The following is a 50,723-nucleotide window of genomic DNA, read 5'->3' on the forward strand; positions in this document are numbered from 1 at the left end:
AGTGGACGTCCGATTGCCATTGAAATTGCGGATGTTCTCCCCGACCGGACGACTTGTCCACATCCGGCGGCGTGTCAGGCGCCCGACACGCCGGGGTCCCGACACGCCCGGGTGTGCAGTTTCAATTGAAACTGTAAAACCCGGGCACGGCGGAGCGCAGTTTCAATTGAAACTGCGGATCACCTGGCTTCGGACGTACGATCTCCCGGGGAGGCATCGGGCGGTCGGTCACTCCGGGGACATGACCTCGTAGAGATTGCCGGAGTCGTCTCGGAAGAACAGGCCTCGGGGACTCAGCGGGTGGTCGATCCGGCCGTTCTCCGGTTCGAACGGGCTGTTGCCGAACGGCACGTCGCGATCCCGGAGGCGGGTGAGGACCTGGTCGAATTCCTCGGGCGCCACGTCGAATGCGAGGTGGTGGGGTTCGAGTTCCGGGGCCGTCATGAACTGCAAGGTCAGCGAATCGTTGACCTCGACCGGCGCGAACTTGCCGTCGAACCCGTCCGGGGGCAGTCGGCGCAGGTCCAGGATCCCGGCCAGGAAATCAGCCGCAGCGGCGTTGTCCCGCGCGGGGACTATGGTGTGGTTCAAGGTGACGGTCATTCGTCCTCCCCCATCGCTCCGTGCAGGAAAACGCTTGCGATTTCAGCGGTTTCGAGGTCTTCCCCGCCCATCCGCGGCAGCGTGAACAGCATTCCGATGAACATCGCGGCCAGCTTCTCCGGCGGCAGCCGAAGCGACTGCCGCTCCGGCTCGAACAGCTCGGCCACCGCCTCCCGGATCTGCCGCATCGACTCCGCGCGGTCGTCCTGGCGCGGCTGCTGCTGATCGCCGCGCGGGGCGCGCAGCTGCCCGGAGGCGTGCAGCGAGCCCAGCACGGCCCCCATCCGCTCCAAGTGCGCCGACAGCGCATCGGCCGCATCGGCGAGCCGCTGCTCCAGCGGCTGGTCGACCGGTATCGAGGCGATCTCGCGCACCGCGTGCTCCGGCTCGACGACCTCGGCCACGCAGGCGGCCAGCAGCTCGTCCTTGTCCTCGAAGACCCGGAAGATCGTCGCCTCGCCGATCCCCGCCGCTCGCGCGACCTGCTTCGTGGTGACCGCCGCGCCGTACTCGGCGACCAGCGGCAATGCGGCGGCGATGACCATCGCCCGCCGCTCCTCCGGACTCATCCCCGGCGCCCTGCGCCTCGTCGTCTCTGCCATGCCCACCACGGTACGGAGTGAGCACTCACTCCGTCAAGAAAGAAGTGAGTGCTCACTCCGATCCTGCCGGCTGGCCGCGTCAGGCCGGATCGGCGTAGCGCATCACCAGGGTTGCGGAGACGTCCTCCTCCAGCGCTTGGTAGACGTGGTCCACTCCACCGTCGAAGCGGATGTAATCGCCGGGACCGAGGGTTTCCGGGGCGGATTCCGGTCCGGTGACCAGGATTCCGGAGTGCACCAGCAGCTGCTCCACCACGCGGGGCCGATGCCCCGCGGACACGTACCTGGCGCCCGCCCGCGCGTGCAGGCGGTACACCTCCAGCCGCTGGCCGCCGGCGACCACCCGGTCCATCAGCTGCACGTCCACGACCTGCCCGGACAGGTCCGCGCCGCTCGCGCGGTTGACCACCACGGCGGACTCGGACCCGGGTTCGGACTCGGCGACCAGCAGCTGCCCCAGCGGGACGTCGAGGACGGTCGCCAGGGCGTAGAGGGTTTCCAGCGTCGGGTTGCGGCGGCCGGCTTCCAGCTCGGACAGCGTGCCCTTGCCGATCTCCGCCCGGCGCGCGGTCTCAGACAGCGACAACCCGCGCTCGGCGCGGGCCGCGCGCAGGTTCGCACCCACGACCTTGACCAGCTCCACCGCGTCCTCCTAGCATCGCTTCGTTCCATATACAGAACGGGCGGGTTTCCTGTGCAGTTGCGCCAACGGCTCCCCACCGCTTCCGCGTCCACTCTGGTCGCCGGCGGTATCACCACGCTGGTCGGGGTGGTCAGCTCCGCCGCCATCGTCTTCCAGGCCGCCCGCGCGCTCGGCGCCGGACCCGCGGAGATCGCCTCCTGGATCCTCGCCCTGGGCGTGGGCATCGGTGTCACCTCGATCGCGCTGTCGCTGCGCTACCGGGCGCCCGTGGTCCTGGCCTGGTCGACGCCCGGTGCCGCTCTGCTGGCCGCGAGCGGTCACGGCGTCTCGATGTCCGAGGCCGTCGGCGCATTCCTGCTGGCCGCAGCGCTGACCGTGGTGGTGGGGCTGACCGGGTGGTTCGAGCGCGCGGTGAACCTCATCCCCGCCTCGATCGCCTCCGCGCTGCTCGGCGGCGTGCTGCTGCAGTTCGGGATCGGCGTGTTCACCACCATGCAGGACCAGTTCTGGCTGGTCGCGGCGATGCTGGTGGGCTACCTGCTCGGCAAGCGCCTGCTGCCCCGCTACGCGGTGCTCGTCGCGCTGGTCGTCGGTGTCGCGATCGCCGCCGCGCAAGGCTCACTGCGCGGCGTGGAGTTCGCGCTGGCGACGCCGGTGTGGGTGTGGCCGAGCTGGTCGCTGCACACCACGATCAGCATCGCCATCCCGCTGTTCGTCATCACCATGACCTCGCAGAACCTGCCCGGCATGGTGACGCTGCGGGCGCACGGCTACTCGACTCCGGTGTCCCCGGTCCTGTCCTGGACCGGTGCGGTGAACGCGGTGCTCGCGCCGCTGGGCTGCTTCGGCATCAACTTGGCGGCGATCACCGCTGCGCTGTGCATGGGCCGCGACGCCCATGAAGACCCGGCGCAGCGCTACAAGGCCAGCATCGCCTCCGGCGCGTTCTACGTGCTGCTGGGGATTTTCGGCGCGACGCTGGGCAGTCTCATCGCGGCGTTCCCGCTGGCGCTGATCTCCGCATTGGCAGGGATCGGGCTGCTCGACACCATCGGCGGATCGCTGGCCAAGGCCACCGAGGACGCCGACAGCCGGACCGCGGCGCTGATCGCGTTCCTGGTGACGGCTTCGGGGGTGGCGGTCCTGGGCATCGCGTCGGTGTTCTGGGGCCTGGTCGCCGGGATCGCCACCCACCTGATCACCCGGAAACCGGCGGCGGGCTGAAGCGAACGGACCGTTCACGCCGCCGAACGGGGCAAACGGTCCGTTCGCCCCGCACCGGCGGCGGGCGGACCTCCCGCAGGAGTTCCGCCCACCTGATCAGCCGGGTCAGCCGATCGTCGTGGTCGTCAGGACCGGGTTGGGGTTGGGGAAGCACTTCGACGGCACGTTGGTGTCACCGATGATCGACGACACCACGGCGGTGAAGGTCAGACCCGGATCGTCGTAGCTGGTACCGGCCAGCTTCGTCTCGATCGTGCCGGAGTCCCCGGCGGTGAGGTGCGCGGTCACGGTGGGCAGCTCGAACTGCGAGCCGCCCGCGATCGGACCGTCCAGGTGCAGCGTGGCGGTGTTGCCTTCCACGGTGATCGTCGGCGGGTTCGGGCCGAGACCGGAACCGCCTGCCAGGTCGGCGGAGACGAACGTGGAGTTCGCCGGGATCGGGATCTTCAGGTCCATGTTCTCGACCCGCTTGACCGTGAACCCGTTGACGTCGCCGGGAATCGTGTTCACGGCCGGGTCGATCACGATGTCCAGCGCGCCGCCGGGAGCGACGTTGGCCGGAGCCGTGACGTCCGCGCCCTGCTGCATGCTGAACTTCTGCTCGCCCACCGGGGACGCGCCGGAGCAGTCGAAGTTGATGTTGACGGCGGCCGCCAGGGCCTGCGGGCTCAGGGTCAGCGCCGCGGCCGCCGCCAGGGCGGCAGCGGTGGCGGCACGTCTACCACGGAGAAGGGACATCATTGGCCTCACCTCGCATTACTCGTGATGTGAAGGTGCTGGCCGCGCGGCGACCCGAATACTTACTGCCGAGTAAACTCGCCGTCAACGCGCGCCGACTTCCCACATTTCACATCGAGCACCCAGCGCCACGCGCCATCTTCCGGCACGCCGCGCGCAACCGCTGATCAGGTGGACGACGTTGCGACGAAGGAGTTCTCGCAACCTCGAAGTGCTCCAGATCACAACCCGGGGTGATCGCCCGGCTGCCGATGGAGGTAGTTGCACGCTCACCCTGACCGCCCGTTGCGGTGAACATCGCGGATTGGGCCGAACGGCGGTCCAGTGCGGCCGTTCCGACGAGAGCTGGCAACGCGGATCCGAGATCGACACCATGGTTCCCATGCGCCTTGGACTGACCGTTCCCCAGTTCGGCCCGTTCGCCGATCCGGCCCTGGTCCCGACGATGACCGCCGAAGCCGAAGCGCTCGGCTTCGAAAGCCTCTGGGCGGGCGAACGCGTGCACGCCGCCACCGACCCGATCACGCCGTACCCGGGCGGCACGATGCCCGAGCAGTTCCACCGCGGCCTCGACCCGATGCTGGTGCTGGCGCTGGCGGCGCACGCCACCGCGCACGCGCGGCTGGGCACCAGCACCCTCAACGCACCGCTGCACCCGCCGATCCACCTGGCCCGCAGCCTCGCCGGACTCGACCAGCTCAGCCGCGGCCGGGTCATCGCCGGGTTCGGGCTGAGCTGGTCGCGCGACGAGTACGACGCGGTCGCGGTGCCGTGGCGGGAACGCGGCGCGCGGTTGGACGAAACCCTCGACGTGCTGGCAGCTCTCTGGGCCGACGACCCGGTGCAGCACAGCGGCGAGTTCTGGACGATCAGCCCCGGCGACTTCCAGCCCAAACCGGCGCAGCAGCACCTGCCGATCTACCTGGGCGGGCTGTCCCCGGCGGCGCTGCACCGCATCGGTCGCCGTGCGGACGGCTGGCTGGGCGTGGCGTTGCCGCCGGAAGCACTGCGGGACGTGCTGGCCCGCATCGACGACCAGGCCCGGGCCGCCGGACGCGGACCGATCGCCACCGCGCTGCGGATCAACGCCAAGATCCAGCCGACGCCGACGGACGCACCGGGCACCGGACCGGTCGAACAGCTCGCGGACTACCTGCACGAAGTGGCCGAGCTGGGGGTCGCCGACGCGTTCGTGGACCTGCAGCTCACCACCTCGACCCCGGCGGAACTCCTGGACCTCGCCGCCGAGATCCGCAACGCCTTTCGGCCCTGAACACGCGGTGGCGGGTTCTCGCCGGTGATTCGGCGGGGCAGCACTAGCGCAACATACCGGCTAGTCGGTACGGTCCTGGGCATGGGTTCCGGCGATGCAACCTCCCCCGTCCGGGCGGTCGTCTTCGACTACGGCGGCGTGCTGACCACTTCCAGCCGTGCTGCGCTGCAGTCCTGGATGGAGCGGGAGAGCATCCGCCCGGAGACCTTCTCCGCCGCGCTCAAGGAATGGCTGTCGCGCAACGCACCGCCCGGCACCCCGATCCACCGGCTCGAAACCGGCGAGCTCAGCCCCGAGGACTTCAACCGCACCCTCGCGCAGCGGCTGCGCACCGTCGACGGCTCCCCCGTCGCCCCGGAAGGCCTGCTCCAGCGCATGTTCGCCCAGCTGCACAGCGAACCGGCCATGCTCGACCTGGTGCGCGTCCTGCGCGAGAACGGCGTCCGCACCGCGCTGCTGTCCAACAGCTGGGGCAACGACTACCCGTGGGACCTGCTCGACGGGCTGTTCGACCCCGCCGTCATCTCCGCCGAAGTGCAGCTGCGCAAACCCGACCCGCGGATCTACCGTCTGGTGCTGGACCAGCTCGACCTGCCCGCCGCGCAGACGGTGTTCGTCGACGACGGCGCCCCCAACGTCGAAGCCGCCGAACGCCTCGGCATGCGGGCGGTGCTGCACACCAGCGCCGCCGAAACCCGCGCCCGGTTCGCCGAACTCGTGCCGGGCGTCGTCCAGCAAGGCAAGGAGTTCTGATGACCGCCCAACCGCTGCCCGGCCTCGACCTGGACCAGTTGCGCGCGCACCTCGACGCCGAACGGCCTGGCCTGCTCGCCGGGCCGCTGACCGGCGAACTCGTCCAAGGTGGACGGTCCAACCTGACCTACCTGGTCAGCGACGGGCAGCAGTGCTGGGTGGTGCGCCGGCCGCCGCTGGGCCACGTGCTGGCCACCGCGCACGACATGGGCCGCGAGTTCCGGGTGATGTCCGCGCTGGCCGGGACCGACGTGCCGGTCCCGCGCACGCACCTGCTCTGCGAGGACGACAGCGTGCTCGGCGCCCCGTTCTACGTCATGGAGTACGTGCCGGGCACCGTCTACCGCACCCCGGCGCTGACCGAGCAGCTGTCCCAGCAGCAGCGCGTCGAGCTGTCCTGGCAGTTGGTGGACGTGCTCGCCGACCTGCACTCGATCGACCCCGAGTCGGTCGGGCTGGGCGATTTCGGCCGCCCGCAGGGGTTCCTGGAACGGCAGGTGCGCCGTTGGAGCAAGCAGCTGGCCGCCTCCCGCAGCCGCGACATCGACGGCATCGACGAGCTCGCCACCAGGCTCGCCGAGCACGTCCCCACCACGCCGCGCGCGGGCATCGTGCACGGCGACTACCGGCTGGACAACGTGATCGTCGGCGACGACCAGCAGATCAAGGCCGTGCTGGACTGGGAGATGGCCACCGTCGGCGATCCGCTCACCGACCTCGGGCTGCTCGCGGTGTACTGGGAGGGCTTCAGCGGCATCGAGAGCAACCCGATCGCCAAGGGCATCGGCCCGGAGTACGGCTTCCCCACCGCCCGGGAGCTGCTGGACCGCTACGCCGAGCGCAGCGGCACCGATCTGTCCGAACTGGACTGGTACCTGGCGTTCGGCTTCTTCAAGATCGCGGTGATCCTCGAGGGGATCCACTACCGCTTCATCCACGACCAGACCGTCGGCGAGGGCTTCGACCACGTCGGTGCACTCGTCGCCCCGCTCGTCGCACAGGGTCTCGCCACCCTCAAGGAGGACTGATGGACTTCGCTTACGACGCACGCACGGAGGAACTGCGCGAGCAGCTCCAGGACTTCATGGACTCCCACGTCTACCCGGCCGAACCGGTGTTCCTGCAGCAGCTCGCCGAAGCCGAGGACGAGTGGTCGGCGCACCCGCCGATCATGGACGAGCTCAAGGCCGAAGCCCGCAAGCGCGGCCTGTGGAACCTGTTCCTGCCGGGCGAGCACGGCGCCGGGCTGACCAACCTGCAGTACGCCCCGCTGGCCGAGATCATGGGCCGGGCCGGGCGGCTGGCCCCGGAGGCCACCAACTGCTCCGCGCCGGACACCGGCAACATGGAGGTGCTGGCGCAGTTCGGCACCGAGCAGCAGAAGAAGCAGTGGCTGGAACCGCTGCTGGAGGGCGAGATCCGGTCCGCGTTCTGCATGACCGAACCGGAGGTCGCGTCCTCCGACGCCACCAACATCGGCACCCGCATCGAACGCGACGGCGACCACTACGTCATCAACGGCCGCAAGTGGTTCTCCTCCGGCGCGATGAACCCGCGCTGCGAGATCCTGATCGTGATGGGCAAGACCGACCCGGACGCCGAGCGGCACCGCCAGCAGAGCCAGGTCCTGGTCCCCAAGAACACCCCGGGCGTGCGGATCGAGCGCAGCATGCACGTCTTCGGCTACTCCGACGCCGACCACGGCGGGCACGCCGAGATCGTGTTCGAGAACGTCCGGGTGCCGATCGAGAACGTGATCTCCGGCGAGGGCGAGGGCTTCGCGATCGCCCAGGCCCGCCTCGGTCCCGGCCGCATCCACCACTGCATGCGCGCCATCGGGATGGCCGAGCGGGCGCTGGAGCTGATGTGCCGGCGCACCAACGAGCGCGTCGCCTTCGGCAAGCCGCTGGCCGAGCAGGGCATCGTCCAGCACTGGATCGCCGAATCGCGGGTCAAGATCGAGCAGGCCCGGCTGCTGGTGCTCAAGACAGCGTGGCTGATGGACACCGTCGGCAACAGGGGCGCGCACACCGAGATCCAGTCGATCAAGGTGGCGGTGCCGGAGATGGCGACCTGGGTCATCGACCGCGCCATCCAGGCCCACGGCGGCGGAGGCGTCAGCCAGGAGTTCCCGCTGGCCAACCTCTACGCCCACGCCCGAACCCTGCACATCGTCGACGGCCCCGACGAGGTCCACCGCCGCTCGCTCGCCCGCCGCGAACTGAGGAAGTACCGCTGATCGTCCGCCGTCGTTGAGCACGGTGCAGACCCACACATCGCAAGGAGAAGCAATGGCAAACAGTCGAGTCGCGATCGTCACCGGTGCCGCCCGCGGGATCGGCGCGGCCACCGCCAAGCGGCTGGCCGAGGACGGTTTCGCCGTCGCCGTCATCGACCTCGACGAGAAGAACTGCGCCGAAACGGTCTCGGCGATCGAAGGCGCCGGCGGCAAGGCCCTCGCGGTCGGCTGCGACGTCAGCGACGCCGAGCAGGTGCAGGCCGCGGTGGACCGCATCGCCAGCGAGCTCGGCGCCCCGACCGTGCTGGTCAACAACGCCGGGGTCCTCCGGGACAACCTGCTGTTCAAGATGTCCGAGGACGACTGGGACATCGTGATGGGCGTGCACCTGCGGGGCGCGTTCCTGATGAGCCGCGCGGTGCAGAAGCACATGGTCGAGGCCAAGTGGGGTCGCATCGTCAACCTCTCCAGCACCTCGGCGCTGGGCAACCGCGGCCAGGCCAACTACTCCACCGCCAAGGCCGGTCTGCAGGGCCTGACCAAGACGCTGGCCATCGAGCTGGGCAAGTTCGGCGTCACCGCCAACGCCATCGCGCCGGGCTTCATCGCCACCGACATGACCAAGGCCACCGCCGAGCGGGTGGGCATGGGCTTCGAGGAGTTCACCCAGGCCGCGGCGGCGAGCATCCCGGTGGCGCGGGTCGGCCAGCCCGAGGACATCGCCAACACGGTGTCCTTCTTCGCCGACGAGCGCTCCGGTTTCGTCTCCGGCCAGGTCATCTACGTGGCCGGCGGGCCGAAGGCATGACCGTGGACGCCGCCGAACTCCGCGGCCGGGTGGAGGAGTTCCTCGCCGCGCACGATCCGCAGCGGACCGACCGGCTGGAGTTCCTGCGGGCGCGCTTCGACGCCGGGCTGGCGTGGGTGCACTTCCCCGCCGGTCTCGGCGGTCTCGGCGCTGCGCGGGAGCTGCAGCCCGAGGTCGACGCCGCGTTCGCCGAGGCGGGCGCGCCGGACAACCAGCCGCAGCTCAACGTCATCGGCCTGGGCATGGCCGCGCCCACGATCCTGCGCTTCGGCACCGACGAGCAGCGCCGGCGCTACCTCCGTCCTCTGTGGACGGGCGAGGAGACCTGGTGCCAGCTGTTCTCCGAACCCGGCGCCGGATCCGACCTCGCCGCGCTGTCCACGCGGGCAGTGCGGGAAGGCGAGGAGTGGGTGGTCGACGGGCAGAAGGTGTGGACCTCGCTGGCGCACCGCGCTCGGTGGGCGATCCTGGTCGCCCGCTCCGATCCCGACCAGCCCAAGCACAAGGGCCTGAGCTACTTCATCTGCGACATGACCGCGCCGGGCGTCGAAGTGCGCCCGCTGCGGCAGATCACCGGTGAGGCCGAGTTCAACGAGGTGTTCCTGACCGGGGTGCGGATCCCGGACTCCCAGCGCCTCGGCGAGGTCGGCCAGGGCTGGCAGGTCGCGATGGGCACCCTGATGAACGAGCGGGTCGCCATCGGCGGGCGCACTCCCCCGCGCGAGGGCGGCATGATCGGCGAAGCCGCCGAGGCCTGGCGCAACCACCCGGACAAGCGCACCCACGGCCTGCACGACCGGCTGCTGCAGCTGTGGGTGGAGGCCGAGGCGACCCGGCTGACCAGCATCCGGCTGCGCCAGCAGCTCGCCGTCGGAGAGCCCGGGCCCGAGGGGTCCGCGGTCAAGGTCTCCTTCGCCGAGCAGAACCAGGCGATCACCGGCTTCGAGCTGGAGTTCCTGGGCGAGGACGGGCTGACCTACGACGACTGGACCTTCCGCCAGCCCGACTACGCCTCGCTCACCAAGCGCGGGGCCGGTTTCCGGTACCTGCGGGCGAAGGGCAACTCCATCGAGGGCGGCACCACCGAGATCCTGCGCAACGTGATCGCCGAACGGGTGCTGGGGCTGCCGCCCGAGATCCGCACCGACAAGGACCGGCCGTGGAAGGAGCTGCCGCGATGAGCGCTCCCGACCTGCTCTACAGCGAGCTGGAGGAAGACCTGCGGGCCACCGTGCGGCGACTGCTGCGCGACCGCTGCGACTGGACCGCGGTGCTGGCCCGCTGCGAAACCGACGAGCCCTACGACCTGGCCCTCTGGCGCACCCTCGCCGGCGAGCTCGGCCTGGCGGCGCTGCTGGTGCCCGAGGAGCTCGGCGGAGCCGGAGCCAGCGCTCGGGAGCTGGCGGTGGTGGCCGAGGAGATCGGCAGCGCGGTCGCACCGGTGCCGTTCCTGAGCAACGTGCTGGCCACTGCGGTGCTGGTGGCCTGCGCGGAGCAGGAGGTGCTGCCGCAGCTGGCGGACGGTTCCCGGATCGGCGCCGTCGCGGTCGGGCTGACCACGGCGCCCGGTGCCGCGTTCCCGCAGTCGGTGAAGGCCGACGGATCCGCGCTGACCGGTCGCGCGTCGGCGGTGGTCGACCTGGAGGTCGCCGACCACGTGGTGGTCCCGGCCGTCGACGCCGACGGCGCGGCGCTGTACCTGGTGGACACCGCCGCATCCGGGGTCACCCGGACGCCGACCACGCCGCTGGACCTCACCCAGCGGTTCGGCACCCTCGACCTGGACGGCGCGCACGGCCGGCGGCTGGCCTCCGGGGCCGATGCCGAGCGGATCCTGCGGCAGGCGCTGCTGACCGCCGCCGGGCTGCTGGCGTCCGAACAGGTCGGGCTCGCGCAGCACTGCCTGGACTCCACAGTGGACTACGCGAAGACCCGGTACCAGTTCGGCCGGCAGATCGGCTCGTTCCAGGCGGTCAAGCACCGGCTGGCCGACCTGTGGGTGGGCGTCAGCTCGGGACGTTCCACGGCCCGCAACGCCGCGGACGCCCTGGCCCAGGACTCCGAGGCCGAGCTCGCCGTGGCCATCGCCCAGGCGTACTGCTCGGACCTGGCGGTGCTGGCCGCCGAGGAGCACCTCCAGCTGCACGGCGGCATCGGCATGACCTGGGAACATCCGGCCCACCTCTACCTGGGCCGGGCCAAGAGCTCCCAGCTCGCCTTCGGCATCGCCGAAACCCACCGCCAGCGCATCGCAGAACTGGTCGACCTGCCCCAGCCGTAACGGGTCGTGAGTGCGTAACAGTGTTCGAACACTGTTACGCACTCACGACCCTCACCGTCCACACAGGAGGTTCCCGCAGTGCGAGTGTTCACGAGCAAGGAAGAGATCATGGCGGCCAAGGGCGAGCCGCTGGGCAGCAGCGAGTGGCTGACCATCACCCAGGAGCAGGTGAACCAGTTCGCCGACGCCACCCTGGACCACCAGTGGATCCACGTCGACGTCGAACGCGCCGAGCAGGGACCGTTCGGGGCGCCGATCGCGCACGGCTTCCTCACCCTGAGCCTGCTCTCGAAGCTCAACTCGCAGAACTACCGGTTCGAGGGCGCGAAGATGGGGATCAACTACGGCCTGAACAAGGTCCGCTTCCCCAGCCCGGTCCCGGTCGGCGCCCGCATCCGCTCGGTCGCCGAGCTCGCCGACGTCACCGAGGTCGAAGGCGGCGTGCAGCTGACGATCAAGTCCACCATCGAGATCGAAGGCGCGACGAAACCGGCCTGCGTCGCCGAAGGCCTCACCCGAGTCGTCTTCTGACGGCGAAGGGTGCCCGGACCGGCTGCCGGTCCGGGCACCCTCCTGGCGAACTGATCTCGCCCCGAAGCTCCTGCGAATTTATTTCGGTTGACACTGAAACGACAGGAGTAAATGAAGATCTTTCACGTGCGGACGCGCCCTCCCCGCTGGGCCGCCGTCAGCGGTCGCGGAGGTGGCGGCGGAGGATCTTGCCCGTCGGGGTCTTCGGGAGTTCCGGGAGGATTTCGATCTCGCGCGGGTACTTGTAGGCCGCCATCTCGTTGCGGCAGTGGGCGATCAGGTCGTCCGGGGTGGTCGAAGTGCCCGGTTTCAGGGTGACGAAGGCCTTCACCGACTCGCCCCGATAGGCGTCCGGGACACCGACCACCGCTGCCTCCAGGACCGCCGGGTGGGTGTAGAGGACGTCCTCCACCTCCCGGGGCCAGACCTTGTAGCCGGCCGCGTTGATCATGTCCTTCTTGCGGTCCACCGCGAAGAACCAGCCGTCGGCGTCCATGAAACCGACGTCGCCCGTGCGCATTTCGCCGTCCGGCAGCGCCGACGCGGTGGCCTCGGGCTTGCGCCAGTAGCCGGGCACCACCTGGGGCCCGGCGATCGCGATCTCGCCCACCTGGCCGACCGGGGCTTCCGCACCGGCATCGTCGAGGATCCGCACCGCCGTGCCGAAGATGGGCAGTCCGATCGACAGCGCGCCGGACGCCGGGTCCACCGGTGCGCGCGTGCCCGGCGGGACGAGGTGGGTGATCGACGTGGTCTCGGTCAGGCCGTAGGCGTTGTGGATGTAGTGGCCGGTCCGGTCCTGGAACTGCTGGTTCACCGCCGGCGGCACCGGCGCGCCACCCGAGTAGACCAGCCGGAACGAGCGGAAGTCCTCGGCCGACACCCCTTCCACCGCGGACAGGCTGATGAACGCGGTGATGGCGCCGATGGTGAACGTGGGGCGGTGCTCGCGGATCGCGTCCAGGACGACCTCCGGCTGGAACCGGTGGACCAGCACCAGCGGGCACGGCACGAGCAGGCTCAGCGCGAAGTGCCCGACCAGACCCGTGATGTGGAACAACGGCGCGACGCCCAGGACGCTGTCGGCCGGGGTGATGCCCATCCAGTCCCGGAAGGCCTGCGCGTTGAACGCGATCACGGCGTGGGTGTTCATCGCACCCTTGGGCTCACCGGTCGTGCCGGAGGTGTAGGTGAGGACGGCGACGTCGGAGGGCGATGGCGGGTCGGCCACCGGGGTATGACCGGCGTACCGGTCGACGAGCCCGAGCAGGTCCAGCGCCTGCCCGCGGTCCACCTCCGCCTGCGGCATGACGCGGGGATCGTCGCGGGTCTGCCAATCGCGCGCCGAGCAGGTGATGACGGTCGAGACCTTCGTGACGCCCGAATCGAGCACCTGCCGTGCGACCGGGAGCAGCTCGTCCAGGCAGACCAACGCGGTGGCGCCCGAATCGGTCAGGAGGTAGGACAGCTCCCGCGCCTTGTTCATCGGATTGATGACCACGGCCGCTCCCCCGGCCTTCCACGCGGCCACCACCGCGACCACGAACGCGGGGTTGTTCTGCACGTAGACGCCGAGCCGGTCGCCCGGTCGAAAACCGTTGTCCTGCAACGCGACCGCGAGCGCGTCGGACGCCGAGTCCACGTCGGCCAGGGTGAGCTGCCCGTCGAAGTAGCGGATAGCCGCGGTTTCCGGTGCGCGGGCCACCGCGGCGCGGAACAGGTCGAGCGCGGTGCCGTGCTCGACCTCGATGTCCGCCGGGAGGTTCCCGTAGTGGGCGAGCCAAGGACGCTGCGCGTAGCTGCTCATCTGACCACCCTTTTCCCGCCAGCGGTGTTCCTTGCCGCGACGGCCTGGAATCTCGCACCTCGGCACTGCGCGGTCAAGCCCGGAAGATCAGCGAAAACCGTTGGACCGCACCGGGATCACGGACGCAGCGAGGCCAGCAGCAGATCGGCGAACTGCTCCCCGACGTCCTCCCCGGTGAGCTCGCCGTCCTGGCGGAACCAGGTGCCCAGGTGGTGCACCGCGCCGAAGAAGAAGTCCACCACCAGGTCCGGCGACTTGTCCGTCCGGAACACCCCGTCGCGCTGCCCCTCTTCGATCAGCGCGCACACCCGCTCGTGGTAGCGGCGGCGCTCCGCGCGGACTTCGGTCTGCTTGTCCGCGTGCAGCAGGTGCATGGAGCGGAAGAAGATCTTCGTGTCGTCCAGGTTCGCCGCCGTGGTCGCGACGACGTCGGCGGCCACGGCGTGCAGCCGCTCCTGCACCGGGGAGTCGCTGTCGGCCGCGCTCTCCATCCGCGCGTGCTGCACCCGCAGCACCCGCGCGTAGATCTCGTAGAGCAGGTCGTCCTTGGAGCCGAAGTAGTGGTACATCGCCCCCTTGGTGACCCCGGCCGCGTCCACGATCTGCTGCACCGAGGTCAGTTCGTAGCCCTGCTCGGCGAACAACTTCGTCGCCACCGAGAGCAACCGCTGCGGGACCGGCTCGTCACCTGCCGCCGTCGCGGCGGTGGTGCGGCCGTTGGCCACCCGCGCCATGTCAACCTCCCCTGTCGATCCCCGCTCAGCGTATCGACCCGCCGGTCCGCTGCGCCGCGGACCGGCGAGGATCCGCCCGTCATCCCAGCTTGCGCTGGAGCTTGCGCATGCCCGCCTGCCACCGCTGCGGCTGGGCGGCGCGCAACGCGTAGTAGTCGGCGACCTCCGGGTGCGGCAGGATCAGGAACTCGCCGCTGTCCAGCGAGTCGGCGACCAGGTCGGCGACCTGCTCCGGTTCCAGCGCTCCGTCGTCGAGCAGCGTCTTGCCCGCCTGCCCGCTGCTGCCGAGCATGTTCGTGCGCACGCCCTGCGGGCACAGGGCCTGCGCGGTGATGCCCTTGTCCGCGTAGGTGATCGCCAGCCATTCGGCGAAGCCGAGCGCCGCATGTTTGGTCACCGAGTACGGCGCGGCCTGCAGCATCGTCAGCAGCCCCGCAGCCGACACCGTGGCCAGGAAGTGCCCGCTCCCCCGCTCCAGCCAGTGCGGGAGCAGCGCGCGGGCGGCGCGGACGTGCGCCATGACGTTGACGTCCCAGGAATCGGCCCACGCCGCCTCGTCGGCCTCCGGGCCTCCGCCGCGGGAGATCCCGGCGTTGGCGCAGAACAGGTCGATCCGCCCGTGCTCGGTGAGAGCGGCGTCGACCAGCGTTCGCACCCCGTCCTCGCTCGCGGCATCGCCCGGCACCGCCAGGCCGCCGACCTCCGCCGCGACCCGCTGGACGCCTTCGGTGTCCACATCGGCCAGCACGACCTGCGCTCCGAGCGCGGAGAACTTGCGGGCCATCGCCGCACCGATGCCGTTGCCCGCACCGGTGATCACCACCGCTGAACCGGCCAGCTGCACCTCACACACCGCCCGTCAACGTCACGCCGCCGTCGAGCACCAGCACCTGGCCGGTGATCCAGGACGCCTCCTCGGAGAGCAGGAACGCCGCCGCACCGCTGATGTCGGACGGAATTCCCAAGCGCTGCAACGGGTACTGCGCGGCGACCTCGTCCTCGCGGCCTTCGTAGAGCGCGGTGGCGAACTTCGTCTTGACCACCGCCGGAGCGATCGCGTTGACCCGGACCTTCGGGCCGAGCTCCACCGCGAGGTCCTTGGTGATGTAGGACAGCATCGCCTTGGTGGCGCCGTAGAAACCGATCCCCGGCGCTGGTCGCACCCCGGCCACGGAGGACACGTTGAGCACCGAACCGCCGTGCTCGCCCATCCACGCCCGGTGGACCTGCTGGGTCCACGACAGCGCGGCGAGCACGTTGACCTCGAAGGACTTGCGCGCGACACCGGGGTCCACGTCCAGCAGCGGGCCGTAGGCCGGGTTGATGCCGGTGTTGTTGACCAGCACGTCCACCCGGCCGAACGCCTCGACCGTCTTGGCCACCGCTTCGGCCTGGTGCTCGGTGTCGTCGGCCTTGCCCGCGATGCCGAGCGCGTGCTCGGCGCCACCCAGCCCCTCCACCGCCTCGGCCAGCGGTTCGGGCTTGCGCGCGGTCAAGGTCACCTTCGCGCCCTCGGCCACCAGCCTCTCGGCGATGGCCAGGCCGATGCCCCGGCTGGCACCGGTCACGACCGCCACCCGACCGTCGAAACGCTTGCTCATCTACGTCCTTCCTCTCCGCCGTTCACGCGATTTCAATGGAAATCAGACGTCCGATTTCAATGGAATTTGCGTACCCCCGGTGCCGCTACTCCGCCGTGCGAGCGGTGTCGCGGAGTTGGCGGCGCAGGATCTTGCCAGTGGCCGTCTTCGGCAGCTCGTCGAGGATTTCGACGCTGCGCGGGTACTTGTAGGCGGCCAGCTGCTTCTTGCAGTGCTCGACGAGCTCCTCGGGTTCCGCCGTCCGGCCGCGGCTCAGGCTCACGAACGCCTTGACCGTCTCGCCCCGGTAGGCGTCGGGCACGCCGACGACGGCGACCTCGCGCACCGCCGGGTGTCCGTAGAGGACGTCCTCCACCTCGCGCGGCCACACCTTGAACCCGGAGGCGTTGATCATGTCCTTCTTGCGGTCCACCACGTAGAACCAGCCCTGGGCGTCCATGAACCCGACGTCGCCGGTGTGCAGCCGGCCGTCGCGGATCCCGGCCGCCGTCTCCTCGGGCTTGTCCCAGTAGGACGGCACCACCATCGGTCCTTCGATGACGATCTCGCCGACCTCCCCCACCGGCAGCTCGGCACCCTCGTCGTCGACGATGCGCACCACCGCGTCGAAGGTCGGCAACCCGACGCTGAGGGTGCCCGAGGCCTCGTCCACCGGAGCTTCCAGGTGCGGGGGCACCGAAGTCGCGGTCGCAGTGGTCTCGGTGAGCCCGTAGCCGTTGCGGATGTAGTGGCCGAACCGCTCGCGGAACGCCTCGACCACCGCCGGCGGCAGCGGCGCCCCGCCGGAGTGCACCAGCTCCAGCGACGAGAAGTGGTCGGCGGTGACCTCCGGGTGGTTCATGAGCGCCATGTACGCGGTGGACGGTCCGACCATGTAGCTGGGCCGGTGTTCGGCGAGCACGTCGAGCACCACGCCGGGCTCGAAGCGGTAGGCCAGGTCCAGCTGGCGCCCGGCGGCCAGCGCACCGCCGAGCTGGCAGACCAGTCCGGTGATGTGGAACAGCGGTGCGAGCGCGAAGATCCCGTTCCCGCCGGTCTCCCGGAGCCGGACGGCGACGCCTTCGGAGTTGAACACCACGTTGCCGTGGGTGTTGGTGGCGCCCTTGGGAACTCCGCTGGTGCCGGAGGTGTAGACCAGCAGCGCGGTGTCCGAACTGGACGGTGTCACCGCAGGCGGCCGCCTCCCCGCGTTGGCCCGCGCGACGGCGAGCAGGTCCGCGCACCCGGCCGCGGGGCGCCGTTCGATGCGGCTGAACAGCCGCGGGTCGTGGCGGGTCTGCAGGTCCAGCTCGCTGGTGGTGACCGCGACGCGCACCCCGGCGGGTCCGGCCAGCTCGCCGAGCACGTCGTGCCAGCCCTGCTCGGAGGAGACCACCGCGGTGGGCCGCGCGTCGGCGAGGATCCGGGTCAGCTCGCGGCTCCGGTACATCGGGTTGAGCGGGACCACGATCGCCCCGGCCTTCCACCCGGCCAGCAGCGCGATCGCGAACTGCGGCACGTTCTGCAGGTACACCGCGATCCGGTCGCCGACGGCGACGCCCTCGTCGACGAAGTGCTGCGCCAGCCCGTCGCTGAGCTCGTCGAGCTCGCGGAAGCTGAGCCGGCCGTCGAAGTAGGTGGTGGCGACCCGGTGCGGGTGCTCGCGGCACGCGGCGGCGAACACCTCGAGCAGGCTGCCGAACCGCGGTTCGATCGTTTCTGGGATCTCGCCCGCGTAGAGCTCCAGCCACGGCCGTGCGTCGTAAGGGCTGACCAACACGCCACCTCCACGTTGAGACCGACCAGTCGGTACGTCCAGTCAACGACCCACACCCCGCCGCGTCAACCCTCCCCCGCTTCGCAACATCGCCAAACCGTTGACCGCCCAGCTGGTCTAGTCCATTTTGCGAAGACGCATCCGGTACGAATCCCCCGGAGGTCCGCATGAAGAAACGCCTGGCCGCCCTGGCCGCGGCGGCCCTGACCGCGCTCGCCCTCGCCCCGACCGCGACGGCCGACGCGCCGCAGGCGCTCCCGAAGCACCAGCTCACCGGCTACTGGCAGAACTTCACCAACAACGCCAAGCCGCTCAAGGTCAGCGACATCTCGCCGAACTACGACCTGATCGCCCTGGCCTTCGCCAACGCCGACCCGGCCCGCCCGGGCGCGGTCACCTTCAACGTCGACCCGGAGCTCTCCACCGCGCTCGGCGGCTACACGGACGACCAGCTCAAGGCCGACATCGCGGCGAAGAAGTCCGAGGGCAAGTCGTTCGTGCTCTCCATCGGCGGCGAACTGGGCAACGTCGACCTGGGTTCCGAGGCGAACGTCGCCAACTTCGTCGATTCCGTCGGGAAGATCTTGGCGGACTACGGGATCGACGGGCTGGACATCGACCTGGAGCACGGCTTCAACGTCCCCAACGCCACCACCGCCGTTCAGCGGTTGCGCGAACAGGTGGGCGACGGATTCCTGCTGACCATGGCCCCGCAGACCCTCGACGTGCAGCCCGGCGGCAGCTACCTGGAGCTGATCGGCAACCTCAAGGACGTCATCACCGTCGTGCACACCCAGTACTACAACTCGGGTTCGATGAACGGCTGCGACGGCCAGGTGTACAGCCAGGGCTCGGTCGACTTCATCACCGCCCAGGCCTGCGGCCTGCTGCAGGTGCTGCGACCGGACCAGGTCTCGCTGGGCCTGCCCGCCGCGCCGTCGGCAGCGGGCAGCGGGTACGTGGAGCCCGCGGTGGTCGGCAACGCGCTGAACTGCCTGACCGCCGCGAAGGACTGCGGTCAGTACACCCCGGACCAACCGCACCCCGAGCTCAGCGGCGTCATGACCTGGTCCATCAACTGGGATGCCAGCAGCGGCAACGCCTTCTCGGACCCGGTCCGGGCGCATTTGGACACGCTGCCGTAATCAAGAACGACTCCGGTCGGGCATTCGGCCCACGATCACAGTGCTCCGCAACCCGACCGGAGTCGCGCGATCGTCACAGTCCGCAATCCACATGCTACGAAAAGTGAGATTCCGCACCAGGCGCACGTTCGCGCACACATTTCTGCCGTACCGCGCTACCCTGGAGGCATGTCAGCCGCGCTGGAGACCGTGTTGGCACGAGCCGGTTTAAAGGTCACCGCCAACGAATTCCTGACACTGGTCGAGGATGCAGCCAAGAAGCTCACCTCGCCCCAGGGAGACCCAGCCGCGCACTTCACCGACGCGGAACGGGCCGCCCTGAGCGAGGCGGGGCTGGACCTGACGCCGCTCAGCGACGCCGAAGTCGACCCCCGTGCGCGCACCGTCGCCGAGCAGGCGGTGCTGCGCGACACCGCGCTGTCGGTCAACCAGGCCGCCGAGCGGATCGGGGTGGACACCAGCCGCATCCGGCACCGGATCAGCGAACGCCGCCTGATCGGCTGGAAGGACCGCGGTGGCTGGCGGCTGCCCGCGTGGCAGTTCACCGACACCGACGCGCTGCCCGGCCTGGACGTGGTGCTCGCGCTGATGCCGGTGGACCAACCCTCGCTGGTGCTGGCCAACTTCATGACCACGCCGCAGGAGGACCTCGAACTCGGGGACCGCCCCGCGAGCCCGCGCGAGTGGCTGCTGGCAGGCGGCGACCCGCAGCGGGTGGCCGAGCTCGCCGCCACCATCGGCACCCCGGCCTGATCGCACACCCCATCCACCGAGAACTCGATCCAGGACCTCCATGGCACGGCTACCCCAGCCGCCTGCGCCCGCTGTGCTGCAGGCGATGCTCCGGCGCACCGAAGACGTCATCGCGGTGCCGGCCGGTACTCGCCTCGTGCGCGTTTTCACCACCGGGGGCAACCACCCCCAGCAGTGGAACAGCTTCCGCTACGCGGGTCCGCTGCCGCACGCCCGGTTCGACCCGCACCTGCCCAACGCGCAGGGCGGGCCGACGGTCACGCGCGAGCACGGCGTCCTGTACTTCTCGCTGTCGGTGCAGACCTGCATCGCAGAGGTGTTCCAAGCGACTTCCACAGTGGACCGCCGGTCCCGCAGCCCGCAGCTGGTGCTGTTCCGTCCACGTCGGACGCTGCGCCTGCTGGACCTGACCGGCCTGTGGCCGACCCGCGCCGGCGCCTCGCAGGCGATCGCCACCGGCCCCAAGCTGCGCACCCAGGCGTGGGCCCGCGGCATCCGCGCGGCCTACCCGGAGCTCGACGGCCTCTGGTACCGCTCCTCGATGGACGCGGGCAGCCCGTCGCTGTGCCTCTGGGATCCCCCGGCGGCCACGGCCCTGCCCGACTCCCCCGACGTCCTGCTCCCGCTGAGCCACCCGGGCCTGGACGTACCCCTGGGGCGGGTGTGCAAAGAACTCAGCTACACCCTCCTGGACTGACGTTCGAGCCGCTGGCCTGAAACGCGAAGGTGCCCGGAGCTCAGCTCCGGGCACCTTTCCGCTTGGTCCGGGTCAGGCCTTCTCGGCCTGCTCCGCCTCCGATTCGACCTCGCCGTTCTTCTTGGCCTTGGCCAGGCTCGCCCAGGTCGTGATCGCCAGGACCAGGACGATGAAGCTCAGCGACATCCAGTTGGTGATCTCCAGCCACTCCGGCACCAGGTGGTACTCGTGGAACGCGTGGATGATCAGCTTGATGCCGATGAAGCCGAGGATCACGGCCAAGCCCACCGACAGGTAGATCAGCTTGTCCACCAGGCCGCCGAGCAGGAAGTACAGCTGCCGCAGCCCCATCAGCGCGAAGGCGTTGGCGGTGAAGACCAGGAACGGGTCCTGGGTGATGCCGAAGATCGCCGGGATCGAGTCGACCGCGAACAGCAGGTCGGCGCTGCCGATCGCGACGATGACCACGAACATCGGGGTCAGGAACTTCTTGCCGTCGATCTTCACGACCGACTTGTGGCCGTGGTAGTCGTCGGTCACCGGGAACACCTTGCGCACCCAGCGGACGACGGCGTTCTCCTTGTACTCCTCGTCCTCGTCCTTCTTCCGCACCATGCTGACGGCGGTCCAGATCAGGAACGCGCCGAAGATGAAGAAGATCCAGACGAACTGCTCGATCAGCGCGGCGCCCACGGCGATGAAGGCACCTCGCATCACCAGCGCCAGCAGGATGCCGATCAGCAGCACGCGGTGCTGGTGGATCGACGGGACCGCGAAGCTCGACATGATCACCATGAAGATGAACAGGTTGTCGATGCTCAGCGAGTACTCGGTGATGTAACCGGTGAAGTACTGGATGGCGAAGTGCCCATCGCCGAAGATCCAGACACCGATGCCGAACGCCACCGCGCAAGCGACGTAGAAGGTGACCCAGCGCGCCGCCTCGCCCGTGGTGACCTCGTGCGGCTTGCGGTCCACGATCACCAGGTCGATCAGCAGCAGCAGGGCCAAACCGCCGAGCGTGGCGGCCCAGATCCACCACGGGATGTCGAGCCGGTCAGCGGCTCGTGATGCCTGCTGGGCCAACAACGTCACGTCGGCACCCATGGTCACCTCCGGTTCAGGGCGTACGCCAAAGGACCGGAGGTCTCTTCCACCGGCTTGGCAGCCGGTCGACGGCACCGGGCTTGTCCTGGCAAGTTCCGTGATGACGACGCCGCCGCGAAGGAATACTCCCCTCCACTTGCCAAGATTGTCACTTATGCGCACCCCTCGACACCAGCCGGGGGCCACCACAAGCAACGAACATCACGCACGGACCGTAATGGGCATATCCCCCAGGAGCAACGCTGGACACGCCGGTGGTGTCCCGACGGCGGCCGGATCGGGCCTTGTCCTCCCGCCGATCACCGTTATGATCACCCGGACCCGGTCCCAGCCGGGACCGCACGCGGGGATGCGGCAACGACCCGATGGCGGGCACGACGAGGTGTCCGGTTTCTGTTTGGTCTCTGGTTCATAGCTTCTTGGTCTTCGCACTCGTCTGGATACGAACCGGTGCTCCCCTCTTCCCCTACTGTCGAAAACGTGTCCGCATCCCGTCGTCGCCGCACGCGCATCGCGCTGGCCGCGCTGTCCTGCATCGCCGTGGTGGTGCTCACCGCTTTCCTGTGGAACGGTGAACAACCGCGCCACGCCACCCCGGAACGTCCGCGGGAGGCGATGGTCGACGTGGTGGACGGGCCCGACGACTCGCAGCGGATCCAGATCGACGTCACCCTCTACGCCCCGGCCGAGACCCCGGCGCCGACGATCCTGCTCGCGCACGGCTTCGGCGGCAGCAAGGCCGACACCGCCACGCAGGCCCAGGAACTGGTGCAGCGCGGCTTCACGGTGCTCACCTACTCCTCCCGCGGTTTCGGCCGGAGCACCGGCCAGATCGCGCTCAACGATCCCGACTACGAGGTCAAGGACGCCCAGCAGCTGTTGGACTGGCTGGCCCGCCAGCCCGAGGTGTCCCGCGACGGCGACGGCGATCCGAAGGTCGGCGTCACCGGCGCGTCCTACGGCGGCGCGCTGAGCCTGATGCTGGCCGGTGCCGACCACCGCGTCGACGCCATCGCCCCGGTGATGACCTACAACGACCTCGGCCAGGCGCTGCTGCCCAACAACGCTGCGCGCCAGGCCCGCGCTACCCCCACCCCGGCCGGTGGCTCGTTCAACGACAAGGGCGTGTTCAAGCAGGCGTGGGCCGGGCTGCTGTTCGCCGCCGGGAGCGCGCCGCGACCGCACGACGAGCCGGACACCGGGAGCAGCTCGCCGAACGGCCCGACCGGCCCGCAGGGGCAACCGCTGACCTGCGGCAACTTCACCGATCAGGTGTGCGCGGCCTACAGCGAGGTGGCGCAGACCGGGCGCGCCGGGCAGGCGACGCTGGACCTGCTGGCCCGGGTCTCGCCGAAGTCGGTGACCGCCGGTATCAAGGTGCCGACGCTGCTGGTGCAGGGCGAGCGCGACACCTTGTTCGGCCTCGACCAGTCCGACGCCAACGCCCGGCAGATCACCGCGGCCGGCGGCGAGGTCAAGACGATCTGGTTCGCCGGCGGCCACGACGGCGCCGAACCCGGGCCCGTGCAGCGCCAGCAGATCGCCGACTGGTTCGCCTTCCACCTCGGCGGCGTGGGGCCCGCGCCGGAACAGCCGAACGACTTCCAGTTCGACATCGCCGGGCGCCCGCAGCGCAACGGCGAGATCCCGGTCCGCACCATCACCGCCGACTCCTACCCGGGCGTGCAGGACGCCGAGCGCGTGCCGCGCTTCTCGCTGCCCCTGCACGGCCAGGCCACCGAAATCGTCAACCCGCCCGGCGGCAACCCGGCGGCGACCAGTTCGCTGCCCGGCGCCTCGCAGGCGCTCGACGCGGCGGGCAGCCTCGGCCAGTCGGTGGCGCGGGACCTGCCCGGCCAGACCGCGGTGTTCCGCACCGATCCGCTGGACAGCCAGCTGCTGATCTCCGGCACGCCGCGAACCCGGTTGTCGGTGGCCTCGGTGAAGGGCCAGCCCGCCACCGGCAGCGCGGTGCTGTTCGCCAAGCTCTACGACGTCGACCCGGACCAGAAGCGCACCCTGATCGGCAACGCGGTCTCCCCGCTGCACGTGACGGACCTGCCGCCGGACGGCACACCGGTCGAGGTCGACGTGGCGCTGCCCGGAGTGGTGCACCCGCTGGAGACCGGTCACCGCCTGGAACTGGTCGTCTCGACCACCGACCAGGCCTACGCGCGGCCGAAGGAACCCGCCGTGCACCGGGTCGGGCTCGCCGGGGGTGCCGAGGTGACGATCCCGTCGGTGCGCGGGACCGCGACCAGCGCCAACGCCGTGCCGACCGAACCGCTGGTGGGCATCGGGGTGCTGGCCGGGCTGGTGCTGGCCGCCTGGGTGATCTCGCGGATCCGCCGCAAGAGCAGCGACGACCTGGACCCGATGCTGTCCGACACGCCGCTGGTGATCGCCGGGCTGACCAAGTCCTACCCGGACAAGCCCACCGCCGTGCAGGACCTGTCGATCCGCGTCGAGCGCGGCCAGATCGTGGGGCTGCTCGGCCCCAACGGCGCGGGCAAGACCACGACCCTGCGCATGCTGCTGGGACTGCTGCACCCGAGCTCCGGGCAGGTCCGGATCTTCGGCCACCGGCTGGTCCCCGGCGCCCCGGTGCTGTCGCGGGTCGGCGCGCTGGTGGAGACCCCCGGTTTCCTGCCGCACCTGTCCGGTGTGGACAACCTGCGCTACTACTGGGCGGCGACCGGACGGCCCATGCTGCAGGCCCGCTTCGACGAGGTCCTGCAGATCGCCGGTCTGGACAGCGCCGCGCAGCGCCGGGTGCGCACCTACAGCCAGGGCATGAAGCAGCGGTTGGCGATCGCCCAGGCCATGCTCGGCCTGCCGGAGCTGCTGGTGCTCGACGAGCCGACCAACGGGCTGGACCCGCCGCAGATCCACCAGATGCGCGAGATCCTGCGCCGCTACGCCGCCACCGGGCGGTCGGTGCTGGTGTCCAGCCACCTGCTCGCCGAGGTCGAGCAGACCTGCACCCACGTGGTCGTGATGCACAACGGCCGCCTGGTGACCACCGGCAGCGTGGCCGACATCGTCTCGGTCGACGGCGAGGCGACCTTCCGGGTCGACGAGCCGCAGCAGGCCGCCGCGGCGCTGCGCACGATCGAGGGGCTGGGCCAGGTGGAGGTCGACGGCGACCTGGTGCACGCCGACCTGGCCGGGCACAAGGCGGCCATCGCGGTCAACGTGCTGGTCGACGCCGGTGTCTCGGTGCACCAGGTGGGTCCGCGACGGCGCCTGGAGGACGCTTTCCTGCAGCTGGTCGGAGAGGAGAAACGGTGACCGACGAGCCGCAGACCAGCGGGCCCGCGAAGGTCGGGCAGCTGGACACCACCGAGACCGCGCTGGTGCGCTCGGGGCGCAGCCACCCCGCGCAGCCGGACGGCGGCATCGAGGGCTACCGCGCGAAGCGGACGCTGCCGGTGCGGGTGGAGTTCGCCCGCCAGCTGCGGCGCCGCCGCACCCGGCTGACGCTGGGTTTCCTGGTGGTGCTGCCGGTGTTGCTGCTGCTGTCGTTCGAGATCGGTGACGCGGTCGGCCGCGGGCGGACCTTCGCCGACATGGCCACCGAGAGCGGGCTGAACTTCACCGCGTTCACCCTGTTCGCCTCGACCGGCTTCCTGCTGGTCGTGGTGGTGGCGCTGTTCTTCGGCGACACGGTGGCCAGCGAAGCGTCCTGGTCGAGCCTGAAGTACCTGCTGGCAGCGCCGGTCCCGCGGGTCCGGCTGCTGCGGCAGAAGGCGATCGTCGCCGGACTGCTGTCGATCTTCGGGCTGGTGCTGCTGACCGCGATCTCGCTGGGCGTGGGCGTGCTCTGGTACGGCGCCGGGAACATGGTGACCACCACCGGGGAATCGGTGCCGTTCGGCTCCGGGCTGGCGAGCCTGGCGGCGGCGACCGCTTACCTGGCCGTGCACCTGACCTGGATCGCAGGTCTGGCGCTGTGGTTGAGCGTGAGCACCGATGCGCCGCTCGGCGCGGTCGGCGGTGCGGTCGTGGTGTCGATCCTGTCGGAGATCCTCGACCAGATCAACGCGCTCGGGAGCCTGCGCACCTACCTGCCGACGCACTACTCGACCGCCTACGCCGACCTGCTCGGCGCGGACGTCGACTGGACGGAGGTCACGCGCGGCGCTTTTTCCGCGCTGACCTACGCGACTCTGTTCACCGCGCTGGCGATCTGGCGCTTCCAGCGCAAGGACATCACGAGCTGACGGCTGTTCCGGCTGGTCGCGGTCGTTCCGTCCACACGCGACCAGCCGGCGGTCCACCCAGAACTCCTGGAATTGCGCCGAACGGAGGCGCAAGAATCACCCGAACGGGTCATTCGAAGCTCGCGCCCGATCCAGTTCGCACAGGTCAGCCGCGAACACCGCGACGTTCGCGCGCGATTCCCGCGCCGATCCGCCCGCTGCCCGCCCGGCGACGACCGCACCGGGCCGGATCCGCGGTCATGCAGGAGTTTCACCCCGATCGGTGGCCGGTCCGCGCTTAATTGAAGCGTTTCCGAAGGTCAACACCCTCGCTACTGAATCTCCACTAGGGTCGCTAGGATCACTCCGGTGATGAGTTGATCAACAATCGAAACACCAGTAGTCCCGCGGTGACGTCCCCGACCCCCAGGCATCCGGTGCCCGTCGCCGTCTCCCCCGACCAAGGACGCTGATGTCTGAGTTCCCTCCTACCGCGTCGGAGCCCGACCGGTTACCCGCGTCGTCGCGCGACGCGGACGATGACCTGCGGCCCGAGCTGCAGCGACTGGTCCTGCTCCCGCTGACCGTCCTGATCGTGCTCGCGGTCGCAGCAGCAGTGGTGCTGTCCCTCGACACACCCGTCGAGCTGCAGTACACCGTGCTCGGAATCGGAGCGGTCGGCTGCATCGCCGTGCTCTTCGCGGCTCACCGCAAGGCCACCGCAGCCGCCACCGAGATCAACCACCGGACCGAGGACTCCTCCCGGGACGTCCAGCGGTCCATCGACGACACCGCCCGCCGCGAGCGGCAGCGGGTCGACGCGCTGCGCAGCGAGATCGCGCAGGGCCGGGAAGAACTTCCCCGGCTGGTGGAACGGGTGCAGGCGGGCGAGCAGCCCGCGCCGAAGTGGCCCGCCGGCGAGCCCGCGGGCAACGACCCGTTCGAGCTGCTGTCCTACGAGATCCGGCAGGCGCAGGCCGCGGCCGAGTTCGCCGTTGTCCGCATGCACCAGTTCGCCGAGAGCGGCGCGGCCGTCGACCCGAGCGTCGCGGTGTTCGCCAACATCGCCCGCCGGGTGCAGTCGCTGGCGCACCGAGCGATCCAGCGGCTCGACGACCTCGAGCAGCGCGTCGAGGACCCCGACCTGCTCAAGGGCCTGTTCGCCGTCGACCACCTGGTCACCGGCGTTCGCCGGCAGGCGGAAAGCCTCGCCGTGCTCGGCGGTTCGATGCCGCGGCGCCAGTGGAGCCAGCCGGTCGCGATGTACACCGTGCTGCGCTCCTCGGTCGCCGAGGTCGAGCACTACGCCCGCGTCAAGGTGATCCCGCCGGTCGACGGCACGCTGCACGGCCACGCCGTCGCCGACGTCATCCACCTCGTCGCCGAGCTCGTCGAGAACGCGACCTCCTTCTCCGAACCCGACACCCAGGTCACCGTCAGCACCCAGCGGGTCACCGCCGGGCTGGCGATCGACATCCGGGACCGCGGTCTGGGCATGAGCCAGGCCGACCGCCGCCAGCTGAACGAGCTGCTCGCCAACCCCGGCGCCGTGGACCGCGACGAGCGGCTCAAGGACGGCCGGATCGGCCTGTACGTGGTCGCGCAGATCGGTCAGCGGCACCAGGTCGCCGTCGAGCTCGAGAACAACATGTACGGCGGCACCGACGCCCACATCGTGATCCCGAACAAGCTGCTCGGCGAGGACGACGAGGCACCGGAGCCGGTGAAGTCCCCCGTGGACGCCATCGTGGCCCCGGAGCCGGCGCCCAAGCCGGCACCCGCGCCCGAACCGGCGCCCAGGCAGGAACCCGCCGCCCGGCCGGACCTGTCCTCCCGGCTGGAACCGGCGGCCAAGCCGGCACCGGTCGCGCCGGAACCCGCCGCGGCCGAGCCGGAGCCGGCCGTCGAGGCCTGGCCCTCGGCGCCCGAACCGGTCGTCGCGCCCGAGAACGGCACTCGCCGCGGGGTGCACCGCGCCCCCGTCGAGGCCATGGCCGGCAGCTCCAACGGGAGTTCCGCACCGAACTACGGGCGGCACTCCGGGATCGTGCCCATTTCGGCGACCAGCCCTTCGGACACGACCACCACCACCCAGTTCCCGAAAACGCAGCTCCCGAGCGAGCCGACCCCAACCGGGCAGTTCCCCGGGGAGAAGGTCCTCATCGACGAGAAGCGCCCGCCGCTACCGCGGCGCGATCGGTCCAAGAGCTACGTCGCCCCGGAGCTCGCCGGCGGTCCCCAAGCCGACGAAGCGCCGCGCGGCGGCCCCAACCCAGGCCTGTGGGCTGCATACCGGCAGGGTGCCGACTCCGACCGGCACCCCGACGAGCAGTCCGGCTGAACCGCTCGCTCCTTCCCCGCATTGATCCACAAGGAGTTCTACCCCGATGGCCAATGACGTGCCCGGTTCAACATCCGACCTGAGCTGGTTGCTCGCCGATCTGATGCGGCGAGTTCCGCACACCCGCTGCGCCCTGCTGGCCTCCTCGGACGGGCTGCGCCGATACCACCACGGACTGGATTCCGACGAGGCCGACGCACTGGCGGCCTGGGCCGCCGCGCAGTGCTCGCTGGCCCGCAACGCCGGTCACCGCTTCGGTGCCGGTGGCGGAGTCCGCCAGGTGGTGGCGGAGTTCGACGACATCATCTTCTTCGTCTCCGCCGCCGGCCCCGGCGCGGTGCTCGTCGTGCTCGCCACCCCGGAGGCGGACGCGGCGGTGCTGGGCTACGAGATCGCCCAGCTCGTCAAGCGCGTGCCCTCGCACCTCACCACCGCATCGCGGCAGCCCACCGCCGCGCGAAGCGCTGGCGATCTGGGCAGGTGACGATGTCGGGACCTCCGGACAAGATGTGGCTGGACAACGAAGCCGGCCCCCTGCTGCGGCCCTACTCGCTCACCAACGGCCGGACCCAACCATCCGCGACGCTGTCGCTGCAGTCGCTGGTGCGGGCCACCGGTCGGCTGACGCCGGAACGGGTCGAACCGACCCACGCCAAGATGCTGGAGCTCTGCCGGTTCGCCACCTCGGTCGCCGAGGTGTCCGCCCACCTGCGGCAGCCCGCCGTGGTCACCAAAGTACTGCTGTCCGACCTCATCGACTGGGGCGCGATCACCACGCGCGTGCCCACCGAGATGCCGGACCGAGATCAACTGGAGGCGTTGCTGCATGGTCTCCGACAGCTCTGAGCTGTTCCCGACCGCGTTCAAGTTCCTCGTCGCGGGCGGGTTCGGCGTCGGGAAGACCACGTTCGTCAGGTCGGTCAGCGAGATCGAACCGCTGACCACCGAGGAAACGCTCACCGTCGCCAGCATCGGCACCGATGACCTCACCGGTGTCGGCGAGAAGAAGACCACGACCGTGGCCATGGACTTCGGCCGCATCACGTTCGACCCGCAGAACATCGTGCTGTTCCTGTTCGGCACGCCGGGCCAGGAGCGGTTCTGGTTCATGTGGGAGGACCTGGTGCGCGGCGCGCTGGGCGCGGTGGTCCTGGCCGACACGCGGCGGCTGGAGGACTGCTTCGCCGCCGTGGAGTTCTTCGAGCAGCGCGGCATCGATTTCGTCATCGCCGTCAACCACTTCGAGGGCGGGTTCCACTACCGCCCGGAGGAGGTGCGCGAAGCTCTGGACATCAAGCCGCACATCCCGGTCGTGATGTGCGACGCGCGCGATCGCCGCTCGGCGGCATCGGTGCTGGTGCAGCTGACCGAACACGTCCTGACATCACGTCCACTGTAGACGCCATTTGGAAACGGAGTCCCCCATGACGACCTTCGACGAATCCGGCTACCGGCGCCTGACCCCGGTCGACACCCACGGGGCGGAGCGGGCCGCGCGTCTGCAAGAGCTCGGGTTGGGCGAACGCCCGGAGCCGGAGTTCGAGGAGTTCGCCAAGCGGGTCGCGAAGACCCTCGGTGTGCCCAACGCGATGGTCAACTTCATCAGCGCGACCCAGCAGTACGTCGGCGGCCTGTACTCGCAGGCCATGCCCGACGAGGGCGCGTCCGCCGGTCCGGAGATGCGCACCGCGCCGCTGGACACCGGCTACTGCCCGCACGTCATCGCGCGCGGCATCGCGCTGGTGCTCGAGGACGTCTGCGACTACCCGCGGTTCGCGGGCAACGACATCGTGGACCGGATGAACGTCCGCTCCTACCTGGGTGCGCCGCTGATCGACCGCACCGGCACCGCGCTGGGCACGCTCTGCGTCATCGACAGCGAGGTCCGCCCGTGGGGCCGCGACGGCCTCCACGCCATCAAGTCGCTCGCAAGCGAAGGCGTGGAGCTCATCCACAGCCGCGAACGACAGGGCTGAAGAGCCGGTCTTCGACCCTCTAGAACGGGAAGAGCCCCGGCGTTTCACCAGGTGAAGCGCTGGGGCTCTTCTCCGTTCTCCGGGCTGGGCCGTCCGCGAGCGGTTCCGGCGGACCGCTCGCGGACGGTGCTGGTCAGTGCCGGCGCAGCATCGCGTCGAGCTCGTTCTGGTTGCCCGGGCGGCGCTGCTCGACATCGCCGATCGAGGTCTCGTAGCCCTCGATGTGCCGGGCGATGGCGTCCACAGTGGGCAGTTCCACGAAGGGCGTGCCCTGCTCCGCCGTGCGCAGCCGGTCGGCCAGCTTCTGCTCGACCCAGGCCGCGGTGTACTGGTTCATGTCCGAGCGGTACTGGTACTGGCTGGTCAGCCCGGCCAGGATGGTCCAGCAGGTCAGCTCGCCCACCACGCTGGCCAGCACGTGCTGGCTCTGCACGTCCGCGGTCCTGGACGAGGCCAGCTTGGCGACCCCGGCGGCGAGTTCCTGGACCTGCGGCGACGCGTCGAACTCGTCGAGCACGGACAGCACCCGCTGCGGCGAGGCGAGCATCTGCATGCCCAGGTAGACCGTGATGGCCTCGGTCGAGCCCTCGAAGATCCGCAGCAGCCGGTAGTCGCGGAAGAACTGGCCGAGGACGTTGGTGTCGACGTAACCGCGCGCGCCCAGCATCTGGACGCTGCGGTCGATCACCTTCCACATGAGCTCGCAGCCGGAGATCTTCGCGGCGAAGAAGAGCTCTTCGGGGACCTTCTCGCCGCTGTCCATCCGCACGCCGATGTGGCGGACCAGGGCTTCGACCGCCTGGGTGGCAGCGACGGACTCGGCCAGGATCTGGTGGATCCGGCCGTTCTCCGCCAAGTTCCCAGTGGCGACCTGCCGCCGCCGGGCGAAGCGCTCGGCGAGCTCCAGGGAGCGCATCATGGCCCCCAGACCGCCGGCGGCGAGGGTGACCCGCCCGCGCATGAAGGCTTCCTTGGCCGCGTGCAGGCCCTTGCCCTCCTTGCCGAGCATGGCGTCGGCGGGCACCCGCAGGTCCTCGAACTCCAGGCTGTTCTGCGGGACGGCCTTCAGCCCGAGGGTGAGCACCTCCGGGCCGCCGATGAACCCCGGGGTCGAGCTGTCCACCAGGAAGCCGGTGATCCCCTGGTCCTGGCCGTTCTCGTCGGTGAGCCGGGCGAACACGTTGACGTAGGTGGCGTCGGCGCCCAAGCTGATCCACTGCTTGTTGCCGTTGATCACGTACGAGCCGTCGGCCAGCCGCTGCGCGCGGGCCTGCACGGCGCGCACGTTGGACCCGGCGCCGGGCTCGCTGATCGCGCTGGTGATCAGCGCCCTGCCCTGCGCCACCTGGGGCAGCACGGCCTGCTTCACGTGGTCCTTGGCGAAGTACTTGATCGGCGGGATGCCGAGCGTGTTGTGCACGCCGAGGAGGATGAACAAGTTCGCGTCGATCGCACCGAGCTGGGTGACCACGCGGAGCGCGTCGGAGTTCGACAGCCCCAGCCCCTGGTGCTCCTGGGGGATCTGCAGACCGAACAGGCCTTGGGCGGCCAGGTCGGGGATCAACGAGGTCGGGAACGCGCGGCGCTCGTCCATGCGCCGCGAGTCGAGTCGCTCCCTGCTGTACCTGCGAAGGAAGTCGAGCAGGCGCGACACGGTGTCCGGGGCCGTGTCACTGCGATCGGTTGGTTCCATGTATCCCTCCTGTGCGGACCGCTGCGCGCAGTGGCGCGCCATGACCGCAACATCGGCGGGTGCTGCCGGTGGCGGGAAACGGTCAGAGCGCGCGAAAGCTCCTGCCGGGCGTTCCGACAGGTGGATGGGTGCGGGTCGTTCTACTGCGGAACGGCGACTCCAGGCGCAGTGGTCGCTGGCTCCTGACCAACGTGGGGTGCCGGACGCCGAGATTTCCGGCTGCCCGGCGGAAGCAGGGTCTTCGTGCAACGGGACTCGATGGTGACCGGTGCGGTCACCACGCCCGCTGGAGGTCGTGCTGCCCCGACTGCGTCGTGGCGGAACCCCCTGCCGCGAAGCGACCGGGCGGCGTCCATGCACTCACTCCATTCCCCGACTAGCTGGTGAGACTGTCCGTTTGATCGAACAGGTGGAGAAAATACCGTCTTTAGTTCATACGGGGTACCACCTTTCCGGTGAGATGATCACCGCAAAATCGGACTTTCGTTACTCTCGGCAACATTTTTAGGACATTATGGACGATCAGACGCCCGCAGTGCGTCGATAGCCACACTTTTGATCAAGGAACCCTACTTGATGATCACGCACTGTTGATCTTCGCCCCCGCGGTGTCGGTGTTATCACAGCAACCAAACCGCGCTGGTGGTGAATCCTTCCCGCGCGCTCGTGCTGGAAACCGCAGAACCGTTGCCCGGCAAGGGAATTCACCCACCGCGTGCTAGCCTCGAGGACACAGCCCGGACCAGTTCGACGACTCGAGTGACGCCATGGAGATGTTCCACCTGCGGTACTTCGTGGCCGTTGCGGAGAACCTGTCGTTCTCCAAGGCCGCGCGGCAGCTGCACATGGCGACCTCCCCGCTGAGCCAGCGGGTGCGCGACCTGGAGCGCGACCTCGGTTCGGTGCTGTTCGAGCGCGACTCCCACCACGTCCAGCTCACCGAGGCCGGCGCGGCGCTGCTGCCGATCGCCAAGGACGTGCTCGGCCGCTTCGACGACATCCCCTGGCGGCTGCGCCAGGCCACCGGCCCGCAGCGCCCCGAGGTCTACATCGGAATCCCACCCGGCCTGCACCCCTCGCTGCGCGAGCGCCTGAAGTCCTTCGAACAGCGGTGCGCGGACGAGTGCGACGTCAAGCGCTGGCCGGGCAGCAGCAGCGACCTGCTCGCCGGGGTGCAGCGCGGCGAGCTGGCGATGGCGCTGGTGCACCTGCCGGTGCACGCCGAGGGCATCGAGGTGTTCGAGGTGATGCGCGAACCGCTGGGCGCGGTGCTGCCCGCCAGCGAGTTCGGCTCCCGCACCTCGGTCTCGCTGCACGAGCTGGTCGACCACACCTACGTCAGCCCGGCGGCGCGGATGCTGCCGAGCTACTTCGACGAGGTGGAGGTGCGGCTGCGGGCCGCCGGGATCCACCGCCGAATGGCGCTGAACACCGGCGATTATGGCAGCACCAGCGAATTCGTCGCGAACGGCGGCGCATTCACCATTTCCATGCTCGACCCGGAAAGCGGAATGCAGAAGCACCGCAACGAGAACACCGTCGTGCTGCCCTTCGAAGATTTCGACGCAGCAATGGCGACTGGTCTGATCTGGCGCCAGGACCGCACCGAGGACCACTGCGACCTGCGCAGATTCATCGAATCGGCGAAGTCGGAGTTGTCCGGCCCGATGGCGTGACCGCTGCGGTCACGCCATTGTTCGCGCAATGGTTCCGCTAATCGATTGAACCGCCACCCGCTGCCGAACTAACGTAGTTAGCGAAGCGAAAAACCCCATCGGGATCAGCTCCCGGGAGTGGCGATGAAATCCACCAATTCCTCATCCGGCCCCTTGGCGGGCGTGCGCGTGATCGACATGTCCACCGTGGTGATGGGCCCCTACGCGGCCCAGATCCTCGGCGACCTCGGTGCCGACGTGATCAAGATCGAGTCGCCGCGCGACACCGCGCGCTTCGGCACGCTGCACCGCACCCCCGGCATGACGCCGCTGAACCTCAACGTGAACCGCAACAAGCGCAGCGTGCGGCTCGACCTCAAGGACGACGAGGACCGCGCCGCGGCGCTGGAGCTGATCGGCACCGCCGACATCCTGATCACCAACATGCGCATCGCCGCGCTGCGCCGCCTCGGCATGGACCACGAGAGCCTGGCCGCCGACAACCCGCGGCTGATCTACGCGCACGCCCAGGGCTTCCGCCCCGACTCCGACCGCGCCGACCTGGCCGCCTACGACGAGACCGTGCAGGCCGCTTCCGGCCTGCTGGACCTGGCCCGGCGCGCCGGCGACATCGGCGAGCCGGTCGTGCTGCCGAGCATCTTCGCCGACAAGGTCGCCGCGCTGACCATCACCTACTCGGTGCTGGCGGCCCTGGTCCACCAGCGGGCCACCGGCCAGGGCCAGCTCGTGGAGGTGCCGATGGCCGACACCCTGCTGGCGTTCAACCTCGTCGAGCACCTGCAGGGCCGCACGTTCGAGCCGCCGATGGGACCGACCGGCTTCGCGCTGTCGATGAACAAGGGCCACCGGGCCCGGCCCACCAAGGACGGCCTGGCCATGATCATCCCCTACAGCCCGCAGAACTTCCGCGACCTGTTCTGCGCGGCCGGCCGGCCGGACCTGGCCGAGGACCCGCGGCTGGCCGGGGAGTTCGTGGACAGCAGGCAGCACGGCGAAGCGCTGGCCGAGCTGGTCGAGTCGGTCACGCCGAACCTGACCACCGCCGAGTGGATCGAGGTGTGCAGCAAGCACAGCATCCCGGTCGGCCCGGTGCTCGAGCTCGACCGGGCGGCCGACGACCCGTACGTGCGCGAAGGCCACCTGCTCGACGTCGCCGAGCACCCCAGCGAGGGCAGCTACCGCGTGGTGGGCGTGCCGATGAGCTTCTCGGCCACCCCGGCCGCGGTCCGGCGGCACGCGCCGCTGCCCGGCCAGCACACCGAGGAAGTCCTCGGCGAGCTCGGGAGGGGACGATGAACCGCGAACAGGTCCTGCAGCACCTGACCACGCCGCTGAGCAGTCCCGCCTTCGCCCCGGCGGTCGCCCGGTTCACCGACCGCGAGTACCTCAACATCGTCTACCGCACCGATGCCGACGCCCTCCGGGCCGTGGTGCCCGAGCCGCTGGAGTTCGACGAACCGCTGGTGCGCTTCGAGATCATGAAGATGGGCGACGTCACCTCCTTCGGCCCGTACGTCGAGGCCGGTCAGGCGATCCCGGTGCGGCTCGGCGACGAGCGCGGCGAGTACCTGCACGCCATGTACCTCGACAACTTCCCGGCCACCGCGGCCGGACGCGAGGCCAGCGCCTACCCGAAGGTGATGGGCTCCCCCGCGCTCCACGTCGACAACGCCGCGCTGGTGGGCACTTTGGACTACGGCGCAGTGCGGGTGGCCACCGCGACGATGGGCTACAAGCACCACCCGATGGACCTCGGCGAAGCCGAAGCACAGATCACCGTGCCCACCTACATGCTCAAGATCGTGCCCGGAGCCGACGCCCGGCCGCGGGTGTGCGAGCTGGTCCGCACCCAGATCACCGACATCACCGTCAAGTTCGCCTACACCGGACCCGCGCGGTTGCAGCTGTTCGAGCACGTGCTCGCCCCGCTGGCGGACCTCCCGGTGCGCGAGGTGGTCTCGGCCAGCCACATCCTCACCGACCTCACCTTGAGCGGCGTCGAACCCGTGCACGACTACCTGGCCTGATCGGAGGAAACATGAGTTCGCAGTGGACGAAGGTCGCGGTGGTCGGAGCCGGGACCATCGGGCTGTCCTGGGCGGCGCTGTTCGCCGCGAACGGCATCGAGGTCCGCATCACCGACCCGCGCGACGACCTGACCGACGCGGTGCGCACGGCCATGCCGTCGCTGGCCGCGAGCATTCCCGGTGCCGATGCCGACGACCTGCTCAGCCGCATCCGGCCGACCAGCGATGTCGCCGAGGCCGTGGCGGACGTCGACCTGGTGCAGGAGAACGGCCCGGAGCAGCTGGAGTTCAAGCAGCAGCTGTTCGCCGAAATCGCCGGCCGCGCACCGGAGAACGCCGTGCTGGCCTCGTCCAGCTCCGGCATCATCGCGACCGAGATCGCCGCTCCGCTACCCGACTCCGCGGCGGCGCGGCTGCTCATCGCGCACCCGTTCAACCCGCCGCAGGTCGTGCCGCTGGTCGAGATCGTGCCCGGCGAGCGCACCGCCGAGTCGGCTGTCGAGGCCGCGACCGAGTTCTACCGGTCGCTGGGCAAGACGCCGGTGAGGCTGCGCAAGGAGATCCCCGGTTTCGTCGCGAACCGCCTGCAGAGCGCGATCCTGCAGGAGTCGATCCACCTCGTGCTGGAAGGCGTCGTGCGCGCCGACGAGCTGGACACCGTGATGAAGGCGTCGCTGGGCGGCCGGTACGCGACGGTCGGCCCGTTCGAGAGCTTCCACCTCGGCGGTGGCCCCGGCGGCATCCGGCACATGATGGCCCACCTCGGCGTCGGCATGGCCGAACGCTGGAAGGACCTCGGCCACCCAAAGCTGACCGAGGACACCATCGCGGTCATCGCCGACCAGACCGAAGCCGCCTACGGCGCCGGCCCCGCGGCCTACCAGCAGCGTTCCGAACTCCGAGACCGCAAGCAGAACGCCATCAACACCGCCCTGCACGAACAGCCCTGACCACCTCCCCGGGCCAGTTACGACGCAAATTCCATTGAAATCGAACCTCCGATTTCCATTGAAATTGCGCGAGGACGACGGACCGAGGACCCCTGAACACCACTGAGGACAAACGAATGCCCAAGCCCGTCAACACCAATCCCGACTTCTTCGGGTTCGCCGACCTGCTCAGCGAGGCGGAGCGCACCGAGCTCGCCGAGATCCGCGAGTACCTGGAGCGCGAGATCAAGCCGCTGGCCAACGACGCGTGGGAGAAGGCGGAGTTCCCCTTCGAGGCCGTCGAGAAGTTCGCCAAGCTCCGGCTGGCCGGCTACCAGTACCCCGAGTACGGCGACGGTCAGCAGCGCGGCCCGCTGTTCACCGGTTTCCTGAGCCTGGAGCTGAACCGGATCGACCCGTCGCTGGCGGTGTTCTCCGGTGTCCACACCGGACTCGCGATGGGCAGCATCTACCACGGCGGCGACCAGGAGCAGCGGGACCGCTGGATCCCGGACATGGCCGACATGACCAAGATCGGCGCGTTCGCCCTCACCGAACCCGAAGGCGGCTCCGACGTCGCCGGCGGGATGCGCACCACCGCCCGGCGCGACGAGGGGGGCACCTCCCGCTCGAGCGAAGCCGAGAGTGGGGGACACTGGGTCCTCAACGGCGCCAAGCGCTGGATCGGCAACGGCACCTTCGCCGACCTGATCGTGGTGTGGGCGCGCGACGAAGCCGACAACCAGGTCAAGGGCTTCGTGGTGGAGAAGGGCACGCCCGGCTTCAGCGCCAGCAAGATCGAGGGCAAGATCGCGCTGCGCACCGTGCAGAACGCCGACATCGTGCTGGAGGACGTCCGGGTCCCGGAGGCCAACAGGCTGCAGAACATCAACAGCTTCCGCGACACCGCCAAGGTGCTGGCCAAGACCCGCGGCGGTGTGGCCTGGCAGGCGCTGGGCGTGGCGGTGCGCGCCTACGAGCTGGCGCGGGAGTACGCGGTGAACCGGGTGCAGTTCGGCAAGCCGATCGCCGGCTTCCAGATGATCCAGGACCTGCTGGTGAAGATGCTGGGCAACATCACCGCGATGTTCGGCATCGTGGTCCGCCTCAACGAGCTCGTCGCCCAAGGCCGCGGCAGCGCCGAACAAGCGGCGCTGGCCAAGGCGTTCACCACGACGAAGATGCGCGAGGTGGTCGCCTGGGCGCGAGAACTGTTCGGCGGCAACGGAATCGTCCTGGACTACGAGATCGCGAAGTTCTTCTCCGACGCGGAAGCGGTGTACTCCTTCGAAGGCTCCCGCGAGATGAACACCCTGATCGTCGGCAAGTCCATCACCGGCCACAGCGCCTTCGCCTGACGCCGACGTGGAGGGCACCTCCGACCGCGTCGGAGGTGCCCTTCACCTGCTTGGCCGCTCAACTGAAGAGGATCTTCCCTCGCCGAGCGACCTCGTCCGGGGCCACGTCCTCCACGTGCGTCCAAGACCCAGACATGCCCGTGGGGATCGCGCAGGATCACGGTGCGGTCGCCGTGGAACTGGTCGGCCGGTGGCTGCAGGAGTTCCGCACCAGCCGCAACCGCCTGTTCGGCGAGCGCGTCGACGTCGTCGACGAAGACGTGCAGTCCCACCGTGGTACCTCCGATGTTGCTGATGATCACGGCGGTAGAACCTGAACTCGACGAGAGGTCAATGCGCGTTGGCGAGGGAGCGGACCGGAGTGACCTCCCGCGCGTGGAGGACGACGTCGAACCAGTCCGCGAGCGATCCGCCGGAGATGTGGTACGCGGCGTTGTCGTCGGGGTCGTACTCCGGGCCGATCAAGCGCGTCATGGTCGGCGTGTCGAGCCAGGCCCGCACCGGAGCAGGACCGTCGGCGCGCAGGTCGAGGAGGTAAGCGTCCAATCCAGCGTTTCCCAGTGCTGCGTCGGCGAATTCGGCCGGCGGGGCCGGGATGGGATAGGGAGCCGTGCCGTGGTGGAAGGTCATGCCGATGGACACGTAGTCGGCTCCGAAGCGCTCGCGGAGGTAGCTGCCCGCGTTCCGGTGCGTCAGCGGCGGGGACGAGGGCGAGACCGTCCGCGGATCGCCGACGGCGGTGTGCGCGAGACCGCCCCAGTAGACGATCTTGTCGGCGGTGCGCTCGTACCAGCGGATCGTGCCCTCGGCCAGGCTCTGCTCGATGCTCGCCAGGCCGTCGAGCGGGGAGATCTGCTCCTGGAAAGCCCCGACGAACCGGACCGGATCCTCGGGGCGCCGGAGGTTGAAGGACCGCATCCACCTGACGAGTTCGAGGATCTCCTCGGTCTGCCAGAACGACCGCGCCTCGGACAGCATCGCCCGCGGGTCCCCCACCCCGGTTCTGATGTACTCGTCGAGCCCGACCCTCGACGCGTCGTCCCCTTCCAGCGCGACCGAGCGGAAGCCCAGTTCCTCCACCAGCAGCCGGACGATCCGGTGCGAGAGCACGGACAGTTCGCGGGCCTGGCGGGTCGACGAACCGATGGCGACGACCTCGGCATCGCCGACGATGTCGACCATCGGCCGGAGATCGCTCAACGGTGCTTCGGGATCGAACGCCGTGAGGCGATGGGCGTGCTGCCCGATCCATCGGGTCACTGCCTCGATCATGCTCAGCTCTCCTCGTTCGGGGCGATCGGTTCCGGGATGCGTCCCGGTCGCGGTCGGTACCGCACGAAGAGCTTCAAACATCGACCAAGGTGGAGGTCAAGCAGTCGGCATCAACGGATTCGATCGTTGAAAACGACTGCGAACGGAGCACTTCCAGCCGGCTCCGCATTCACACCCATCACCGGTGGAGCGGCAACGGAGTGCTCCAGGTGAGGAGGTCGGTCGGATCGTCATCGGCGGGCGCGTCGAGGTGGCGCTGATCCAGGTGCTCGACGGCTTCTGGGTGTTCCGCGTGCTCCGGGGCGAACGCCGCGGTCGACTGGGCGCTGCGGGCGATGTTGCGCTCGACTCTTGGGCGGCGCAGGCGTTCGTAGGCGTCCGAGTTGCGATGGTCGCGCAGCGCCTTGGCCAGGATCACCGCGTCCTCCAGCGCCATCGACGCGCCCTGTCCGGTCGCCGGGGAGGCTGCGTGCGCCGCGTCGCCGATGAGCAGCACACGTCCGTCCCGCCAGCGCGGAGCCTGGGCGAGGTCGCGCGCCTCCGTGACGAGCACTTCGTCGCTGGATTCGACGATGTCCGCCGTCGGAGTCGCGTCCGGCCTGAGCGCCGAGAGCAGTCGAGAACGCCTTTCACCTGCGGTTTCAGCGCCGTTCAGCGGTGGCGCCGGGAGCCGGGCGAACCAGTGCGTCCGGCCCTCCGGGGAGACCGCGTAGCCGAACGCGCTGCCGCTCCCCCGGACCATCTCGATGCGCCCGGGCTGGTGCGGCGGTGCCGCTCGGTCGGAATAGCCGAAGAAGACGTGCTGACCCGCGTAACGCCGCGGCACCGGGTCGAGCTGCTCGCGCACCGCCGAGTTCAGCCCGTCCGCGCCGAGCAGCAGGTCTCCCCGGGCCTCCCGACTGCCGGAGAACCGCGCCACTACTTCGCCGTCGCTCTGATCAGCGGAAATGAACCGCGCACCGTACTCGATGCTCAACCCGCGGCGGTGTACCTCGGCCCGCAGCTGCGCGCACAGCTCAGCGCGACGGATGCAGTGGTACCCGTCCAGCTCGGACGTGCCCGCCTCCGCACCACGGCTGTCGATGAGGCGCAAGGAGGTCAAGGGGAACCCAGCGGTGGGCACCACTCCGATCTCCCCCAGCGCCCGCATCCCGGTCCCCGCCAAGGTCAGGAAAGCACCCAAATCCGCACCGCTGTCCGGATGCGCCTCGTGCACGCGAACCTCGAAACCGGCCTTGTCCAAAGCCAACGCAGCAGCCGCGCCCGCAACCCCAGCCCCGACGATGACGACGCGCATGACAACTCCCCAGCCGCCGACCAAACGCGATCAACCCAACCCACGGTAGCCCACGCCGCGCAGCGCCCGACGAGAAATCCGGAGAGGCGGAAGTCCCTCCAGCTCTCCCGAAAGCGGGAACAGCCCCGTGCCAGGAAGAACGAACAGGTTCACGGTTCCACCCGGGCTCGTCCGAGCCGATCCAGCACCCCGGCCAGGCCGCTGCGCACCATGTCAGCGTCGCCGATGTCCGCGCCGTGGGTGACTTCGTGCCACGGTCCGAGCCGGTGCCAGACGAGTGCGCGTTCGCGCTGGCTGCTGGTCACCCCGTACTCCGCTGCCAGTCCATCGGCGAACACCGTTGATGTGCCGTGCAACGCCCACGACAGGTCCACCGCCGGATCACCGATGCCCACATCGCCGAAGTCGATGACCCCGGTGAGCCCGGAACCATCCGCCAGGACGTGCTCAGGACCGAGGTCGCCGTGCACCAGCACGTCCGCCGGGAACTCGAGCACGGAATCCAGCAGCGCCAACCCGGCCCGCTGCAGATCGACTGCCAGCATCGGCACGACCTCGGCGCGGAACCGCGCCACCATCCGCGCCCGGTCGGCAGCTGCATCCGCCGGAACTCCGCGCGCGATGGCATCGGCGACCGGGCACTCGTGCAAGCAGCGCAGGAACCTGCCGAGGGCACGGCCGTGCACGGCGTCGAGCCGCTCCTCGGGCTCGCCGGGGACGAGCAGGTGGCGGACCACGAGCGGGTCCTCCCCGACGACTTCGGGAACCGGCACGGGCAGCGGTAGTCGAGCCGCCAACCACGGCATCAGCCGCACTTCCCGCCGCAGCTGGACCGCCACTTCCGGCCGCCGCGGCCGGCGCTCGACCCACCGCCCGCCGACCAGCCGCGCCGCGCAATCCCAACCACCGCTGAACTCCACGCGCCGAACCCTAGAACCCGAGTCCACCCGCCTCCAGCGGAGTCATCGCACCCGGTAGCGCAGGTGGATCACTCCGTTGTTGAAGCGGTGTTCGTCGATCAGGTCGAGGTGGAGGCGGACGTCGTCGGGTAGGGCTCGGGTTCCGGCGCCTACCGCGATCGGGTTCAGGTAGAGCTGGATCTCGTCCACCAGCCCGGCGCGGAGCGCCACCGCCGCCAGTTCCGGACCTCCCACGCTGAGGTCAGCCACCGATTCAGCCTTCAACCGGCGCACGGCCTCCCGGTCGAAGTCCCGCTCGATCCGGGTCCGGGCGGTGCTGGGCGCCTCCAGGGTCCGCGAGTACACGATCTTGTCGGCGGACTGCCAGATCTGCGCGAAGTCCAGCATCACCGGCCGCTGGTCGGGCAACGCGCTGATGTCGTCCCAGACCGCCAGCACCTCGTACATCCGGCGGCCGAGCAGCATCGTCCCGGTGCTGCGCTCCAGATCGTTGAGGAACGCGTGGACCTCCTCGTCCGGCGCGCTCCAGGTGAAGTCGCCGTCCGCGTCGGCGACGTAGCCGTCCAAGGACGTGATCGCCGAGTAGATCAACCTGCCCACCGCGCCTCCCATCACCAGCCGGTGCTGCCGCAAGAGAGGTTCCCACCCCGGCCCCGGATTGCCCAGCGCCGCAGCCGAATTCACCCCGATGTCCCGAGCCTGGGAAGGACCAGCACCGCTGCGGCTCCGAACAAGGAGACGGCTCCGGCGAGGACCGCGACGTGGTTCCACCCCGACATCTGGGCGACGATGTCACCCCGCGGCGCCGAGGCCACGACACCGATCACCGCGACTCCGATCGATGCGCCCAAGTAGCGGGTGGTGTTGTTCATCCCGACTCCCACGGCCGCGCGTTCCGGCGGGACGGTGGCCGTCGCCTGCCGCCCCAACCCGGCGTTGAGCACGCCGGTGGCGACACCCGCCACGAGCAGCCCGGGCACCAGCCTCGCGACGGACGCCCCGGGTTCGAGTCCGGCGAGCAGCAGCAGACCAGCCCCGGTGGCGGCGAGACCGATCGCCAGCTGCACGGTCCCGGTCAGCCGTGCGACCAACCGGCGGCTGAGCACGGCGGAGACAGCGCTCGAACCGGACCAGAGACCCATCGCAGCACCGGCCGCGAAGGTGCTCATCCCCATGCTGGTGACCAGGAACGTGCAGGCGAAGGACATCAGCGCGATCACGCCCGCGCCGGTGATCGCTGCCGCCACCGTGGCGGCGGCGAAGTCGCCTCGGCGGAACAGCGCGAACTCCACCATCGGCGACCGGCTCCGGAGCTGGCTGATGGCGAAGGCCAGCAGAGCGATCACAGCCCCACCGGCGCAAGCCAGGGCGAGGGCGAGACCGCCGCGGCGCGCTTCGATCAGCGCGACCAGCAGCAGCCCCAGCCCGGTGGTCAGCAGCGCGGCGCCGACCAGGTCCAGGCTCCGGTCCGGATCCGCCGCGGTCTCGGGGTAGCACCGTCGAGCGGCGGCGGCGATGCCGACACCGGCTGCGGCGAGCAACCAGTACGGCGCGCGCCAGAGGTCCGCGAGGTCGAAAGCACCGGTCAGGAGCGGGCCGAGCGCGATGCCCAGCCCCATGCTGGCGCCCCACCAGCTCGCGGCGGCCGACCGGGCTCCGGGGCCGCTGTTCACCGCGGCCACCAGCCCCAATCCGGTTGCGATGACCCCGGCCGCTCCGGCGCCTGCCACGAGTCGCCCGATGACGAACTGCGTCGCCGTGGTCGCGGTGGCGCAGACCGCGGAACCGATCGCGAACACGCACGCACCGAGCTCGAAGACCTTCCGCCGCCCGAGCTGGTCGGCCAGCGCGCCCGCGGGCAGCAAGCTCACGGCGAGACCGGTGCTCATCGCACTCAAGATCCACATCGTGGTTCCCGACGCCGCACCCAGGGCCGTGGTGATCGTCGCGGCGTTCCCCAGCGGACCGGAGTAGGCAAGCATGGCCGCGAACGTGCTCAACGACGTCAGCGCGAGCGCCGCCGGGAGGGACGCGCCCCCAGCACGTTCCACCACGCTCAGATCTGGTCTGTTCACCAGACCATCGTTGCACAGGGTTGGTCTGGTGAACAGACCAAGTTCGGCGATACGATGCCGACGTGGCACTGGGCACCGGATACGACCAGCAGGGCTGCTACCTCGCCCGCGCTCTCGAAGTGATCGGCGAGCGCTGGACCCTGCTGATCCTGCGCGACTGCTTCTACGGCGTGCGCCGCTTCACCGACCTGCGCGAGCACCTCGACATCTCCCGAGCCGTGCTCACCAACCGGCTGGACACGCTCATCGACGCCGGGGTGCTCACCAAGCAGGACTCAGGCGGGCACCCCGAGTACCTGCTCACCGAAGCGGGCCGGGCGCTGTGGCCGACGATCTACTCGCTGTCCAAGTGGGGCGAGCACTACACGAGCGGAGCGCACCCGGCCCGGATCTTCAGCCACGCGGCCTGCGACACCGACATCGACGACACCGGCCTGTGCCCCGCGTGCGGCCAGATCCCCGGCCCCGACGACCTCGTCGTCCGCCCCGGTCCCGGCACCAACGAGATGCGCCGCGACGACCGCGTCGCCCGAGCCCTCGAACACCCCCACCGAATGCTGACCCCGATCACCACCACCGACTGAAGGTCGTGAGTGCGTAACAGTGTTCGAACACTGTTACGCACTCACGACCCTCGGTACGTCATTCGATGCCGGCGGCGTCCATTCCCCGGAGTTCCTTCTTCAGGTCGTGGATCTCGTCGCGGAGGCGGGCCGCCAGTTCGAACTGGAGCTCCCGGGCCGCGTTCATCATCTGGTCGTTGAGCTGCTGGACCAGGTCCGCCAGTTCCGCGCGCGGCATCGACTTGATGTCGCGGTCCTCCAGCAGGCCCGCGCTGGCCACCGCTTCGCCGGTCGGCTTCTTGCCGCGCGAGACGTTGCGGCCCGAACCGCCCACCGCCACCGACTCGTCGGTGTCCTCGGACTCGGTGTAGACGCGGTCCAGGATGTCGGCGATCTTCTTGCGCAGCGGCTGCGGGTCGATGCCGTGCTCTTCGTTGTAGGCGATCTGCTTGGCGCGGCGGCGGTTGGTCTCGTCGATGGCGTGCTGCATCGAGTCGGTCATCCGGTCCGCGTACATGTGCACTTCGCCGGAGACGTTCCGCGCCGCACGACCGATCGTCTGCACCAAACTCGTCCCGGAGCGCAGGAAACCCTCCTTGTCGGCGTCCAAGATGGACACCAGCGAGACCTCCGGCAGGTCCAGGCCCTCGCGCAGCAGGTTGATGCCGACCAGCACGTCGTACTCCCCCAGCCGCAGCTGCCGCAGCAGTTCGACCCGGCGCAGGGTGTCCACCTCGGAGTGCAGGTACCGCACCCGGATGCCCAGTTCGAGCAGGTAGTCGGTGAGGTCCTCGGCCATCTTCTTGGTCAGCGTGGTGACCAGCACCCGCTCGTCGCGCTCGGCGCGCTCCCGGATCTCGTGCACCAGGTCGTCGATCTGGCCCTCGGTGGGCTTGACGACCACCTGGGGGTCGACCAGCCCGGTCGGGCGGATCACCTGCTCGACGAACTCGCCGCCGGCCTGCGCCATCTCGTAGGGACCCGGCGTGGCCGACAGGTACACCGACTGGCCGATCCGGTCGGCGAACTCCTCGAAGGTCAGCGGCCGGTTGTCCAGCGCGCTGGGCAGCCGGAAGCCGTGCTCGACCAGCGTCCGCTTGCGCGAGGCGTCGCCCTCGTACATGCCGCCGATCTGCGGCACCGTCACGTGCGACTCGTCGATGATCAGCAGGAAGTCGTCCGGGAAGTAGTCGATCAGCGTCGCCGGGGCCGACCCGGCCGCGCGGTCGTCGATGTGCCGCGAGTAGTTCTCGATGCCGGAGCAGAAGCCGACCTGGCGCATCATCTCGATGTCGTACTGGGTGCGCATCCGCAGCCGCTGGGCCTCCAGCAGCTTGTTCTGCTTCTCCATCCGGTCGAGCTGCTCCTCCAGCTCGGCCTCGATGCCGCGGATCGCCTTCTCCATCCGGTCCGGGCCCGCCACGTAGTGCGTCGCCGGGAAGATCCGCAGGTCGCGCACCTCGCGCACGATCTCGCCGGTCATCGGGTGCAGGTAGTACAGGCGGTCGATCTCGTCGCCGAAGAACTCCACCCGCACCGCCAGCTCCTCGTAGGCGGGGATGATCTCCACGGTGTCGCCGCGCACCCGGAAGGTGCCGCGGGCGAAGGCGATGTCGTTGCGGGTGTACTGCACGTCCACCAGCGCGCGCAGGAACACGTCCCGGTCGATCTCCCCGCCGACCTCCAGCGGGATGGAGCGGTCCAGGTACGACTGCGGCGTGCCCAGGCCGTAGATGCACGACACCGAGGAGACCACCACGCAGTCGCGGCGGCTGAGCAGGTTCGACGTGGCCGAGTGGCGCAGCCGTTCGACGTCCTCGTTGATCGAGGAGTCCTTCTCGATGTAGGTGTCGGTCTGCGGGACGTAGGCCTCGGGCTGGTAGTAGTCGTAATAGCTGACGAAGTACTCCACGGCGTTGTCCGGGAAGAACCCGCGCAGCTCGTTGGCCATCTGGGCGGCCAGGGTCTTGTTCGGCTCCAGCACCAGGGTGGGGCGCTGCACCCGCTCGATCAGCCAGGCCGTGGTGGCCGACTTGCCGGTACCGGTCGCACCGAGCAGCACCACGTCCTTCTCGCCCGAGTTGATCCGGCGCTCCAGGTCCTCGATGGCCTTGGGCTGGTCACCGGCGGGCTGGTAGTCGCTGACCACGCGGAACCGGCCATCGGTCCGCGGGATGTCGCTGACCGGCCGGAACTCGGAGTGCGCCAGTACGGGGTGCTCAGTCGCGAATGCCACGGGACCCAGCGTACGAGCACCCACCGACATCATGTCGCGTCACAGGATGCCCGAACCGCTTCCAGGGCGAATAATGGATTGCGTCACGCCAGTGCGGGAGGTGGTGCGATGTCTTCCGGCACACCCATCGCTGGGCATCCTGATCTCAGCGAGATGCGCATGCGTTACGAGCGGGCGTCGGAAACTCCGACCGCTCAGGTGGCGGACGGGCTGGTCGTGCTGAGCGGTCTGTTCGTCGCGCTGTCGCCGTGGATCACCGGGTTCCACACGATTACCCCATCGTTGACGCTGAACAACCTGGTGACCGGGCTGACCGCGGCAGTTCTGGGGTTGTCGTTCGCGGCGGCCTTCCACCGCACGCACGGAATCGCCTGGACCGCCCCGGTGCTGGGCGTGTGGACGATCGTGTCGGTGTTCGTGATCAGCGGGACAGCGGTCATGACCAGCACCGTGCTGTGCAACGTGATCGGCGGGGCGATCCTGGTTCTCGCGGGTTTGGGCACGATGGCTCCGGCCTTCGCCACCCGCGCCTCGACCTGACCCCAATCGATCGGAGGTGACAGGACACCAGTGGTGAACAGTTAGCGGGCGCGACGACCTTCGGACGTCGCGCCCGCCGCATACAGTGGTCCCGTGACCACGCAGCGCGAGATCGCTGAGAAGCTCGGACTCCCCGTGCACCCGCCGAAGGTCGAGGTGTTCGACCTGGCCGCAGGAACCAACACCGACCCCAAGGGCCACGTGCGCACCGTGCAGCGCTTCCACCGCGAGTCCTTCGGCCTCTACCTCGCCCGGACCATGCCGGGCCACCCGCAGCTCGCCGCCCTCGAGTCCTGGCTGCTGCCCCCGCTCGGCCTGCGCGTGACCCGCTGGGACTGGCATCCCGGCCACGAGCGGGACCTGGACTTCTACCTGGACGTGGTGGACGTCGAAGTCGGCGAGCAGTGCTGGCGGACCGTCGACCACTACCTGGACGTCGAGGTCCGCACCCACCGCGGCGCGGACCTGCTGGACGCCGACGAGTTCGTCCTGGCGGTGCGGGCGGAGCTGCTCGACGCCGAGACCGCGCAGCGGGCGATGGAGCGCGCGTACACCGCCGTCGACGGGCTCGCGCGGCACGGTTACGACCTGTCAGCGTGGCTGCGGGAGCACGGGATCGAGCTGTCCTGGAACGCGCAACCCGTTGACGATCCCGTACCCGGCCAGCGGAAGCTACCGCCAACCCGGTGATGCCCGTGGCCAGCGCGAATCGATATCCGACGAGCACTGAAAAGTTACGTTAAAACCAATCGACGATGATCTTCAGCCGCACTTTTCCCGCTACTCTCCGACACCGTGGCGGCAACGATTTCTCCCCAATTGGTTGAAGTCATCGACGTGTTCAGCTCACAGCGCACCCATCCCTCCGGGTTCGTTCACCAGTTGGAGGTGTGCCACGTCGAGCAGTGGGGCCTGGCGGTGGAATGCCCCACCCCGGACGCGCCGGACCACGCCGCCGAGATCACCTGGCTGCTGCCCGATCTCGGCCTCCGGCTGACCCGGTACCGCCCGCGCAGCAGGCACTCGCGGCCGGGACCGAGCACCCTCACCGCGGTCCGCATCAAGCCCGAAACCCGGTCCTGGACGACCGTCGACCTGCTGCTCGGGCTGGAGGTCGAAGACCGCGGCCGCGCGCGCATCACCCACGCCGCCGAGTTCGCCACCGCGGTCGCCACCGGCGCGCTGCACCGCAGCGAAGCGGACTACGCCCTGCGCACGGTGCACCGCACCCTGAACGAGGTCACCCGCCACCGGGACTTGAACCAGTGGCTGGCCCACCGGGGCATCTTCCACCTCTGGTGACCGGGTCCGGGTCGCTCTCCGGGACCGCAGGTGGCTCGGGCGGGCTCGGGAGCTGCTCGGTCCCGGGTTCGGCGTAGACGTACTTGCCGCCCCTGAGCCAGGACGCGACCGCGGCGATCAGGCAGGCCACCACCGCGAAGCCGAACGCGACGTGCCGGCCTTGCCCGAACGGCAGGGAGATCAGCGCCGGGGGTCAGCCCTGCGCGTCGTCGAAGCGGATCAGCCGCCGCCGGACGGCTTCGCGCACCGCGGCCATCCGGCTGTCCACGCCGAGCTTGGCGTAGATGTGCACCAGGTGCGTCTTCACCGTGGCCTCGCTGATGAACAGCTCGCGCGCCATGTCCCGGTTGCCCAGGCCGTGCGCCAGCAGCTCCAGGATCTCGACCTCGCGCTCGCTCAGCGCCTCCTCCGGCGCGCGGCTGCGCTGCAGCAGGCGGGTGGCGATCTCCGGGGACAGCGCGGTCCGGCCCTGCGCGGCGGCGCGGATCGCCTGGAACAGCTCCTCCGGCGGCCCGGCCTTGAGCAGGTAGCCGGTGGCGCCCGCGTCGATGGCGCGGTTGATGTCGGTGTCCGCGTCGTAGGTGGTCAGCACCAGCACGTGCGGCGGATCGGCGAGCGCGAGCAGCTGCCGGGTGCCCGTCACCCCGCCCACGTCGTCGCCGAGCTGGAGGTCCATGAGCACCACGTCCGGTTTGAAAGCGCCGGCCCGCTGCACGGCCTCCGCCGCCGTCGACGCCTCGCCGACGACCTCGATGTCCTCCGCCCCGTCCAGCAGGGCCTTGATCCCCGCGCGCACCACCGGGTGGTCGTCGACCACCAGCACCCGCACCGTCATGCGCTTCCTCCCACCGGCAAGGTCGCCGCGATCGCCGTGCCCTCGCCGGGCCCGCTCTCCACCACCAGCTCACCACCGAGCTGCCCGATCCGCGCCCGCATCCCGCTCAACCCGAAGCCCCGATCCTCGCCGGAGCGCGGAGCGGAGGTGTCGAAGCCCGTCCCGTCGTCCCGCACGTCCAACGCCACAGCATCGGCCATGTAGGAAAGGGTGACCCCGGCCTTGCGGGCCTGGCTGTGCTCCCGCACGTTGGCCAGCGCGCCTTGTGCCACCCGCAGCAGCGCCGCGTCGACGTCCTCCGAGGTCGCCAGCGGCTCGCCCACCACATCGAAGCGGACCTCGATGCCGGTCTCCGCTGCCACGCGCGCCGAAAGTTCGCGCAGCGCATCGGCCAGCGACTGCTGCGTCAACGCGGCAGGCGCGAGTCCGCGCACGAAGCGCCGAGCCTCAGCGAGGCTGTCCTCGGCGACAGCGCCGGCCCGCCGCACGTGCTCGCTCCGGTCGCCCTCCCGCTCGGCCGCCTGCAACAGCATCCGGATGCTCGACAGGCCCTGCGCGATGGTGTCGTGGATTTCCCGCGCCAACCGCTCGCGCTCCCAGCTGATCCCGGCCTCCCGCTGCGCCTCGGCCAGCTCGCCGCGCGTGCGGACCAGCTGGTCGATCAGCTGCTGGCGCCGCTCTCCCTCGTGCCTGATCTGCAGGAACACCGCGGTCGCCATGGCCGCCACCGCCAGCGGGACCAGCACGTCGATGACCTCGAAGCGGGGCGCCAGCCGCAGCTGCGCGAAGATCACCGTGCCGGTGAGCAGCACGACCGCGGCGAGCAGGGGCTTCGGCCGCAGCATCCGCAGGCACACGAAGAACAGCGGCACCGCGCACCAGCTGAAGCTCGGCGCCACCAGCACCAACGCGACCCAGACACCGACGACGGCGGCGAGCCACAGCTGACCGGCCGTCTCCCACCACACGACGCCTGCCACGTAGATCAGCACCAGCGCAGCCGACAACCCGAGCAGCAGCGGCGTCACTCCCTGCAACCCGTGCGCGGCGACGTAGCGCGACGCCGAGGACGCGAGCAGCACGAAGAAGCCCACGTGCATCGCGCGGTACAGCCAACCGTCGGGTCGTTCGAGCAAGGCGGTCCCCTCGCCACTGGTCATGACAGGTCCGGGCGAACTGTAAGCCGGTCCGGGTCGGGCCACATCAATGGATCGGTTGATCCGGGCTCAACCGGCAGGCGCCGAAGGAGATCCGTTCCGACGACGCCCAGGACGGCTGCGCGGCAGAAGCTGGAAGCACCGAACCGGAAGCGAAGGAGTCACCCCCGATGCGATCCAACACCCGCAACCGCGCAGTCGTCGGCACCCTGGTCGGCCTCGGCATCCTCGGCGGCGCCACCGGCCTGACCGTCGCGCAGGCCGCCCCCGCCCCGCAGCAGGCCCCGCAGCCCCCGGCCGCGGTCATCCAGCAGCCGGTGCTCAGCGTCGACGCCGCCACCAAGGCCGCGCAGGCCGCCCTCGACGCCGCTGAGGCCAAGGGCCAGCGCGTCACCGTGTCCATCGTGGACCGCGCGGGCAACGAGCGGGTTCGGCTGACCGGCGACGGTGCGGGCCCGCAGAGCGGCGAGTCCGCCAAGCGCAAGGCGTTCACCGCCGTCGCCTGGGGCAAGCCCACCGCCGAGCTGGGCAAGGGCATCACCGGCGACGGCCCCACCCTCCGCGACATCCCCGGAACGCTGTTCCTGGGCGGCGGCGTCCCGGTGACCGCGGGCTCCCCGATCGCCGGCATCGGCGTCGCGGGTGCGCCCAGCGCCGACCTGGACGCGGAGTTCGCCAACGCCGGCCTCCAGGCCATCCAGGCCGAACTGCGCTGAAACCCCGCTCCGGTCCCCGGCTCGCCCGGGGACCGGTCCGTCGAACAGGAGAAGTCGATGAGGACAGCCGCGCTCACCCAGCGCGTGGCCCTCGGGGCGTTCGCCGCGCTCGCGCTCGCCGCCTGCGCTCCGGCCCAGCCCCCGGCGGCACCACCGGCTCCCCCGCCGCCGGTGGCGCAACAGCCGGAACCGCAGGAGCAGCCGAACCCGGCAGCCGACCAGCAGCTGCTGACCGCCGCCGACGCGGGCGACCTCGCGCAGGTCCGCGCGGCGCTGGCCGCCGGAGCCGACGTGGAGTCCCGCGACGAGCGCC

49 protein-coding genes and 1 pseudogene are annotated in these 50,723 nt (G+C 69.9%); 30 read left to right on the top strand and 20 right to left on the bottom strand.

Going from position 1 to position 50,723, the window contains the following annotated elements:
* Positions 1-228 precede the first annotated feature (228 nt).
* The 3 genes from OU415_RS24900 to OU415_RS24910 all read right to left on the bottom strand — a co-directional run bounded on the left by OU415_RS24900 (position 229) and on the right by OU415_RS24910 (position 1,848).
* Positions 229-603 carry a VOC family protein gene (locus OU415_RS24900; protein WP_270951613.1) on the bottom strand — a complete coding sequence of 125 codons (375 nt, stop codon included), beginning with the start codon at positions 601-603 and terminating at the stop codon, positions 229-231.
* Entirely contained in the window at positions 600-1,205 is a 606-nt protein-coding gene (locus OU415_RS24905; RefSeq protein WP_270951614.1) for a TetR/AcrR family transcriptional regulator, read from the bottom strand. The genes OU415_RS24900 and OU415_RS24905 overlap by 4 nt, the downstream gene beginning before the upstream one ends.
* Before the next feature lie 79 nt (positions 1,206-1,284).
* Positions 1,285-1,848, bottom strand: coding sequence for a helix-turn-helix domain-containing protein (locus OU415_RS24910; protein ID WP_270951615.1), 564 nt, complete (start codon positions 1,846-1,848; stop codon positions 1,285-1,287).
* Positions 1,849-1,899: 51 nt separating this feature from the next.
* Between OU415_RS24910 and OU415_RS24915 the strand changes: the two genes are divergently transcribed.
* Positions 1,900-3,072: a benzoate/H(+) symporter BenE family transporter gene (locus OU415_RS24915; RefSeq protein WP_270951616.1), complete on the top strand. Its 1,173-nt coding sequence runs from the start codon at positions 1,900-1,902 to the stop codon at positions 3,070-3,072.
* A gap of 105 nt (positions 3,073-3,177) precedes the next feature.
* Here the strand turns inward: OU415_RS24915 and OU415_RS24920 are convergent, their stop codons facing one another.
* Positions 3,178-3,813: a cyclase gene (locus tag OU415_RS24920; protein ID WP_270951617.1), complete on the bottom strand. Its 636-nt coding sequence runs from the start codon at positions 3,811-3,813 to the stop codon at positions 3,178-3,180.
* A gap of 379 nt (positions 3,814-4,192) precedes the next feature.
* On the opposite strand from OU415_RS24920, the gene OU415_RS24925 reads away from it, so the two are divergent.
* From OU415_RS24925 to OU415_RS24960, 8 genes are all read left to right on the top strand, one after another.
* Positions 4,193-5,083 (top strand): TIGR03619 family F420-dependent LLM class oxidoreductase, encoded by an 891-nt coding sequence (locus OU415_RS24925; protein ID WP_270951618.1) that lies wholly within the window; start codon positions 4,193-4,195, stop codon positions 5,081-5,083.
* Between the two features lie 81 nt (positions 5,084-5,164).
* Positions 5,165-5,836 (top strand): HAD family hydrolase, encoded by a 672-nt coding sequence (locus OU415_RS24930; RefSeq protein ID WP_270951619.1) that lies wholly within the window; start codon positions 5,165-5,167, stop codon positions 5,834-5,836.
* Positions 5,836-6,864: a phosphotransferase family protein gene (locus OU415_RS24935; RefSeq protein ID WP_270951620.1), complete on the top strand. Its 1,029-nt coding sequence runs from the start codon at positions 5,836-5,838 to the stop codon at positions 6,862-6,864. The genes OU415_RS24930 and OU415_RS24935 overlap by 1 nt, the downstream gene beginning before the upstream one ends.
* On the top strand, positions 6,864-8,075 hold the full coding sequence (locus OU415_RS24940) for an acyl-CoA dehydrogenase family protein (protein ID WP_270951621.1): 1,212 nt from the start codon (positions 6,864-6,866) through the stop codon (positions 8,073-8,075). Before OU415_RS24935 ends, OU415_RS24940 begins: the two co-directional genes overlap by 1 nt.
* 52 nt (positions 8,076-8,127) lie before the next feature.
* Positions 8,128-8,883, top strand: coding sequence for a 3-oxoacyl-ACP reductase FabG (gene fabG / locus OU415_RS24945; RefSeq protein WP_270951622.1), 756 nt, complete (start codon positions 8,128-8,130; stop codon positions 8,881-8,883).
* Positions 8,880-10,064 (top strand): acyl-CoA dehydrogenase family protein, encoded by a 1,185-nt coding sequence (locus OU415_RS24950; protein ID WP_270951623.1) that lies wholly within the window; start codon positions 8,880-8,882, stop codon positions 10,062-10,064. The genes fabG and OU415_RS24950 overlap by 4 nt, the downstream gene beginning before the upstream one ends.
* On the top strand, positions 10,061-11,164 hold the full coding sequence (locus OU415_RS24955) for an acyl-CoA dehydrogenase family protein (RefSeq protein ID WP_270951624.1): 1,104 nt from the start codon (positions 10,061-10,063) through the stop codon (positions 11,162-11,164). Before OU415_RS24950 ends, OU415_RS24955 begins: the two co-directional genes overlap by 4 nt.
* 78 nt (positions 11,165-11,242) lie before the next feature.
* Complete coding sequence (locus OU415_RS24960) at positions 11,243-11,695, top strand: MaoC family dehydratase (RefSeq protein WP_270951625.1); 453 nt, start codon at positions 11,243-11,245, stop codon at positions 11,693-11,695.
* Positions 11,696-11,852: 157 nt separating this feature from the next.
* On the opposite strand, the gene OU415_RS24965 is transcribed toward OU415_RS24960, so the two are convergent.
* The 5 genes from OU415_RS24965 to OU415_RS24985 form a co-directional block, all read right to left on the bottom strand.
* The gene (locus tag OU415_RS24965) at positions 11,853-13,502 is read right to left on the bottom strand and encodes an AMP-binding protein (RefSeq protein ID WP_270951626.1); all 1,650 of its coding nucleotides are present in this window, start codon (positions 13,500-13,502) and stop codon (positions 11,853-11,855) included.
* A 116-nt stretch (positions 13,503-13,618) separates the two neighbouring features.
* Positions 13,619-14,236, bottom strand: coding sequence for a TetR/AcrR family transcriptional regulator (locus tag OU415_RS24970; protein ID WP_270951627.1), 618 nt, complete (start codon positions 14,234-14,236; stop codon positions 13,619-13,621).
* A gap of 79 nt (positions 14,237-14,315) precedes the next feature.
* Positions 14,316-15,089 carry an SDR family oxidoreductase gene (locus OU415_RS24975; RefSeq protein WP_270951628.1) on the bottom strand — a complete coding sequence of 258 codons (774 nt, stop codon included), beginning with the start codon at positions 15,087-15,089 and terminating at the stop codon, positions 14,316-14,318.
* The gene (locus OU415_RS24980) at positions 15,082-15,837 is read right to left on the bottom strand and encodes an SDR family oxidoreductase (protein ID WP_270951629.1); all 756 of its coding nucleotides are present in this window, start codon (positions 15,835-15,837) and stop codon (positions 15,082-15,084) included. Before OU415_RS24980 ends, OU415_RS24975 begins: the two co-directional genes overlap by 8 nt.
* An 85-nt stretch (positions 15,838-15,922) precedes the next feature.
* Entirely contained in the window at positions 15,923-17,593 is a 1,671-nt protein-coding gene (locus tag OU415_RS24985; protein ID WP_270951662.1) for a class I adenylate-forming enzyme family protein, read from the bottom strand.
* Positions 17,594-17,760: 167 nt separating this feature from the next.
* Between OU415_RS24985 and OU415_RS24990 the strand changes: the two genes are divergently transcribed.
* From OU415_RS24990 to OU415_RS25000, 3 genes are all read left to right on the top strand, one after another.
* Entirely contained in the window at positions 17,761-18,738 is a 978-nt protein-coding gene (locus OU415_RS24990) for a chitinase (RefSeq protein WP_270951630.1), read from the top strand.
* Positions 18,739-18,906: 168 nt separating this feature from the next.
* The gene (locus OU415_RS24995; protein WP_270951631.1) at positions 18,907-19,491 is read left to right on the top strand and encodes a DNA-binding protein; all 585 of its coding nucleotides are present in this window, start codon (positions 18,907-18,909) and stop codon (positions 19,489-19,491) included.
* Between the two features lie 40 nt (positions 19,492-19,531).
* Positions 19,532-20,188: an RES family NAD+ phosphorylase gene (locus tag OU415_RS25000; RefSeq protein WP_270951632.1), complete on the top strand. Its 657-nt coding sequence runs from the start codon at positions 19,532-19,534 to the stop codon at positions 20,186-20,188.
* 72 nt (positions 20,189-20,260) lie between these two features.
* On the opposite strand, the gene OU415_RS25005 is transcribed toward OU415_RS25000, so the two are convergent.
* Complete coding sequence (locus OU415_RS25005) at positions 20,261-21,295, bottom strand: TerC family protein (protein ID WP_270951633.1); 1,035 nt, start codon at positions 21,293-21,295, stop codon at positions 20,261-20,263.
* A gap of 615 nt (positions 21,296-21,910) precedes the next feature.
* Here OU415_RS25005 and OU415_RS25010 point away from each other — a divergent pair.
* The 7 genes from OU415_RS25010 to OU415_RS25040 all read left to right on the top strand — a co-directional run bounded on the left by OU415_RS25010 (position 21,911) and on the right by OU415_RS25040 (position 29,814).
* Positions 21,911-24,586 (top strand): alpha/beta fold hydrolase, encoded by a 2,676-nt coding sequence (locus OU415_RS25010; RefSeq protein ID WP_270951664.1) that lies wholly within the window; start codon positions 21,911-21,913, stop codon positions 24,584-24,586.
* Positions 24,587-24,627: 41 nt separating this feature from the next.
* The gene (locus OU415_RS25015) at positions 24,628-25,518 is read left to right on the top strand and encodes an ABC transporter permease (protein WP_270951666.1); all 891 of its coding nucleotides are present in this window, start codon (positions 24,628-24,630) and stop codon (positions 25,516-25,518) included.
* Positions 25,519-25,969: 451 nt separating this feature from the next.
* Positions 25,970-27,838 carry a sensor histidine kinase gene (locus tag OU415_RS25020; protein ID WP_270951634.1) on the top strand — a complete coding sequence of 623 codons (1,869 nt, stop codon included), beginning with the start codon at positions 25,970-25,972 and terminating at the stop codon, positions 27,836-27,838.
* Positions 27,839-27,884: 46 nt separating this feature from the next.
* Positions 27,885-28,322, top strand: a complete 438-nt coding sequence (locus OU415_RS25025) for a roadblock/LC7 domain-containing protein (RefSeq protein ID WP_270951635.1) — start codon at positions 27,885-27,887, stop codon at positions 28,320-28,322.
* Positions 28,323-28,324: 2 nt separating this feature from the next.
* Positions 28,325-28,684, top strand: a complete 360-nt coding sequence (locus OU415_RS25030; protein ID WP_270951636.1) for a DUF742 domain-containing protein — start codon at positions 28,325-28,327, stop codon at positions 28,682-28,684.
* Positions 28,665-29,237, top strand: a complete 573-nt coding sequence (locus OU415_RS25035) for a GTP-binding protein (RefSeq protein WP_270951637.1) — start codon at positions 28,665-28,667, stop codon at positions 29,235-29,237. The genes OU415_RS25030 and OU415_RS25035 overlap by 20 nt, the downstream gene beginning before the upstream one ends.
* 25 nt (positions 29,238-29,262) lie before the next feature.
* Positions 29,263-29,814 (top strand): GAF domain-containing protein, encoded by a 552-nt coding sequence (locus OU415_RS25040; protein ID WP_270951638.1) that lies wholly within the window; start codon positions 29,263-29,265, stop codon positions 29,812-29,814.
* A 133-nt stretch (positions 29,815-29,947) separates the two neighbouring features.
* On the opposite strand, the gene OU415_RS25045 is transcribed toward OU415_RS25040, so the two are convergent.
* Positions 29,948-31,507 (bottom strand): acyl-CoA dehydrogenase family protein, encoded by a 1,560-nt coding sequence (locus OU415_RS25045; RefSeq protein WP_270951639.1) that lies wholly within the window; start codon positions 31,505-31,507, stop codon positions 29,948-29,950.
* 767 nt (positions 31,508-32,274) lie between these two features.
* Between OU415_RS25045 and OU415_RS25050 the strand changes: the two genes are divergently transcribed.
* The 5 genes from OU415_RS25050 (at position 32,275) to OU415_RS25070 (ending at position 37,497) form a co-directional block, all read left to right on the top strand.
* Positions 32,275-33,183 carry a LysR family transcriptional regulator gene (locus tag OU415_RS25050; RefSeq protein WP_270951640.1) on the top strand — a complete coding sequence of 303 codons (909 nt, stop codon included), beginning with the start codon at positions 32,275-32,277 and terminating at the stop codon, positions 33,181-33,183.
* A 123-nt stretch (positions 33,184-33,306) separates the two neighbouring features.
* The gene (locus OU415_RS25055) at positions 33,307-34,479 is read left to right on the top strand and encodes a CaiB/BaiF CoA transferase family protein (protein ID WP_270951641.1); all 1,173 of its coding nucleotides are present in this window, start codon (positions 33,307-33,309) and stop codon (positions 34,477-34,479) included.
* Entirely contained in the window at positions 34,476-35,210 is a 735-nt protein-coding gene (locus OU415_RS25060; RefSeq protein WP_270951642.1) for an acetoacetate decarboxylase, read from the top strand. Before OU415_RS25055 ends, OU415_RS25060 begins: the two co-directional genes overlap by 4 nt.
* A gap of 11 nt (positions 35,211-35,221) precedes the next feature.
* Positions 35,222-36,160 (top strand): 3-hydroxyacyl-CoA dehydrogenase family protein, encoded by a 939-nt coding sequence (locus OU415_RS25065; protein WP_270951643.1) that lies wholly within the window; start codon positions 35,222-35,224, stop codon positions 36,158-36,160.
* A 116-nt stretch (positions 36,161-36,276) separates the two neighbouring features.
* On the top strand, positions 36,277-37,497 hold the full coding sequence (locus OU415_RS25070; RefSeq protein ID WP_270951644.1) for an acyl-CoA dehydrogenase family protein: 1,221 nt from the start codon (positions 36,277-36,279) through the stop codon (positions 37,495-37,497).
* On the opposite strand, the gene OU415_RS38380 is transcribed toward OU415_RS25070, so the two are convergent.
* From OU415_RS38380 to OU415_RS25100, 6 genes are all read right to left on the bottom strand, one after another.
* A complete protein-coding gene (locus OU415_RS38380; protein WP_408641913.1) occupies positions 37,380-37,799 on the bottom strand; it encodes a VOC family protein in 420 nt (139 codons plus the stop codon). The genes OU415_RS25070 and OU415_RS38380 overlap by 118 nt on opposite strands.
* Positions 37,800-37,827: 28 nt before the next feature.
* Positions 37,828-38,769 (bottom strand): erythromycin esterase family protein, encoded by a 942-nt coding sequence (locus OU415_RS25080; protein WP_270951646.1) that lies wholly within the window; start codon positions 38,767-38,769, stop codon positions 37,828-37,830.
* Positions 38,770-38,947: 178 nt separating this feature from the next.
* Positions 38,948-40,066 (bottom strand): FAD-dependent oxidoreductase, encoded by a 1,119-nt coding sequence (locus OU415_RS25085; protein WP_270951648.1) that lies wholly within the window; start codon positions 40,064-40,066, stop codon positions 38,948-38,950.
* 149 nt (positions 40,067-40,215) lie between these two features.
* Positions 40,216-40,986 carry a phosphotransferase gene (locus OU415_RS25090; RefSeq protein ID WP_270951649.1) on the bottom strand — a complete coding sequence of 257 codons (771 nt, stop codon included), beginning with the start codon at positions 40,984-40,986 and terminating at the stop codon, positions 40,216-40,218.
* A 42-nt stretch (positions 40,987-41,028) separates the two neighbouring features.
* Entirely contained in the window at positions 41,029-41,586 is a 558-nt protein-coding gene (locus tag OU415_RS25095) for a dihydrofolate reductase family protein (RefSeq protein ID WP_270951651.1), read from the bottom strand.
* Positions 41,587-41,666: 80 nt separating this feature from the next.
* Complete coding sequence (locus OU415_RS25100; protein WP_270951652.1) at positions 41,667-43,061, bottom strand: MFS transporter; 1,395 nt, start codon at positions 43,059-43,061, stop codon at positions 41,667-41,669.
* Between the two features lie 62 nt (positions 43,062-43,123).
* On the opposite strand from OU415_RS25100, the gene OU415_RS25105 reads away from it, so the two are divergent.
* The gene (locus tag OU415_RS25105) at positions 43,124-43,645 is read left to right on the top strand and encodes a winged helix-turn-helix transcriptional regulator (RefSeq protein ID WP_270951653.1); all 522 of its coding nucleotides are present in this window, start codon (positions 43,124-43,126) and stop codon (positions 43,643-43,645) included.
* A gap of 58 nt (positions 43,646-43,703) precedes the next feature.
* Here OU415_RS25105 and uvrB read toward each other — a convergent pair whose 3' ends face one another.
* Complete coding sequence (gene uvrB / locus OU415_RS25110) at positions 43,704-45,860, bottom strand: excinuclease ABC subunit UvrB (RefSeq protein WP_270951654.1); 2,157 nt, start codon at positions 45,858-45,860, stop codon at positions 43,704-43,706.
* A 108-nt stretch (positions 45,861-45,968) separates the two neighbouring features.
* On the opposite strand from uvrB, the gene OU415_RS25115 reads away from it, so the two are divergent.
* The 3 genes from OU415_RS25115 to OU415_RS25125 all read left to right on the top strand — a co-directional run bounded on the left by OU415_RS25115 (position 45,969) and on the right by OU415_RS25125 (position 47,702).
* Positions 45,969-46,400 (top strand): SPW repeat protein, encoded by a 432-nt coding sequence (locus tag OU415_RS25115; protein WP_270951655.1) that lies wholly within the window; start codon positions 45,969-45,971, stop codon positions 46,398-46,400.
* A 93-nt stretch (positions 46,401-46,493) separates the two neighbouring features.
* Positions 46,494-47,090 carry a DUF402 domain-containing protein gene (locus OU415_RS25120; protein ID WP_270951656.1) on the top strand — a complete coding sequence of 199 codons (597 nt, stop codon included), beginning with the start codon at positions 46,494-46,496 and terminating at the stop codon, positions 47,088-47,090.
* 129 nt (positions 47,091-47,219) lie between these two features.
* Positions 47,220-47,702, top strand: a complete 483-nt coding sequence (locus tag OU415_RS25125; RefSeq protein WP_270951657.1) for a DUF402 domain-containing protein — start codon at positions 47,220-47,222, stop codon at positions 47,700-47,702.
* 193 nt (positions 47,703-47,895) lie between these two features.
* Here the strand turns inward: OU415_RS25125 and OU415_RS25135 are convergent, their stop codons facing one another.
* Both OU415_RS25135 and OU415_RS25140 read right to left on the bottom strand, forming a co-directional pair.
* Positions 47,896-48,537, bottom strand: a complete 642-nt coding sequence (locus OU415_RS25135; RefSeq protein WP_270951658.1) for a response regulator — start codon at positions 48,535-48,537, stop codon at positions 47,896-47,898.
* Complete coding sequence (locus tag OU415_RS25140; RefSeq protein WP_270951659.1) at positions 48,534-49,697, bottom strand: sensor histidine kinase; 1,164 nt, start codon at positions 49,695-49,697, stop codon at positions 48,534-48,536. The genes OU415_RS25135 and OU415_RS25140 overlap by 4 nt, the downstream gene beginning before the upstream one ends.
* A gap of 167 nt (positions 49,698-49,864) precedes the next feature.
* Between OU415_RS25140 and OU415_RS25145 the strand changes: the two genes are divergently transcribed.
* Both OU415_RS25145 and OU415_RS25150 read left to right on the top strand, forming a co-directional pair.
* The gene (locus OU415_RS25145; protein ID WP_270951660.1) at positions 49,865-50,410 is read left to right on the top strand and encodes a GlcG/HbpS family heme-binding protein; all 546 of its coding nucleotides are present in this window, start codon (positions 49,865-49,867) and stop codon (positions 50,408-50,410) included.
* Between the two features lie 57 nt (positions 50,411-50,467).
* Positions 50,468-50,723, top strand: a pseudogene (locus tag OU415_RS25150) (hypothetical protein); the annotation flags it as partial.

The sequence above is a fragment of the Saccharopolyspora oryzae genome, assembly GCF_027853915.1.
Taxonomy (GTDB): Bacteria; Actinomycetota; Actinomycetes; order Mycobacteriales; family Pseudonocardiaceae; genus Saccharopolyspora; species Saccharopolyspora oryzae.

Bases quoted from the DNA above. Each gene is read 5' to 3' on its own strand.
- OU415_RS24900 (WP_270951613.1), bottom strand. From the start codon at position 603: ATGACCGTCACCTTGAACCACACCATAGTCCCCGCGCGGGACAACGCC.
- OU415_RS24905 (WP_270951614.1), bottom strand. From the start codon at position 1,205: ATGGCAGAGACGACGAGGCGCAGGGCGCCGGGGATGAGTCCGGAGGAG.
- OU415_RS24920 (WP_270951617.1), bottom strand. From the start codon at position 3,813: ATGATGTCCCTTCTCCGTGGTAGACGTGCCGCCACCGCTGCCGCCCTG.
- OU415_RS24925 (WP_270951618.1), top strand. From the start codon at position 4,193: ATGCGCCTTGGACTGACCGTTCCCCAGTTCGGCCCGTTCGCCGATCCG.
- OU415_RS24930 (WP_270951619.1), top strand. From the start codon at position 5,165: ATGGGTTCCGGCGATGCAACCTCCCCCGTCCGGGCGGTCGTCTTCGAC.
- OU415_RS24935 (WP_270951620.1), top strand. From the start codon at position 5,836: ATGACCGCCCAACCGCTGCCCGGCCTCGACCTGGACCAGTTGCGCGCG.
- OU415_RS24940 (WP_270951621.1), top strand. From the start codon at position 6,864: ATGGACTTCGCTTACGACGCACGCACGGAGGAACTGCGCGAGCAGCTC.
- fabG (WP_270951622.1), top strand. From the start codon at position 8,128: ATGGCAAACAGTCGAGTCGCGATCGTCACCGGTGCCGCCCGCGGGATC.
- OU415_RS24950 (WP_270951623.1), top strand. From the start codon at position 8,880: ATGACCGTGGACGCCGCCGAACTCCGCGGCCGGGTGGAGGAGTTCCTC.
- OU415_RS24955 (WP_270951624.1), top strand. From the start codon at position 10,061: ATGAGCGCTCCCGACCTGCTCTACAGCGAGCTGGAGGAAGACCTGCGG.
- OU415_RS24965 (WP_270951626.1), bottom strand. From the start codon at position 13,502: ATGAGCAGCTACGCGCAGCGTCCTTGGCTCGCCCACTACGGGAACCTC.
- OU415_RS24970 (WP_270951627.1), bottom strand. From the start codon at position 14,236: ATGGCGCGGGTGGCCAACGGCCGCACCACCGCCGCGACGGCGGCAGGT.
- OU415_RS24980 (WP_270951629.1), bottom strand. From the start codon at position 15,837: ATGAGCAAGCGTTTCGACGGTCGGGTGGCGGTCGTGACCGGTGCCAGC.
- OU415_RS24990 (WP_270951630.1), top strand. From the start codon at position 17,761: ATGAAGAAACGCCTGGCCGCCCTGGCCGCGGCGGCCCTGACCGCGCTC.
- OU415_RS24995 (WP_270951631.1), top strand. From the start codon at position 18,907: ATGTCAGCCGCGCTGGAGACCGTGTTGGCACGAGCCGGTTTAAAGGTC.
- OU415_RS25000 (WP_270951632.1), top strand. From the start codon at position 19,532: ATGGCACGGCTACCCCAGCCGCCTGCGCCCGCTGTGCTGCAGGCGATG.
- OU415_RS25005 (WP_270951633.1), bottom strand. From the start codon at position 21,295: ATGGGTGCCGACGTGACGTTGTTGGCCCAGCAGGCATCACGAGCCGCT.
- OU415_RS25010 (WP_270951664.1), top strand. From the start codon at position 21,911: ATGGTCGACGTGGTGGACGGGCCCGACGACTCGCAGCGGATCCAGATC.
- OU415_RS25020 (WP_270951634.1), top strand. From the start codon at position 25,970: ATGTCTGAGTTCCCTCCTACCGCGTCGGAGCCCGACCGGTTACCCGCG.
- OU415_RS25025 (WP_270951635.1), top strand. From the start codon at position 27,885: ATGGCCAATGACGTGCCCGGTTCAACATCCGACCTGAGCTGGTTGCTC.
- OU415_RS25030 (WP_270951636.1), top strand. From the start codon at position 28,325: ATGTCGGGACCTCCGGACAAGATGTGGCTGGACAACGAAGCCGGCCCC.
- OU415_RS25035 (WP_270951637.1), top strand. From the start codon at position 28,665: ATGGTCTCCGACAGCTCTGAGCTGTTCCCGACCGCGTTCAAGTTCCTC.
- OU415_RS25040 (WP_270951638.1), top strand. From the start codon at position 29,263: ATGACGACCTTCGACGAATCCGGCTACCGGCGCCTGACCCCGGTCGAC.
- OU415_RS25045 (WP_270951639.1), bottom strand. From the start codon at position 31,507: ATGGAACCAACCGATCGCAGTGACACGGCCCCGGACACCGTGTCGCGC.
- OU415_RS25050 (WP_270951640.1), top strand. From the start codon at position 32,275: ATGGAGATGTTCCACCTGCGGTACTTCGTGGCCGTTGCGGAGAACCTG.
- OU415_RS25055 (WP_270951641.1), top strand. From the start codon at position 33,307: ATGAAATCCACCAATTCCTCATCCGGCCCCTTGGCGGGCGTGCGCGTG.
- OU415_RS25060 (WP_270951642.1), top strand. From the start codon at position 34,476: ATGAACCGCGAACAGGTCCTGCAGCACCTGACCACGCCGCTGAGCAGT.
- OU415_RS25065 (WP_270951643.1), top strand. From the start codon at position 35,222: ATGAGTTCGCAGTGGACGAAGGTCGCGGTGGTCGGAGCCGGGACCATC.
- OU415_RS25070 (WP_270951644.1), top strand. From the start codon at position 36,277: ATGCCCAAGCCCGTCAACACCAATCCCGACTTCTTCGGGTTCGCCGAC.
- OU415_RS25080 (WP_270951646.1), bottom strand. From the start codon at position 38,769: ATGATCGAGGCAGTGACCCGATGGATCGGGCAGCACGCCCATCGCCTC.
- OU415_RS25085 (WP_270951648.1), bottom strand. From the start codon at position 40,066: ATGCGCGTCGTCATCGTCGGGGCTGGGGTTGCGGGCGCGGCTGCTGCG.
- OU415_RS25115 (WP_270951655.1), top strand. From the start codon at position 45,969: ATGTCTTCCGGCACACCCATCGCTGGGCATCCTGATCTCAGCGAGATG.
- OU415_RS25135 (WP_270951658.1), bottom strand. From the start codon at position 48,537: ATGACGGTGCGGGTGCTGGTGGTCGACGACCACCCGGTGGTGCGCGCG.
- OU415_RS25140 (WP_270951659.1), bottom strand. From the start codon at position 49,697: ATGACCAGTGGCGAGGGGACCGCCTTGCTCGAACGACCCGACGGTTGG.
- OU415_RS25145 (WP_270951660.1), top strand. From the start codon at position 49,865: ATGCGATCCAACACCCGCAACCGCGCAGTCGTCGGCACCCTGGTCGGC.